Source organism: Actinomadura sp. ATCC 39365 (assembly GCF_054392275.1).
Genome location: NZ_CP184335.1, coordinates 2,590,408 through 2,645,225, shown reverse-complemented (window position 1 = coordinate 2,645,225; position 54,818 = coordinate 2,590,408). Strand labels below are relative to the sequence as shown.

The window sequence follows — 54,818 nt, the reverse complement described above, 5'->3', positions numbered from 1 at the left end:
CCGCGGCAGGGAGTCCTTGGGGACGTCGGCGGGAGCCACGGCGTCCACCCTGACCGTGTCCGAGGCGACCTTGATCACGCTGTCGACGATCCAGTCGTCCTTGACGTGCTCCGCGGCCACGTCGTAACCGCTGCCGCTGCCGTCGGGGTTCGACCACATCACCACGTACTCGATCTTCAGGCCGCGTCGCGACAGCTCGGCCCTGGCGTGCGAGACGGGCTTGCCCACGACCTTGACGCCGGCCACACCGTCGGCGGCCAGACCCACCGTGCTCGGCGCCATCGCGGCATACCGCTCGCCGGGCTCGGCAGGGCGGCCGATCCCGACGATGACCTTGCCTTTGTACCCGGTCGGCATGGAGATCGTGCCGCACCAGACCGACGCGCAATTCTCGACGCTGCGAACCGTCACGCCGGTCCCCGGCGGGAAGTTCCCGGGGGTGGCGGGGCCGAACAGCATGCCCGCGTACTCGGGCGCGACCGGGATCTTCTTGACCGTGGCGTCCAGGCCGACGGCCCTGAACGCCTCGGTGTAGGCCGCCGCCTCCGCCTCGGGGTCGGTGATGACGACGTCGATGAAGTCGTCGCCGGTCTTGACGGTGACGGCGGCGTTGGCGTACTCGGTGACCGGGCCGAAGATCGGCAGCGTGACGGCGAGCACGGCGGCCAGCCCGGCCGCCACCGCCCCCAGCAGGAACACCTTGCGCGGCGCCCTGCGGCGCGGGCGCGCGACAGGCCCGCGCTCCTCGGCGGTGATCGGCTCGGACGTGATCGACTCCATGAGCGCCCGCGCCCCCGCGCCGGACGCCTGCCCGGCGGGCACCCCCGCCAGTTCCTCGTCACGCACCCGGGCGAGATCGGCGATGTTCACAACGAGCTCCTTCCGGCGCCTGCGCGCGGGATCGGCGACGTTCACAACGGGCTCCTTGTCGCGCCCGCTCGCGGGATCGGCGGCGTTCACAACGGGCTCCCTTCGAGGGCGACGGCCTGTGTGTGCTCGACCCCGGCCTCAGCCAGGCGGCGGGCGAAGCGCCGGCGCGCCCGGTACAGGCGGACCCGTACGGCGTTGCGGGTGATGCCGAGGGTGGTGGCGATCTGGCCGGTGTCCAGCTTCTCCCAGGCGACCAGGGTGAGCAGCTCGCGGTCGTCGCCGGAGAGCGTCCCGAACGCCCGGGCCAGCGGCGACAGGTCCTCGACGGACGGCCCGGTGACCACGGGCGCGGCGGCCAGTTCCGCGCGTAACGCCTCGGTGCGCCGCTCGTGGCGGCGCTCACCGCGCCGGTGGTTGGCCAGCACCTTCCTGGCCACGCCGTACAGCCAGAGCCGGGCCTCCTCCCCGCTCGGCACCTCCTCGATGCGCCGCCACGCGATCATGAACGTCTCGGCCACGACGTCGGCCGCGTCGTCGGGGTCGGGGCAGCGGCGCAGCGCGTAGCCGAGCAGGGGTCTGTAGGAGAGTGCATAGATCTCCTCGAACCGGCTCTCGGGATCGGCTCCCATCCGGTCTCCTCACGTGAGCGTCAACAACACTCACCCCATGTCCGGATTTTTGGCAGCATTACAGCTCTTGGCGGGAGGAGTCGGTTTTGACGGTGAATCGCATCGTAGGCGTCGGTGTGCTGCTCACGGACCCGGACGGGCGCGTGCTGCTCGGCGAGCGGGTGAAGGCGGGCGAGCCCTTGTCGTGGTGCCTGCCCGGCGGGGCGGTGGAGCCCGGCGAGACCTTCGAGGCGGCGGCCGTCCGCGAGCTGGCCGAGGAGACCGGCATCCGCGACGCCGGGCCGCCGGTCGTCACCGGCGTGGCCCTGGACCACCCGGAGGGAGCGGTGCGGGTGACGGCGGCGGTCACCATGCTCCCGGGCGCCGACGCTCCGGCGGTGACCGAGCCGCACGTCTTCCGCTCATGGCGGTGGTTCCCGTACGACGGGCTGCCGTCCCCGCTGTTCCCGGCGACCGCCCTCGTCCTGGCTGCCCCAGCCTCCGGTTCCCGCAACGGGCTCTACAGGATCACGCCGCCGCCCGTCGCACAGCCGTGATCCCGGTCCGTCAGGACAAGACCTGCTGGAGAGATGGTCCGGCGTTCGCGCGGACGGTCCAGGCCACGAGGTGGTCGACCTCGGTGCAGACATCGATCCGCGCACGGACGTCCTCAGGCACCTCGATCCCACGCTCGGCCACCCGCTTCATGCCGGCCAGCAGTCAGAGACCTGCTGTTGAACCAGCAGATGCATCGATCAGAACCTGAGGCACCCGCCGCTAAGTCGTCCTAACAAAAGGATCTAGGAATAGGGGTGATCGCCTTCAGGTTGATCACCGCGTGAGGAAGGGCGAACATCCACCGTGGATCGTGGCCGACGAGTTGTGGGCCGCGATCATCTGCTGGCGACGCCTTGCCCGCTGACCTTCCTGTCAGGGAACTCTAGAGGCCGGACCTCACTGCCCGGCGCCGTGCTCGGTAGTTCGTCCAGGACAGGATCGCGCCTGCGGTGATGAGAAGCGCTGCAACGCTCCCTGATAGCAGCCGACGAGTGGGGCAATCGGGGTTACTCGGTTGATAGCCATCTCCGAGGAAGGCGCTTCCACACGTCAGCGAACTGTGACCGTCCCAGCCCCATGGGTTTGGGAAGAAGAAGCCGAGGGCGACGCCGCTCATCACCATGATGACGCCGAGTACCCACCAGGCCCTGACCACAGTCAGCCACGTTAGATCAGTGGACGGTGTGCCGCCACTCGGTGACCCTTCCCACGAGATGGTGCAGGAGCCGACAACAGACCAGATCATTTTGTTAGGACTTCTAAGAGCGCTGCCCGTCCGAGTCGTCGAACACGTCACGTGCGGACTGGACGCTGCTCGCGCGCAGAGCCCAGCGCTTGAGCAGGTCGATGTCGGTGCAGGTGTTGATGTGCGCGCGAACATCCTCGGGAACCTCGACCCCACGCGCTTCCAGCGCATACAGCACGAATTCCCGCCCGGTTTCGGCTGCGGCCTCCGCACGGCCCTCTTCGAGCCCTTCCGCACGGCCCTCTTCGAGCCCTTCCGCACGGCCCTCTTCGAGCCCTTGCGCACGGCCCTCTTCGATCCCTTCCGCACGACCTCGGCCGAAGTGCTGACGGGCGAAGGGGCTGTAGACCGGCCAATCGGTAGACATCATGATCTCTTCCGTGAACGCCCGAACCGCAAGAACCGCTGACCAGCAGCGTGGTCGCCGAATCCTCGACGACCACGCCCACCGGAGACCTCGCCGCCAACCGCGCTACCCGTCCGAGTCCTCGAACACGTCACGTGCGGACTGGACACAGCTCGCCCGCAGAGCCCAGCGCTTGAGCAGGTCGACGTCAGTACAGGTGTTGATCCGCGCGCGAACATCCTCGGGAACCTCGACCCCACGCGCGTTCAACGCGTACAGCACGAATTCCCGCCCGGTTTCGGGAGCGGCTTCCGCACGGCCCTCCCGGAGCCCTTCCGCGCGGCCCACCTGGATCCCTTCTGTACGGCCTCGGCCGAAGTGCTGGTGGGCGAAGGGGCTGTAGACCGGCCAGTCGTTGGACCTCATGATCTCCTCCAAGATGCGCCCGATCTCAGGCACGGACATACCGTGTGCGTATTCATAATACTTCGGAGCGTAATCAACGGCCGTCTCCGCCAGGGCGGCCGCGAACGCCTCCAGCACCTTGCGCTCGCGTCCGTGGATCATGACGGACATCACCGCGAGTTCCAGGTGGGCGGCGGCCTCCCGTGGGTCGGTGATGGCCGGCACGTCACCCGGGCCGAGCACGTGTGCCTGCAGGCGGTAGCCGGTCAGCCCGGAGTCGATCGGCTGGGAGTAGTAGGCGGCGGCGGCTCGATCGGGGCACACCACCAGGACCGTCACGTCGCAGCGGAGCATCAGCCATTGCGCGGCGGCGTACCGAGCCAGTTGCTGGGGATCTTTGGACTTGTCCTGTTGGATCTCCACGATGACGGCGTGTGCCGGGCTCTGTGGCGGACCGAGCACGATGCCGAGATCCGGTTCGATGTCGTCGGAGGGCCGGGTGTTGAACAACCGGTCCTCCTGCCGCACCAGCGGAGTAGAAGGCAGTTGTACGCCCATGAGGTCGCGAAGGATCTCCACCGCCAGTTGGGGGCGGTCGGCGAACATCTGCCTGAGGGCGTCATGTCGGGGGGACGGCATGACACTTATTGTCACACGGCGAGCGCGTAGCGTGACCATTGACTCTGGAGGGGATTGCGGCCTCGTTCGTCCAGGTCGGTCAGCGGACAAGCGAACGGGCCCGCTGGAGATGCGATGACGCCGTTCCGGGCCGGGGAGCAATGCACGCACCCGGCAACCGACCAACGGGCGGGCCAACCACACGCTCCAAGGAGCCGGCCGGGCGGGATCCCGCGGGCCCACCCGGTGGCCAGGGGAACGGGTGGGGCAACCGCAGGCGTCGGTCGGGTGAGGGGTCAGGCGAAGTGGGTGCGGGTTTCGGTGAAGGCCTGGTCGGTGGCCTCCAGGGCGCGGGCCACGTCCGCCTCCGTCAGTGCCGCCGACATGAACCAGTTGTGCCACGGGTGCAGGTACACCCCGTGCCGCAGGCAGGCGTCGCTCCAGTACAGCGCCGTGGACAGGTCGGCGTCGCCGTCGAAGCTGAGCCACGGGATGGTCACCGGGCCGGTCTGGTTCACGACGAAGCCGTGGGACTTGGCCTGGGCGTACAGGCCCTCCCTGAGCTGGGTGCCGGCGCGTTCCATGGCGCCGATGCCGTCCGTGTCGCGCAGGGTCTCGATGGTGGCCTTGGCGGCGGCCATCGCCACGGCCGAGAACCAGAAGGAGCCGGTCGTGTAGAGGGTCTGGGCGGCGCCGCGCAGGGCGTCGGTGCCGGTGACGGCGGCGATCGGGTAGCCGTTGGCCATGGCCTTGGACCAGGCGGTCAGGTCGGGACGCACCCCGTACGGCTCCCACGACCCCCGCAGGTCGATCCGGAACCCGGCCCGCACGTCGTCGATCACCAGGGCCGCCCCGAGGCGGTCGGCCAGGGCGCGGGCGCCGCGCGCGAAGGCGGGCTCGACCAGCTCCTGGTCCTCGAAGGAGTCGTGCTTGAAGGGGGTACAGATGATCGCCGCGACGTCGCCCTCGACGGTGGCGGCGGCGGCCTCCAGGGACTCCAGCGAGTTGTAGGTGAACTCGACCAGGTCGGCGCGCTCGTTCGGGGTGGTGCCGGCGGTGGAGGGCGTGCACCAGGGGTCGGCGCCGTGGTACGCGCCGTGCGCCATCAGCACCTTCGTGCGCCCGGTGGCGGCGCGGGCAACCATGAGCGCCTGGGTGGTGGCGTCGGTGCCGTTCTTGGAGAACATCGCCCAGTCGGCGCTCGGCACGGTGTCGACCAGCAACTCGGCCAGCTCCACCATGACCGGTCCCGGGCCGTTGAGGCAGTCACCGAGCGCGAGCTGCCGGGCGGCGGCCTCCTCCACGCGCGGGTGCCGGTGCCCGAGCACGACCGGTCCCCAGCTGCACATGAGGTCGATGTACTCGCGGCCGTCCACGTCCCATTGGCGGCAGCCCTCACCGCGCTGGAAGAACTGGGGGTAGCCGGGAGCGAAGATGGCCGCGTTGAGGTGCCCGTACATGCCGCCGGGGACGACCTTCAGCGCGCGCTCGCGGAGTTCGGCGTCAGTCATGCGAGAGTCCTTAGGGTGGATTCGAGGTCGGTGAGGCCGGCGTCGGAGCCGAGCCCGGTGGCCACGCGGGCCGCCGCGGCGGTGCCCCAGCGCGCGGCCTCGACGACGTCGCGGCCGTGCAGCAGGCCGGTCAGGAAACCGGCGCAGTACGCGTCGCCGCACCCGGTCGTGTCGGCGACGTCCGTCTCCAGCGCCGGCACCCGCTCGGGCCCGCCGCCGGAGGTCAGTACGAGGCTGCCGGCCGCGCCGAGGGTGACGAGCACGCCCTTGGGGCCGTCGGCGAGCAGGGTCGCGGCGGCGGTGGCCACGTCGGGGTCGCCGGTCATGAGCAGGGCCTGCGACTCGTTGGGCAGCACGTAGTCCACGTGGGGCAGGAACGCGCGGGCCATCGCCAGCAGGTCGGGCAGCTCCGACAGCAGGTCCATCGTGACGATCGTGCCGGCCGCGCGCACCTCGTCGAGGAGGGCGAAGAAGGCGGGGTCGCCCAGGCCGAAGGTGACGTCCATGCCGCCCAGGTGGATGGCCCGGGCGCGGCGCAGCACGTCGGGGTCCAGGTCGGCGAGGGTGACGCCGAGGTTGGCGCCGGGCACGTGGAAGCTGGGCCGGCCGCCGTCGGGGCGGATGGGCAGGATCGAGGCGGCGGTCTGCTCGCCGGCCCGGCGGACCAGGCGGGAGGCGTCCACGCCGCGCTTGGCGAGGACGGCCACCAGGAAGTCGCCGAGCTCGTCGTCCCCGATCGCGCCCATGGTGATCACGTCGTTGCCGAGTTTGACCAGGTCCACGGCCGTTCCGGCGGCGGCGCCGGCGGCGGTGAGGCGGATCTGCTCGACGAGTACGGTGTCCTGGCCCTCGGGGATGTGCTCGACGGGCCTGGCGAGGATGTCGACGATGTGCACGCCGACCGTGGCGACGGTCATGGACTAAATAGACAGACGTCCGAATAAAAAGTCAATATGGTGGGAGTCGCCGCGAGAAGAGGGGGATCCCGATGCCGAAGATCGTCGATCACGATGAGCGCAGGGCCGAGGTCCTGTCGGCGGCCCGCAGGGTGATCGTCAGGGACGGCATCGACGCCGCCACCACCAGGGCCATCGCCAAGGAGGCCGGCTACTCCAACGGCGTGCTCGCGCACTACTTCGCCGACAAGGACGAGATCCTGCTGTCGGCGCTGAGCCAGTCGCACCAGCGCATCAGGGAGCGGCTGACGCGCAAGGTCGAGGGCGTCACGGGCCTGGCCGCCCTGCGCGAGCTGCTGCTGGACAACCTGCCGCTGGACGCCGAGCGCACCCAGGAGAGCCGGCTGGAGGTCAGCTTCTGGAGCCGCAGCCTGGCCTCGGACCGGCTGGCGGAGGTCCAGCGCGCCGAGGCCGACGAGCTGCGCGCCGCCGTACGGGAGCTGCTGGGGCAGGCCCGCGCGGCCGGCGAGGTACGCGCGGACGGCAGCCTCGACGACCTCGCCGAACACCTGCTCGCCCTGGTCGACGGCCTCAGCCTGCACCTGCTCCTCTACCCGGGCCGGCTCACCCGCGTCGACCTCGAACGGCTCATGCTCCAGGCGCTCGACCGCCTGTGACCAAGGGAAGCGCTGGAAGTATTTCGGACGACCGACTACTGTGCCGACCCATGAGCCTCCGCGAGCAGTTGTGCGAGTACGGCAGGCGTGCCGCCGAGCTGGGCCTGGTCATCGGCACCTCGGGCAATCTGAGCGTGCGCCGGGGTGACCAGGTGGCGGTCACCCCGTCCGGCGTGGCGCTCGACCGGCTGACCCCGGAGGCGTGCCCGATCGTCGACCTGGCGGGCCACCTGGTCGAGGGCGAGCTGCAGCCGTCGTCGGAGACCCCCATGCACCTGGCCGTCTACCAGGCGACGGGCACTCAGGCGATCGTGCACACGCATTCGGTCTTCGGCACGGTCGTGGCCACGACGATGACCGAGCTGCCGCCGGTCCACTACAACGCGCTGCTGCTGGGCGGCGTGGTCAAGGTGGCCGAGTACGCCACCTACGGCACGCCGGAGCTGGCCGCCAACGTGCGGGCGGCGCTGGCGGGCAAGCAGGCCGCCCTGATGGCCAACCACGGCGGGGTGACCATCGGGACGACGCTGGAGCAGGCGTTCGAGGCCACCCGCCTGCTGGAGTGGCTGTGCGAGGTCTACGTGCGCGGGCTGGCCGTGGGCAGGCCGACGGTCCTGACCGACGAGCAGCTCGCCGCCGTCGTGGACCGCGCGGCCAACCCTCCGGCGTTCCCGCGCCGCCCGAGCTGACCCGGGGAGCGCGATCGGGCCGGTCAGGCCAGCGCGGCCTGTTCTGCCAGGCCCAGCGGCAGGCCGCCGGAGCCGGCGATCCGGTCGTGGAACTCACGCAGCGACCCGGTGAACGACTCCCGGATGCGGTCGATCTCGATGGCCCCCGTCAGGTACGACGGCGCCTGCGTCGGCCAGGCGCAGTAGCGGTTCACCTCGCCCCGGGCGGTGCCGGGCGACAGCGACGCCTTGGTGGCCATGAACGTCTCGGCCTCCTCGATCGACATGTCCTCGCAGTGCAACGCGGTGTCCACGATGATCCGGGCGGCGCGGAAGAGGCGGAAGTCCAGGTGGGCCAGCTCGGTGGCGGGGGTGTCGAAGTAGCCCTGCTCGTGCAGCACCTTCTCGACGTACAGGGCCCAGCCCTCGGTGAAGTACGGCGTCCTGAAGACCTTGCGGACCGTACGCGGGTTGTCCGCCATGTACGACAGGTGCCAGTGGTGCCCGGGATATGCCTCGTGCACGGCGATCGAGGGCATCTGGGCGCGCGCGTTGGTCCGCAGGCGCTGGCGTACCTGCTCCTCGGTGAAGTCGTCCGGGGTGTAGGGGACGAAGAAGATGCCCGTGCGCGAGCTGCTGAGCGGCGGCGGCGCCAGGTAGTGGGCGACGTACAGCACCGGGCGGGCGTACTCGGCCGACGGCAGGACCTCGCACTCCTCCCCCTCGGGGAAGGTGACCAGCCCGCGCTCGCGGACGAACTCGCGGGCCCGCCGGGTCTCGGCCTCATACTCGGCCCGCATGTCCGCCAGGGTCGGCGGGTGGTCGTCCATGAGGGACTCCATCGCGGTCCGCCAGTCCTCGGTGCCGTTCATGCCGAGGGCGACCCGGCGCATCCGCGCGTCCAGGTCGGCCCAGGCGGCCCTGCCCTTCTGGTGCAGCTCGGCGGCGCCGTACGTGAGCATCTCGCGCTCGCGCAGCAGGGTGGAGTAGAGCTTCTCCCCCATCCGCCAGGTGCCGCCGCACTGGAAGCCTTCGAGGAAGGACACCAGCGCGTCGAACGCGTCGGCGGCGGGTCCGGCGGCCTCGGCCAGCCGGGCGCGCAGCGCCTCGTCGCCGACCATCGCGGGGAGCGTGCGGGTGAGGAAGTTGCGGCCCGTACGGGCCTGGTTGAGCCCGCGCGTGACCAGCAGCGGCGCGGCGAGGTCGGGGTCCAGGTTGGCCTGGCAGGCGGCCAGCACGCCGGGCACCTCGGCCAGGCGGGAGACGGCGGCGGCGACCAGTTCGGCCTCCGGCTTGAGCCGCTGCTGGAAGGCGTTGAACAGCGACCCGAAGACGGCCGAGAGGTAGAGGCCGGGGTTGCGCCGCCACTCGGGCCAGGACTCGAGCGCGACCGAGCCCCTCAGCTGGGACAGGACCAGGTCTCTGTCGATGGCGTCGTCGAGCGAGTCGGCCGGGGCGTCGGAGAGGCGTTCGATCCAGCGGACCTCTTCCCGGGCTCTGTTCTCCCAGGCGGAGGCGGTGAAATCGCCGAGGGTGTGGTCGTAGCCGTCGGCTCCCAATTGGCTGGCGACGACGGGACGGTCGGAAAAGTACCAGTTGAGAAACTCGTCCACCTACGCACCATATCCTGACGTTCATGCCCCTGCAGATCACTGGCGCGCTAGGCGACCCCGACCTCATCCGGCTCCCCTGGGACGTCCCGCTGGCCGACTGGCCCAAGCATCATCTGGTCGATCTGCCGCGCGGCATCTCCCGCCACGTGGTGCGGTTCGCCCGGCTCTCCGGCAAGGTCTACGCGATCAAGGAGATCAGCGAGCGGTACGCCAGGCGCGAGTACCAGCTCCTGTGGGACCTGGCCAGGCTCGACGCCCCGGCCGTCGAGCCGGTGGCGTACGTGACCGGCCGCGACGAGGGCCTGGACGCCGCGCTGATCACCCGGCACCTGCAGTTCTCGCTCCCCTACCGCGCCGTGATGTCCGGCACCCTGCGCCCCGACACGCTCACCCGCCTGCTCGACGCGCTCGCCGTGCTGCTGGTGCGCCTGCACCTGAACGGCTTCTACTGGGGCGACTGCTCGTTGTCCAACACGCTCTTCCGCAGGGATGCCGGCGCCTTCGCGGCCTACCTGGTGGACGCCGAGACCGGCGAGATGCACCCGATGATCAGCGAGGGCCAGCGGCTGACCGACATCGACGTCGCCCACACCAACATCTTCGGCGAGATGCTCGACCTGGAGGCCGGCGGGCTGCTGCACCCGTCGATCGACCCCATGGAGACCGCCGAGGACATCGTCACCCGCTACCACCGCCTGTGGGCCGAGATCACCGACAGCGAGATCATCGACGAGGTCGACTGGCACCGCGTGGAGCAGCGCATCCGCCGCCTGAACCTGCTCGGCTTCGACGTCGCCGAGATGATGGTGCGGCGCAAGGTCGGCACCGGCCGCCTGATCGTCCGGCCGAAGGTGGTGGACGCCGGCCACCACCAGCGCCGGCTGATCAGGCTGACCGGGCTCGACGTGGAGGAGAACCAGGCGCGGCGGCTGCTCAACGACCTGGACGGCTACCGGGTCGCCAAGGGCCTGCGGCACGAGGACGAGGCCATCGTCGCCCACCGCTGGCTCGCCGAGGTGTTCCACCCGACGGTCGACGACATCCCCGCGGAGCTGCGCGGCAAGCTGGAGCCCGCGCAGCTCTTCCACGAGCTGCTCGACCACCGCTGGTACCTGTCGGAGGCGGCGGGCGGCGACGTCGGGCTGGCCACGGCGGTGAAGTCGTACGTGGACAACGTGCTGGTGCACAAGCCCGACGAGAAGGCGCTGCTGCCCGACGACCCGGACGAGGACGATCAGTAGGCGACCGTGATGCGGGTGCGCGGGTGGGCGTGCTCCTCCAGCTCGTCGACGATCGCCACCGCGTAGTCCTCGGCGGTGATGAAGCTGCGGCCGTCGGCGTCGCTGAGCAGGTCGTCGCGGCCGATCCGGTAGACGCCGGTACGCTCGCCGGGCGCGATCTCGGCGGCCGGCGAGACGTAGGTCCAGTCCAGGTCGGTCACCTCCCGGTAGAGGCCGAGCGCGGCCCGCGCGGCCTTGGCCTCCTTCTTGTAGATCTCCGGGAAGCCGGGCGTGTCGACCAGGTCGACGTCCGGGCCGGCCTTGAGGCTGCCCGCGCCGCCCACGACCAGCACCCGGCTCACTCCGGCGGTGCGCAGGCCGTCGATGAGGGCGCGGTTGGCGGCCAGGAACGGCGGCTCGGGCTCGGTGCCGTCACGCGGCGGGGCGATGGCGCAGACGACGGCGTCGTAGCCCTCGGCGAGCGTGGCGGCGTCGTGGACGTCGCCCTTGACGGGACCGCGGCGGCTGACACCGGTGACGTCGTGGCCGCGGCCGGTGAGTTCGGTGACGATGCGCTGACCGATCATTCCGGTCGCGCCGAACACGAGGATCTTCATGAGAAGCACAGTATCCAATGGATACTGGTTACTTCATCGTGCTATAAGTACCTTATGGATACCGGTGATGCCTTCGACCCGAACTGCCCGACCAGGCTGGTTCTCGACCGGATCGGCGACAAGTGGTCGGTGCTGGTGCTGCTCAGCCTCAGCGACGGGCCGATGCGCTTCACCGTGCTCCGGGGGCGGATCGGCGGGGTGACGCCGAAGGTGCTCACGCAGACGCTGCGGGCCATGGAGCTGGACGGGCTGATCACCCGCGAGGTCTTCGCCGAGGTGCCGCCGCGGGTGGAGTACGCGCTGACCGACCTCGGCCGCTCGCTGCACGCGCCGATCTCGGTGGTCGCCCGGTGGGCCGAGGAGAACGTGCACGAAATTCTCCGCCATCGTGAAAAAATCTCGTGAATTGATCATATTTCCGCACCAGGGATGCTTTTCTTCGTCCTGGCCGTATAAAAACGTATCCCTCGGTAAATCGCCTCCCTTCTGATCTCTTGTGGCCCCCTACGCTTTCCCCGTCCCACGACGGAGGGAGGCTCGCGGTGCTGGGAGTGGACACCTGCCTGGCGGAGGTCATGTCGATACCGGGCGCGCTCGACGCCATGCTGGTCGACGGCACGAGCGGCATGGCGGTCGCCTTCAGCAGCGCGTCCGGCGTGGACGCCGACAGGTCCGCCGCGGCGCTGACCGAGGCGTTGCGCGCCACCACCGACGGGCTGACCCGGACGTGTCCCGGCGAGATCGTGCGCATCGACGACATGCTCGTCACCACCGACCGGGGGCACCACCTGCTCCGGCTGCTGGAGACGGTCTTCGAGGGCCCGCTGGTCATCTACGTCCGCCTCGACCCGGAACGGTCGAACCTGGCCCTGGCCCGTTACCGCCTGCGGGCCATCTCCGACCTGCTGACCACCTGAGCCATGGCCGCGCTCGACTCACTCCTCGCCGGACTCGCCCGCGAACGCGCGACGGGGGCGCTCCGCCTGGGCAGGAACGGCACGATCTACCTGTCCGAAGGGCGCGTGACGTACATGGAGTGCGCCCAGACGCCGGGCGTCGAGCGGCTGTTCGCGGCCAGGGGGCGGGTGCCCGAGTCGGCCCTGCGCGCACTCCAGGCCGACGGCGGCCGCGCCCGGCTGCTCCAGGAGGGCCCGGTCACCCTGGCCGAGCTCCAGTACGCCGTGCTCGGCGTGGTCCAGGACGCCGCCTTCTTCCTGCTGCCGGTGACCGGCGTGCGGCCGAAGTTCCGGCCCGGGGAGGAGCACTGGCTGGGCGGGCAGTGGTTCTTCGACGTCCAAGAGCTGGTGCGCGAGTGCGCCCGCCGCCGGGAGCAGCTGGCCGGCATCTGGCCCTCGTCCGACGTGGACACCCAGCCCGTGCGGCCGGTCCCGCGCCTTCCCGGGCACGGGGTGGCGCTCAGCCAGGTGCAGTGGGAGGTCGTCGTACGGGCCGACCACAAGGCGACCCCGCTGGAGCTGGCCCGGCACCTGGGCCGGTCGGGCTACGCGGTGCTGCTGGCCGTCAGAAGGCTGGCCGCCGCCGGTCTCCTGGTCCCGCCGGACCCGGTACGGCCCGCGCAACGCCGTCCTGAGGACGGGGAGGCGCTGCCCAGGCGGGTGCCGGGATCGGTGGCCGTGCCCGCCGGCACCGGGCGGGCGGGGCCGGCCGCCGGGCCGGTGCCGACGGGGGACCCGACCGATCTGACGCTGCTGCTGCGGCTGAAGAAGGCCCTGGAGGAGATGCCGTGAGGTTCCCCTCACGACGCAGGAGGAGGCCACCCGTGGAGCTACGGCAAGAGGTCCTGGCGGAGATGGAGCTCCTGCGCGGCCGCACGCCGGACGTCACCGGCAGCGTCGCCTGCACCGTCGACGGCCTGCGGATCGCCTGCGACCTGCAAGGAGACACCGGCGAGCAGGTGGCGGCACTGTCGGCGGCGCTGCTCGCGATGAGCGGCCGGATGCTGACCATGGCGGGCCGCGGGACGTTCGAGGAGACCCTCGTGTCCGGCACCGCAGGGTTCGCGGCCTTCTACGCCGCGGGCCCCACGATCGTCCTCACGGTCCTGGCGGGACCCGGCGCCAACGTCGGGCTCCTCCGGCTGGAGGGCAGGAAGACGGCGGCCTCCGTGGCCGCCGTGGCACGCAAACACTGACCATCCCCACCGAAGCGGAGGAAAGCATGGCAGGCATGGACGTCTCCCTCAAGGAGATGATGAGCATCGACGGCACGATCGGGGCGGCGATCGTCGACCACGGCAGCGGCATGGCGCTCGGCACGCTCGGCGGCTCGAAGGAGCTGGACCTGCAGGTCGCGGCGGCGGGCAACACCGAGGTCATCAAGGCCAAGCTGCGCACGATGGACTCGCTGGGCCTCAAGGACGGCATCGAGGACATCCTGATCACGCTGACCGCCCAGTACCACATCATCCGCCCGCTGACCGGCCGCAGCGGCAAGGGCCTGTTCCTCTACCTCGCCCTCGACCGCAACCGGGCCAACCTGGCCCTGGCCCGGCACATGCTCAAGGTCATCGAGGAGAAGCTGGAGCTCTGACCGGCCACGGCTCCGCGGGGCTCCGCGGGCGGCTACGCGGCGGGCTCCGGCCGTGCGGGCGCCGCGGAGCCGGTGTGGGCGGCGATCTCGGCGACGATCGCGGGCCAGAGGGGGCGGGGCAGGTCGTGGCCCATGCCGGGGTAGGTGACCAGGCGGGCGTCCGGGATGGCGGCGGCCGTCGCCCGTCCGCCGGCGAGCGGCACGAGCTGGTCGTCCTCGCCGTGGATGACCAGCGCGGGCACCTTCAGCCCGCCCAGCGCGGACGTGCGGTCGCCGGAGGCCATGATGGCGGCGAGCTGGCGGGCCGTGCCGGCCGGGTCGTGGCAGCGGTCGAAGGCCAGCCCGGCCAGCCTGGTGACGCGTTCGCGGTCCAGCTCCCAGCCGGGGGACCCGAGCACGGCCCAGGTCGTCAGCGCGCCGGCGACGACCGTCTCGCGGTCGGTCGCGGGCTTGGCGAAGAGCACCGCGGCGGCCGCCTCGGTCGGCGGGGCCGCCTGCGGACCGGGCGTGGACATGATCGAGGTCAGGCTCAGCACGCGGGCGGGGTGCCGGATGGCCAGCGCCTGGGCGATCATCCCGCCCATCGAGGCGCCGACGACGTGCGCGGCGGGCAGGCCCAGGACGTCCATGAGCCCGGCGCTGTCGTCGGCCAGGTCGTCCAGCACGTACGGCGAGGGCGCACCCCATGCGGGGACGCCCTCGTCGTGGAGATGGGTGGACAGGCCCGCGTCGCGGTTGTCGAACCTGACGACGTGGTGGCCCTGCTCGGCCAGGAGTTCACAGAACTCGTCGTCCCAGTGGATGAGCTGGGCGCCGAGTCCCATGATGAGCAGCAGGGGCCGGCCCGCGGGTGAGCCGAAGCTCTCGTAGGCGATCTCGATGCCGTTGGCGGCTGCGCGCTGGATCACAGCGACCAGAATGTCATTCTGGTCGCGAGGCGTAAAGAGCGGTTTGTTCGGAGATCAGTCGTTGAGCAGCTTGCGCAGGCGCTCGCCGCCGAGCACCACGCCGCCGCCGGCCAGCACCAGCACGCCGGCCATGACGGTGCCGCCCATCGCGACGGTCTTCCCGACCTGGCCGCCGGCGGAACCGGCCGCGTCCTCGGCGGGCTTTTCGGCCAGCACCTTGGGGGGCTCGGCCGGGTTGGCGTCGTACCTGCCCCACGCGCCGCTGGAGAAGGCCACGGGGTAGTTCTTCTTGCCCTTGCCCTCGCCCCACTTGGTGATGACGTAGTCGATCTTGATGTGGCCGCGGCCGCCGTTGCCGTCCACGCCGAGCGTGTCGGGGTTGAACGTGCCGCCGGTCAGCTCGGCGAAGGTCTTGGCGTCGAGGTCGAGCATGACGCCACGGTTGGAGGGCTCGCCGGGGCCGCGGTCGCCCACGAAGAACGGCATCTTCTTGCCGTTGAAGGTCACGTAACCCTCGGTCATGAGGGGCCAGCTCGGGCTGGCGGCCAGGCCCTTCTGCATGGGCTTGCCGCTGGCCGGGAGACCGGTGTCGCCGGCGCGGCCGGAGGAGTCGTCCCAGAAGTAGGAGGCCTTGGTGGAACCCTTGAGCAGGATCTTCTGGTCGTCGCCGGTGTCGGCGTGGGCGCCGGTGGCGGAGATCGTCAGCGCGCCCAGGGCGGACACGGACAGCAGAGCGAGAGAGCGCAGGCCAAATCGAGACATGAAGCAGTGAAGTCCTTCGCGAGGGGACAGGGGGAACGCGCGTGACTACGGTGCGTAACCGGGCAGAGCGCCGAAAAGGTGGTTACGCGGCGCGTGGGGGAAGTCAGGGAAGAGACCGCTCAGCAGGCGGTCGTCACTACACTGTCCGGGGGTACGACGAGGTGGTACATGCGTGAAGTCCTCTCCATCTCGCCTACCGGGTTAGCTGACGGGTTCGGGCGTGGAGATGCCCTACCGGCACATGGCCGGATTCACCCCAATGAGATGGGTCCCCGGTTCCCGACATGTCGGGATTCGGCGCCAGCTGTCGTCCCTCTCCTGGTAGGGACTACGCCACCAGCTGGTAATTGGTTAAGACGGTACCCAGAGATTCGGACAAATACAAACGAATCGTCATGAACCGGGTAAAGATCTACCTATCGAGGTAAAGAGAAAGGGGGCACGGCATGCCGTACCCCCTGCGAAATCGGGCCTTTCAGCCGCCGCTCTTGCGCCTGAAGGATCTTTTACTCGCTGCCGGACCGTGCGCCCCGTGGATCTTCGACGGGTCCACGCCCCTGCCACCCGCGGCCGAGTCGGCCTGCTGCCCGCGCTTGCGTTCCAACGCCTCGCGGAACTTGCGCTTCATCTCGTCCTCGGGAGTCTCGCTGACTTCCGGCTCCGGTGTTTCCGCCATGAGGACCTCCTGGTTCTGGGGACATCCACAGCTTCGCACGACGTCGCTTACGACGCGAAACCGGCCTCCACTCTGCTTTCCGCGGCGGGCGTCCGCTCCAGCCGCCTGCCGGGCATCATCACCAGCGCGACCAGGGCGATTGTCGCGCCCGCCACGCCCAGCGACGGGATGACCACGGCCGCCGCCGAGGCGTGCGCGGCCGCGAGCCCGTGCACGGGCGCGTCCGTGGTGATGACCGACGTGTACGCGGTGCCGGCCAGCGCCAGCGCCACCGAGCCGCCGATCTGCCGGAAGAAGGTGAGGTTGGCCGAGGCCGTGCCGATGTACCGCGGCTCGACGGCCTGCTGCACGGCCACGGTCAGCCCCGACAACATCGGCCCCATGCCGAGCCCGAGCAGCGCCATCCATCCGGCCAGCAGCAGGCCGTCGGTGCGCACGGTGAGGTTCAGGCAGAGCAGGCTGCCGGCCACCAGCAGGAACGGCGCCCCGACCAGCCACGGCTTGTACGTGCGTGTCCTGGACATCAGCGTGCCCATGAGAGCGCTGCCCGCCACCATGGCCAGCGTCATCGGGTAGATCCTCAGCCCGGACTCGGTGGCGCTGACGCCCAGCGCCTGCTGGAAGTAGCGCGGCAGGAACACCACGCCGGCGTACATGCAGAAGGCGGTGAAGAACGAGCTCGCGTTGACCAGCGTGTACGTACGGTCCCGGAACAGGTGCATCGGCATGATCGGGTTCGCCGCCCGCAGCTCGACCAGCACGAACACGACCAGCAGGACCAGCGCCAGCAGGACCGGCCCGGCCACGGGCGGGGACGTCCAGGAGTTGCCGTCCAGGCCCTTCTCGGTCAGGCCGAGCAGCAGGGCGCTGATGGCCACGCCGAACACCGCGATGCCCGCGTAGTCCGGCCGGCCCCCGCCGCCGGTGCCCGGACGGAACGGCAGCCGCAGCACCACGATCGCGATCAGCACGATCCCGAGCGGCACGTTCACGTAGAAGGCCCACCGCCAGCTCGCGTGGTCGGTGAACAACCCGCCCAGGAAGGGCCCGGCCAGGTACGTCAACGCCATCACGCCGCCGAGTGCGCCCTGCACGCGGGCGCCGTTGCGCCCGGGCGGGAACATCTCCATCACCAGGGCCAGCGACAGCGGCAACAACGCGCCCGCGCCCAGCCCCTGCACGGCGCGGAAGGCGATGAGCTGGGTCATGTCCTGGGCGAGCCCGCACAACGCCGATCCGGCGACGAACACCGACATCCCGACGAGCAGCAGCGGCTTCCTGCCGTGCTGGTCGGAGAGCCGGCCGTACAGCGGCACGGTCACGGTGGAGGTGAGCAGGTATGCCGTGACCACCCAGGTGTAGAGCCGGGTGCCGCCCAGCTCGCCGGTGATGCGGGGCAACGCGGTGCCGACGATCGTCTGGTCGAGCATCGCCAGGAACATCCCGCCGAGCACCGCCAGCAACACCAGTCCGTTGCCCTTGGCCTTCATGTCATTAGTCACAGGTGAAGATTGATATGTAAGAGCTGACATGTCAAGTCTTCGCTATGCTGGCGGACATGTCCCTGCGGATCGCGCTCCTCGGCCTGCTCGCCACCAAAGGCCCGGCCAGCGGCTACGACCTGGCCAAGAAGTTCGAGCACTCGCTCAACCACGTCTGGCAGGCGGGGCACACGCAGATCTATCCGGAGCTGGTCAAGATGGCCGCCGACGGCCTGGTGACGGTCGAGCACGAGGGCGCCCGGGGCCGCAAGATCTACGCCGTCACCGCCGAGGGCCGCGCGCTGGTCACCGAGTGGCTGGTCGGCCACGACCCGTCGGCGACCGTGCGCAGCGAGACCGCCCTCCAGGCGTTCCTGCTGGCCCTGCTCGACACCGGGCAGGCCGTCGCCGTGGTCGAGCGCATCAAGGCCCACTTCCAGGCCCGGCTCGCGGTGCTCGACTGCCGGCCCGGGGGCCTGTTCGGCCAGTACGCGCTGTCCCTCGGCCTGCACCAGGCGCGCTCCGGCATCGAGTGGGCCGACGAGACCCTGGCCGCCCTGCGGCGCGAAGGGTAAAACGGAACTCTTCACTTCCTGGTGTTGCGTTGGAGAAGCGCCGGATATACACCCAGGCATGATGCTCAACCTCCCAGTACGGCGATGAGCCTCCTGGGTCGTGACCTGGCGATCGACCTCGGCGCGGCCGGCACGAGGATCTACGCCAAGGGCAGGGGCATCGTGCTGGACGAGCCGTCGGCCGTCCTGCGCGACAGGGAGACGGGCAAGGTCGTCGGCTACGGCACCGAGGCCGTGGACGATGTGGACGGCGCGGACGGCGAGACGTACTGGCCGATCAGCGACGGCCTGCCCCAGGACGGCGAGCTCGCCCGGCGCATGATCAGGCACTTCCTGCGCAAGGTGCACCGGCACCCCTTCCCTCGGCCGCGCCTGGTGATGGCCGTGCCCGACGAGTTCACGCCGATCGAGCGAGTGGCGCTGCGCGACGCCGGCTTCGAGGCGGAGGCCCGCGGGATCCTGCTGGTCAAGCACGCGATCGCCGCCGCGCTCGGCGCGGGCCTGCCGGTGCGCGACGGCGCCGGGCACATGGTCGTCGACATCGGCCGGGACGCCGCCAGGGTCGCCGTGCTCTCCTGCGGGTCCGTGGTCGCCGCCGCAACCGTGCGCGGCGGCGGGAACGCCGTTACCCGCGCCGTCGCCCGCCTGGCCGAGGACGAGCACGGCCTGCTGGCCGACGAGCGGGAGGCCGAGTCGGCCAAGCTGCGCGCGACGCGGGAGCCGACCGGGAACGTGCTGATCCGCGGCAGGGACGCCGGCACCGGCGAGCAGCGCGCGGTGGCGCTGCCCGCGGCGCGCGTCCGCGAGGCGGCCGTCCAGCCGGTCGAGCACATCGTGCGGGCGGCCGAGTACACCATGGAACGCTGCCCTCCCGAGCTGACCGCCGACCTGGGCGAGCGGGGAATGGTGCTGGTCGGGGGCGGCGCGCTGCTGCCCGGTCTGCGACGGCGGCTGCAGGAGGGGCTGTCCATGCCGGTGCGGCGCGCGGAGCGGCCCAGCGACTCGGTGGCCCTGGGTCTCGGACGCTGCGTGGAGGACCTCGGGCTGATCGCCAAGCTGAGGCGCCGGTGAGCGACCTGTTCGACCTGGGGGTCTCGGTCGCCGACAAGATCGTCAGGACGATCGCCGTCTACGTGACGATCGCCGTACTGCTCCGCATCGCCGGCAAACGCGGCATCGCGCAGCTCAACAACTTCGACTTCGTGGTCATGCTGCTGATGAGCAACGTCGTGCAGAACGCCATCATCGGCCCGGACAACTCGCTGGTCGGCGGCCTGGTGGGCGTGGTGATCCTGGTGGCGGTCAACTCGGTCGTGGTGCGGCTGGCGGCGACCGTGCCCTCGGTCGGCAGGGCGTTCGAGGGCACGCCGGTCGTCCTGGCCCGCGACGGGCACTTCATCCCCTCCGCGCTGCGCCGGATGGGCGTACGACAGGCCGACCTCAACGTGATGCTCCAGCTCCGGGGGCCGAGAGCGTCACCGACACCGACCTGGTACGCCTGGAGCCCGGCGGCTCGCTCCTGGTCCACCTGCGCCCCGAGGAGGAGGAAGCCGAACGCGGCGACCTGGAGGGCCTGTGCCGGCGCCTCGACCGCATCGAACGCAAACTGGACGAGCTGAAAACCGGCCCCTCCTGAGAATGCGCGGCGGGACGGCCTTTTGATATCGGCCATTAATCTTGCGTTAATCCCCCTGCGCCCGGAATTGATCTCCGATATCGTCCCAACGTGCGCCTGGCTGGTCGCTCGGTCGTGATGTCCGCGATGCTTGTATGCGTCGCGGTCGCGGCAGCCTGTACCTCCGGCCGCCAGTCCTCCTTCGAGGAGGCGGCCAGGCAGCTCGCCGCCGACACCGACACCCTGCTCACCAGCGCCGCGCTGCGCGTGTCGCCGGCCGACCGCTCCGACGAGACCGAAGACCGCTCGTGCGTGCCCGGCCAGGTGCGCCGGCTCGTCCGGGCCGAGGGCGAGTCGGCCGACGCCCCCGACGGCCTGCTGCACACCCTCCAGGACATGGGCTACGACCAGATCGTGGAGGACCTCGACCTGCGTGACGAGACCCCGGTCGTCTCCGTCGTGCGCAACCCCCGGACGAACCTGACGTTCGAGCTCACCGTGCTCGACGGGCCGAACGTCAGGATCGTCGGCAGGACGACCTGCTACTCCCCCGCCCCCGAGGCCACCCGGTACTGACTCGGGACGCCCGGTCCCGCCTCAGAGCACCTGCCTCAGGGCACCTGTCTCAGGGCGCCTGTCTCAGAGCGACTGCCTCCAGAGCGCCTGTCTCAGGGCGTCGACAGCGCCTCCGTCGGCGACAGCCGCGAGGCGCGCACGGCCGGATAGAGCCCCGCTACCGCGCCGATGAGCAGCGTGGCCGCCAGGCCCCCGACGGTAGCCCACGCGGGCACCACGGCCGGCCACCCGCGGGAGAAGGCGTAGGCGATGGTGACGCCGGCCCCCAGCAGGATCCCGCCCGCGCCGCCCAGCGCGGACAGCAGCAGCGACTCGGCGAGGAACTGGGTGCGGATCTGGCCGCGCGTCGCGCCTAGCGAACGGCGCAGGCCGATCTCCGCGCGGCGTTCCAGCACCGAGATGACCATCGTGTTGGCCACGCCGACGCCGCCCACGAGCAGCGCCACCGCCCCGACGCCGAGCAGCAGCCCGGCGAAGGCCTGGCCGGTCGCCTGCTTGGCGGCCAGCGCGTCGGACGGGCGGGAGATGTCCACCTCGTTGGACGCCTCGGGGTTGGCCGTGCCGGCCAGGACCGACCGTACGTCCTCCAGCCTCGCCTCCTGCGAGCGGGTGTAGAGCGTGGTCGGATGCCCGTCGAAGTCCAGCCTGGACTCCGCGACCGGCCAGCCGACCAGGGCCGCGCTGTTCAGCTCCTCGGCCAGGGGCACCGGGTCGAGCAGCCCGACCACCGTGAACCGGATGCCGCCGATCACCACCTGCGTGTCGGGGGTGACCGTGCCGATGCCGAGCCGCTGGGCGGCGGCCGAGCCGAGCACGACGGCCGGGTAGCGTTCGGTGGCCGCGTTGAGCCAGGTGCCGCGGCGGACCGTCGCGCCCACGGTCGGCAGCAGGTCGAGGCGGGCGGCGATCGTGACCAGGCCGTTGGTCTGGGGCGTCGGGATCTCCTCGCTCCGGTAGACCTTGGCCTCGGGCACCTTGCCCGTGGACGAGACCGACTCCACCGGGCCGATGCGCTCGATCATCGCCTCGGCGTCCATCGGCATCTGGGCCGCCTCGCCCAGGAGCGTGGTGCCGGAGGAGACGGTGAGCAGGTTCGTGCCCAGCGCGGACAGCGTACGGTCCAGCTCGGCGCTGGAGGAGGACGAGATGCCGACCACGCCGATCATCGCGGCGATGCCGATCGCGATGCCGAGCGCCGACAGGAACGCCCGCAGTGGGCGCGTACGGAGGCCGACCGCGCCCACGCGCATCACGTCGCGCGGGCGCATCCTGGCCGGGGAGAGCCTGGGGCGCTCCAGGGTCGCCATCACGCCACCTCGGATTCGACGGGCTCGCGCACGCACCGGCCGCCGCGCTCTTCGCCGCTCCCGGGCCGCTCCGCACCGCGTCCTGAGCTCTGGCCGGAATCGGCTCCGAGCCCGGAACCGGAGCCCGAGCCCGCGTTCGAGCCTGAGCCTGCGCCCGAGCCGGAGCCCGCGTTCGAGCCCGCCTTCGAGCCCGAGCCTGCCTTCGAGCCTGAGCTCGAGTCGGAGACGATCCGGCCGTCTCGCATGCTCACCTGGCGGGGGAGGCCGGCGGCGATCTCCCGGTCGTGGGTGATGATCACGATGGTGGTGCCGCTCCCGTTCAGCTCGTGCAGCAGGTCCATCACGCCGGCGCCCGAGACCGAGTCCAGCGCGCCGGTGGGCTCGTCGGCCAGCAGCAGCGGCGGGTCGCCGGCCACCGCCCTGGCGATGGCCACGCGCTGCCGCTCGCCGCCGGACAACTCGTGCGGCTCGTGGTGGACGCGGTGCCCGAGGCCGACGCGGCGCAGCGCCGTCCCGGCCCTGCGGCGGCGTTCGGCCTGCGGCAGGCCGGTGTAGATCAGGCCGTCGGCCACGTTGTCCAGGGCGGTGACCTTGGCGGCCAGGTGGAAGTGCTGGAAGACGAAGCCGATCGTGGTCGCGCGCAGGGCCGAGAGCTGGTTGTCCGACAGCTTGGAGACGTCGTAGCCGTCGATCTCGACGCGGCCCGCCGACGGGCGGTCGAGGGTGCCGACGATGTTGAGCATCGTGGACTTGCCCGAACCCGACGGGCCGACGATGGCGACCAGCTCGCCGTGCCGGACCTCCAGCGACACCGCGTCCAGCGCGGCCACCCCACCGGGATAGGTCCTGGACACGTCGGTGAGCAGGATCATGGCCCGCCCCACACCCGGATCCGCGACCCGGCCCGTAGCGGGGGTCGGCCCAGGGGCTGGGGTGGGGGTGGGGGGCGGCGCGGTGGCCGTGCCCGGCAACCCTGCAGCAGCCTGGGCGGGCGTGCCCGCGGGGCTCAAGGCCGGGGGCCGGCGGAGCTCGGGGCGGGGGTGCCCGCGGGGTTCGGGATCGGGGGTTCGGAGGGGAGCGGGGTGGGGGTCATTTCGGGATTCCCACTGTCATGCCGTCGGTGAGCCCGTCGCCGGAGATCTCGACGCGGCCACCGGCGAACAACCCAGTCTTCACAGCGACATATCGCGACCTGCCGCCTTCCACCACCTCCACACCGAACCCGCCCTCCCGCAACGCGACCAGCGCCGACACCGGCACGGTCAGGACGCCCTTCCGCCGGTCGGCGGTGAACGTCACCTTCACCGCCGCCCGGTCCAGCCCCTTGGCGGCCTTGGCGTTCCCCAGCGAGACCTGCACCTCCAGGCGGGTCTCCGGGTCGGCGTTCTGCCCGTCCCCGGGCTCGATGATCGTGGCCACCTCGGTGATCCGGCCGGTCACGTCCTTGCCGTCCGGCATCGTGACCGAGACCTTGGTGCCCTTCCTGGCCATCCGCTGGTCCTCGGCGGCCAGTTCCGCCGTGACGACCTTCTTCGTGCCCGTGTAGGTGAGGATCTTCTGGCCGGGGCCGGTGGGCTGGCCCTGCTCGGCCTCCAGGCTCTCCACCCGGACCTTGCCGGGGGCGAAGACGACCCGTCCCAGCTCCACCACGCCGGTCTCGTCGAGGCCGCGGTCCTCCTGCCACTCCCGCACCGCCTGGGCGGTGTCGTAGGTGTACTCGTCGTCCACGGTGAAGCCGTCGTAGCCGAGCTTGCGCAGGTTGCGCTCCAGGTTCTCGACGTCCTTGCCCTCGCTGCCGATCCGCAGGTCGCGGTAGGCGGGGGTGGTGCCGTACAGGAGCATGACCGGCTTGTTGTCCAGGCGGTACAGGGACCGGCCGCGGGTGATCTGGTCGCCGCTGTCCGGCAGCCAGGTGATGGTGCCGGACCTCCTGGCCATGGCCGTGGTGACCGGGCCGTAGCCGAGCTCGCCGTCGGCGTCCCTGGTGTCGTTCAGCGTCTGGCGGGCGACCGGGGTGGTGGCCGGGGGCAGCGCACCGGCCGACGTGGACGGGGCGGCGCCGCCGTCCAGCACCCCGCCGGGATTGACCGCCAGGACCACCGCCCCCGCGACGGCGACCGTCCCGACGAGGATGAGGGCCGTCCGCCCGCCGCCGCGGCGGCGGGCGCGCGGGGAAGGGGCGTCCGGCTCGGCCTTTCCGTCGATGGTGGCCGTGCCCATCAAGAGCCCTCCTGTCCCCCGCCGATGTTCATCCGGCACTTCTCCTGCGCGGCCTTGAAGTCGGGGTCCTCGCCGACCTCGGGCGTGATGCGCACCATGCCGCCCTCGGGGTCGGGGAACGCCTCCACACCGTTGTCGCGCATGCACTGCGCCTGCTTGCGCATGTTCTCGGCCTGCTTGGGGTCGCCGCCCTTGCCCAGGTTCATGCCCGCGGGCTGGAGCGCCTTGCAGGCGTCCATGGCCTTCTGGACCTTCTCCGGGCTGCCGGAGCTCTTGTCGAACTTCATCTGGATCCGGCCGTCCGGGCCGGGGTCGGCGATGTCCAGGCCCTGTTCGCGCAGGCAGGTGGTGTACTTCACGGCCTGCGCGTTGCGGTCGGCGGTGGCCGAGGCGCCAGCCGTCGGCTTGGCGCCGGTGCCGGTCACCGACGCCACGTCCGATCCGCCTTCCTGGGCGCCGCACGCCGTCAGGAACAACGCGGCCGCGGCCAGCGCCATGAGGGATCGTCCTCGCATGAATGTTCTCCTCCATCGAAAGCCGGTGGCCTTACGAGGGGAGATGCAATACGCGGACGTGTTTCTCCAGCGTTTCCGTTCCCGGCTTATCCGGATCAAATACCACCCGCGCAAGAATCGAGCCGGAGGTACGGAATGCGGGTGCTGGTGGTGGAGGACGAGCGCATGCTCGCCGGCGCGATCGCCGAATGGCTGCGCGACGAGACCCATGCGGTCGACCTCGCGCACGACGGCGCGGCGGCGCTGGAGCGGATCGCGGTCAACGACTACGACGTGGTCGTCCTGGACCGCGACCTGCCGCGCGTGCACGGCGACGACGTGTGCAGGGAGCTGGTCGCCTCCGAGTCCGACGCGCGGGTGCTGATGCTCACGGCCGCCGCCCAGCTCGACGACCGGGTGAGCGGGCTGTCCATCGGCGCCGACGACTACCTGTCCAAGCCGTTCGCCTTCCCCGAGCTGGCCGCGCGCGTCCTGGCGCTGGGACGGCGCTCGCGGCCGGCCACTCCCCCGGTGCTGCGCCGGGCCGGGATCACACTGGACCCGGCGCGCAGGGAGGTGTTCAGGAACGGGCGGTTCGTGCCGCTGTCGAAGAAGGAGTTCGCCGTCCTGACCGAGCTGATGCGGGCGCAGGGCACGGTCGTCTCGGCCGAGCACCTGCTGGAGAAGGCGTGGGACGAGCACGCCGACCCGTTCAGCGGCGTGGTGCGGCTGACGATACTCAAGCTGCGCCGCAAGCTGGCCGACCCGCCGGTGGTGGAGACGGTGCCGGGAGTGGGGTACCGCATCCCATGAGACCGCCGCACCCCACCCTCAGGCTGCGCCTCACCCTCGTGTACGGCGCCCTGTTCCTGGTGGCGGGGCTGGCCCTGCTGGGCGTCACGTACCTGCTGTTCAACCAGCAGCTCGCGCAGTCGTTCGAGAACCGGTTCATGACCAACGACGGCATTCGCAAGAACGTGATCTTCCTCAAGCAGGACGGCGTCGAGCTGATCGGCCCCGCCGCCGTCAAGTGGATGCGGCAGCAGGAGGAAGGGGTGCGGGAGGCCGCCGTGACCTCGCTGCTCACCCAGGGCGCGATCGCGCTCGTCGTCGTGTGCGGGACCGCCGTCGGGCTCGGCTGGGTGGTGGCCGGACGCGTGCTGGCCCCGCTGCACCTGGTGACCGAGACCGCGCGCAGGATCGCCGCCGCCCCGATGGCCGAGCGCGGCCTGCACGAGCGCATCGCGCTCGGCGGCCCGCCGGACGAGGTCAAGACGCTGGCCGACACGTTCGACACGATGGTGGAGCGGCTCGACCACTCCTTCGACGGCCAGCGCAGGTTCGTCGCGAACGCCTCCCACGAGCTGCGCACGCCCCTGACGCTCAACCGGGCGCTGGTGGAGCTGGCGATGCACCGGCGTACCGCCTCCGACGACGTCAAGGAGCTGGGCGAGAGCCTGTTGCAGATCAACGCCCGCCACGAGCGGCTCATCTCGGGGCTGCTGCTGCTGGCCCGCTCCGAGCAGGAGATCGCCGACCGTTCGCCGGTGGACCTCGCCGACGTCGTCACCCACGTGGTCGCCCAGACCGCGCGCGACGCGGAGGACGCGAAGGTCGTGGTGAAGGAGGACGCCGGGCCCGCGCCGACCGCGGGCGACGCGCTGCTGCTCGAACGATTGGTACACAACCTGGTCGAGAACGGCATCCGGCACAACCTCGGCGACGGCACCGGCTGGGTACGGGTGTCGAGCCGGACGGTCCCCGGCGGGCAGGTCGAGGTGGAGGTGGTCAACAGCGGGCCGAGCGTGCCCCCGTACGACGTGCCGCTGCTGTTCAAGCCGTTCCACCGGCACGGCGCCGAACGGGTGGTCACGGGGATGAGCGCCGGGCTCGGGCTGTCGATCGTGCGCTCGGTGGCCGTCGCGCACGGAGGCGACGTGACGGCCCGCCCGCGCGAGGGCGGCGGCCTGGTCGTCACCGCCACCCTCCCGGCCGGCTGACCCGGCTACTGGTGGGCGGCCGTGCGCAGTGAGCGGTAGAGCAGGCGGGGGTCGCCCAGGTGGTGGCGGAGCAGCTTCTCCAGGCCGCCGATCGGGACCAGGTTCTGGGGGGCGCGCGGGTCCTTGTAGTCGACGCCGGCCAGCGCCGGCAGGGCCAGCGTGACCGCGTCGGCCAGCTCGACGACCTGCGCGGGGTCGAGCTCGGCGCTGGCCTCGCAGCGGGCGATCCCCGCCCACGGCGCCGTCGACTGGACCGGCAGCCGCAGGTACCAGGCGTGCCGGCGCCAGCTCGTGCCCATGAGGAACACCGGCGTGCGCTGGCCCGGCGTGAGCGCGGCCCCCACGGCCGACTGCGGCTGCGGCAGGTACGCCGCGTGGTGCGTCTTGATGTAGCCGACCGTCCGCGGCAGGTGGGTGCGCCCCCGCAGTGGGCCGTCCACCAGCAGCAGGTCGTCGCCCAGCGCCCGGTGGCGGACGGCGAGGTCCACCTCCAGCTGGGTGACCTGGCGTTGCAGGGCGAGCGACAGCTCCTCGAAGCTGGAGTCGGCGGCCTTGTTCGGCAGGTAGGAGGCGTGCGCGGTCTTGACCTCCGGCGCGTACGGCGAGGCCGAGATCAGCGACCTGTTGACCTCGATCGCGGCCAGCTCGGCCCCCTCGCGCCCGCAGCGGACGATCCCGGCGGCGTAGGAGGCGGCGATCCCGGGGACGGGCATCGGCAGGTCGGGATCGTGCACCCAAACGCGGGCGTCGATCCGGCGCACCCCGTCGGCGACCAGCAGCGTCTCGGGGACGGCGGCGCCGGGGCCCGGCGTGACGGGCTTCCAGTCGGCGGCCGGCCGCTCGATGTCGAGGACCAGCTCGGCGCTGGTGGCGCCCAGCTCGGACAGGGCCTCGACGGCGATCGCGGCGGCGTAACCCGGGTCCCAGGGGTCGACGGTGAAGCCCGAGTTCCCCGGGTTCACGGCCCCACCTTGCGCACGTGCGAGCCCTTCGCGTCGCGCAGCACCTCGAAGCGCGCGGGCACCCGGTCGGCCAGCGCCGGGACGTGGGTGACGACGCCGATCATGCGTTCCTGACCGGCGGCCAGGCGTTCGAGGGTGGTGGCGACGGTGTCGAGGGTGGCCGGGTCGAGGGTGCCGAAGCCCTCGTCGAGGAAGATCGAGTCGAGCCCTCTGGCGACGGCCCCCGACAGCGCCAGGGCCAGGGACAGCGCGGCCTGGAAGGTCTCGCCGCCGGACAGCGTGCGGGCGCTGCGGCGCAGGCCGGCCTCCCCGTGGTCGATGACCTCGATGTCGCCGGTGCGCTCGCCCAACGCCAGCTCGTACTGGCCGTCGGACAGCTCCATCAGCGTCTCGGACGCCGCGGCGACCAGCACGGCCAGGGCCTCGGCGCACAACCACCGCTCGAAGGCGTTGGCCCGCAGGCGCAGCGCCAGCTCGTGGGCGACCTTGGCCTCGTGATCCTTCTCCGCGACGGCGGTCTCCAGCTCGGCGGCGCGCCTGCGTTCCTCGCGGACCCGTTCGAGGGCGCCGTCGGCCCGCGCGACCGCTCCGGCGACGGCCGCGCCGAGCTGGTCGGGGGTGGCGTTGCGCGGGACGGTGACGCCGTGCTCGGCCAGGCGTTCGGTCAGCCGGTGGCGTTCGGCGGCGAGCCGGGCGGTGGCCTGGGCGAGCTCCTGCTCGCGCTCGGTCAGGGCGGCGCGGGCGGCCTCGGCGGCCCGGTCGCGCCAAGCGAGCAGCTCGGTCCAGGCGCGGTGGAGGTCGTCGCGGGTGAGCGGCGGCGGCGCGTCGCCGGAGGACGCGAGCACGAGCAGCCGGTCGCGGGTGGCCGCGAGGGTCTGCCAGGCGCTCTCGGCCTGCCGTTCGACCTGTTCGGCGGCGGTACGGGCGCGTTCGAGCTTCTTGCGCGCGTTGCGCACGGCCGTACGGGCCTCGGTGGCCAGGGCCTCGGCCTTGGCGATGGCGGCCAGGCGGCCTTCGATCTCGTTGCGGTCGCCGGGAGCGGGCAGCCCGGCCAGCTCGGCGTCGAGCCTGCTCGCCTGCGTGGCCAGCATCGACGCCGACGTCTCGGCCTTGGCCAGGGCCGCCCGGCCACGGGCCGCGTGGTCGCGGGCGGCGGCCAGGGCGCGGTCGGCGGCGCCGAGATCGGCGGGCGCCTCGTGATGGGGCAGCTCGGTGAGCGGGCGCAGGCAGAGCGGGCACGGCTCGCCCACGGCCAGCCGGTGGCTCAGACCGGCCGCGGTGTGGGCGTCGCGCAGCCGTTCGCGCTCGTGCTCGGCGTCGGTCAGCGCGCGTTCGGCGTCGGCGACCGCGGGCGTGAGGCGCTCCAGCGCCGTGGCGGCCTCGGCCGCCGCCTTCCGGGCGTCGGCGGCCTGGGCGGTGAGGCGCTCGCGGGCGTCGAGCGCGGCCAGCGCGGCCACCGGCTCGGCGCGGTCGCCGAGCGCGGCCAGCGCCTCGAACGCCTCGTGCTCGTCGGCCTCCACGGACGCCGCCTCGGCCTCCAGCGCGGCGACCGCGTCGGCGGCCTCGCGGCGGGCCGAGGCCAGTGTCGGCACCGCGGGCGGCATGCGCAGCGCGGCCAGCGCCGACTGCCGCTCGGCCACCGACGCGCGTTCCTGCTCGGCCCGCCCGATGTCGGCCTCGCGGGAGCGCAGCAGGTCGAGGTCGGTGTCGATGGTGGCGGCCAGCCGCCGCAGCGCGGCCAGCCGGTCGGCCAGCTCCCGTTCGGCCTCGTCGGACGCGCCGGCCAGCTTGGCGAGCTGGTCGCGGGCGAAGGCTGCGGCGTTGCGCGCGGCCTCCTCGTCGCGGGCGGCCCGCTGCCTGATCAGCTCGTAGACGTCGGCGTCGAGGAGCTGCACCAGCAGGTCCTCGGCGCTCGCGCGGCGCGGCGTGCAGGAACTCGGCGAACCGCCCCTGCGGCAGCACCACGCACTGGGTGAAGAACTTGTACTCCAGGCCGGTCACCCGCTGCACCTCGGGCGTGACGTTCTCGCCCTCGGCGAGCGGCTTCAGCACCATCTCGTACGCCTCGTCGAGCGGCGCCGCCGGGTCGAGCTCATCGATCCTGGCCTCTTTGGTACGGACGGTCCCCTTGGCGTCGCGGACCAGCGAGCGCACCACGCCGTAGCGCCGCCGGTCGCTCTCGAACACCAGCGCCACCTTGCCCGAGCTCGCCGACGGCGCCAGGGCGTGGGCGATGACGTTCTCCTTGCCCCAGCGCGGGACGGTGCCGTACAGGGCGAAGCAGATGGCGTCGATGATCGTGCTCTTGCCGGCGCCGGTCGGGCCGACCAGGGCGAAGTACTCGGTGTCGGAGAAGTCGACGGTGGCGGGCTCGCGGAAACTGCCGAAGTGGTCGAGGTGCAGCAGCAGGGGACGCATCAGCTGGTCACCTCGTCGTAGAGCCGGTCGAACAGGGCGGCGACCTGGTCGTCGTGGCGGCCGGTCGCGGTCAGGTACTCGCGGAACAGCTCGCGCGGGCTGCGCGCGGCCGACCCCGCCCGGCGCACCGCGGGCACGGGGCGGAACCGCTCGTCGAGGACGACGTCGACCGAGCCGGGCAGCAGGTCGCGCACCTGGTCGGACAGGCCGACGCGGGGCTTCTCCTCCACGATCACCTTGAGCCAGTCGTCGCCCGCCTCCAGGCCCTCCAGCTGCTCCAGCGTGCCGCGCACCGTGCGCAGCCGGCGCGCCGAGGCGAACGTCAGCTCCCGCACCACCGCGGGCCGCCCCGGCGTGACCTCCACCAGCAGCGCGCCCGGCGTGTTGCCCTCCTCGCCGAAGTCGACGGCCAGCGGCGAGCCGCTGTACCAGATCGGGCACGGGCCGGGGATCTGCTGCCTGCGGTGCAGGTGGCCGAGCGCGGCGTACTGGGTGGAGACCGGGAAGGCGTTGGCCTCGAAGTAGTAGGAGAAGATCGACTGGGCCTCGCGCTCGCCGCCGCCGAACGCGCCGCCCGGCAGGGTGCCGTGCGTGGTGATCAGGTTGACGGTGTCGCTCTGGAAGCCCGCGGTCAGCGCGCCGACCAGCTCGGAGATGCGGGTGGCGTAGTCGCGGTTGTGGTCGGCGGTGGTGCCGGTGAGCACCTCCGCGGCGCGTACGACATAGCGGTGGGACAGGAACGGCAGCACGCCCAGCCGCACCGGCTCCCCCGAGCGCGCGGTGAAGGCCAGCGTGCCGCCCGCGTCGGGACGGCGGAAGACGCCCACCACGTGCATGCCGAGCTTGCCCAGCACCGGCCGGTAGACCTCGAAGAGCTGCGGGTTGTCGTGGTTGCCGGCCAGCACCACCACGTCACGGCCGTCGCCGCGCAGCGCCATGAGCGCGTTGAGCACCAGCGACTGCGCCTCGGGCGTCGGCGCGGAGGTGTCGAACAGGTCGCCGGCCACCACGACCGCGTCGACGTCGTGGGTGCGGGCCGCCGCGACCAGCTCGCGCAGCACGGCCCGGTGCTCGTCCATGCGGGAGCGGCCCTTGAGCACCTTGCCCACGTGCCAGTCCGCGGTGTGCAGGAATTTCACCGAGCTCCCTTCAGAACGGCGGAATGTCGTCTTCGACGCCCGGCAAGCCCTGGAACGGGTCGGCCGACGGGCTGACCCGCGAGGCCGCCTCGGCCGGCCGGGTCGCCCAGGCGGGGAACGGGAAGGCGACGGCCAGCGGCACCGGGATCTCCGGCTGGGCGACGAACATGGTGCCCGGTTTGGCGATCGTGGCGCGTTCCCTGACGGCCGGCGGCAGCCAGCCGTACTCGGAGCGGGCGGCCTCGGCCGGGTCGAGACGGCCGGCGACGCGTACGGCGCTGTTGGAGACGATGCGGCGCTCGACCTCGGAGGCGGTCTGCTGGGCGCCGATGAGGATCACGCCGAGCGACCGGCCGCGCTCGGCCACGTCGAGCAGGATCTCCTTGATCGGCGAGTCACCCTCGCGCGGCGCGTACTTGTTCAGCTCGTCGAGCACCACGAACAGCAGCGGCTTGGCCGTGCCCGAGGTCTCCTTGCGGTGGAACTCGCCGCGCAGCACGACGCCCACCACGAACCGCTGGGCGCGCTCGGGCAGGTTGTGCAGGTCGACGATGGTGACCTGGGCGTCGGACGTGCGCACCGAGTGGGCCCGGAAGAACGGCAGGTCGCCGCGGACGATCGGGGACAACGGTTTGACCGCGCTGCGCAGCCTGCGCAGGAAGGCGTTGACCGTGCCGAGCGGGGTCTGGGCGCCGGTCCACTCGATGCGGGTGGCCTCGTCCTGCAACTCGTCGGACAGCAGCTCGACCAGGTCGCCGAAGGTGCGGCAGGCGGTGCCCCTGATCATGACCGCGCCGCCGTCGCCGACCGGCTCGGCCCACGACTTCAGCCGGGCCGCCACCTGGCCCACCAGCAGGGAGTAGCCGGCGCGCTCGTCGTCGGCGTCGGCGAAGACGAACCGCAGCAGCTCCTCCTCGCACAGCTCGACCAGCGTCCAGTAGAACGAGCTGACGCCCTGGGTGCGCGCGGACACGTGCGGCACGCCGTTGGGGTCGCCGGGCCGCGGCGGCGCGAACACGTGCACGCTGCCGAACGGCTGGGCGGGCAGCCCGAGCCGGGCGTAGGCGGCCCGCGCCCCGTCGTCGAGGCGCACGTTGTCGTGGTCGAGGAAGAGCAGGTCCTCGCCCTTGACGGAGAAGATCAGGGCCTTGGTGTTGGCCGACTCGGCGTCGAGCACGCCCGAGTTGAAGATCGAGTAGAGCAGGAACGTGGCGAAGGACGTCTTGGTGGCCACGCCGGAGACGCCGGAGATCGACACGTGCGCGCCGCGGGTGCCGTCGAGGAAGTCGAAGTTGACGTAGAGCGGCAGGCCGTCGCGGCCCATGCCCATGGGCACCCGGCGGTCCATCACGTCGAAGTAGAGCGCCTGGTCGCGGTCGCCGGCCCCGGCCAGGAAGACCTTGGCGCCCGGCAGCGGCGGCACGAACACCTCGGGCTCGACCCTGGTCACCCGCACCTCGGCCACCTCGACCACGGCGGCGGGCAGCGCGCCCTCGGCGATGAGGAACACGTCGGAGTCGTAGGCGGCACCCTCGTGCCTGGCCTCGACCGTGGTCACCACGCCGGCGACCAGCACCGGGCCGTGGCCGGGCACGTCGCGCCTGGTGACCACGACGTCGTCGAGCTGGAGCACCTTGCCGGGCTCCAGGCCGACCCAGAACGACAGCGGCGAGGCGGCCTGGGTGCCCAGGACCCGGCCGACCACCTCACCGGTCGCCATCGCCGCAGGAGACGCCTCGCGGCTCGCAGCCCCGTTGACCGTCACGAATCCCTCCACCACCAGACATGCCCTTCCAAAGGAGAGTAGTCGGGGGCCGGGGATGCGTCCGGCTCATTGCCGCCTTCGCCGCGCCGCGTCAGAGCGCAAAGGCCGCCTTGGTCCAGGCGAACTGGGCGTCGAGAACCTCGCCCAGCAGGCCGGCCAGCGCGGTGTCGGGCCGCTCCGCCGACTGCCTCGGCCCGATGCGGCCGCCCTCGGCGCTCCGCCCGGCCACCAGCAGCACCCGCGCGCCCTCCCGGTCGACCGCCAGGGCCGCGGCCGGCTCCCACGCGCCGTCCCGGTGCGCTGTGCTGAGTCTGCGCGGGCCCTCCCGGTGGGCCGGAGGTCTCCACGCGACCTGGCCCTCCGTGGGCGCGAGGGCAGGCGCGGGGGCGACGACCACCATCGCGTCGACCCGCATCGCCGTCGCCACCCGCCGCCGGGACTCGTCGAAGGCCGTCTCGGGCGGCACGGGCTGGGCCCGCATCGAGTCGGCCATCGTGCGCAGCAACGCGGGCAGGTCGAGCTCGCCCGCCGGCGGAGCCAGCTCGTACTGCAGGTAGCCGACCAGCGGGAACGGCGGATCGGGGAGGGTGTTGTAGCCGAGGAACAGCCTCGGCCACCCGGCCGACTCCGAGGGGCCGGTCAGCGCGCCGTGGGCCACCCGCCCCAGCTCGCCGCACCCGTGGTGGGGCAGGCCATTGACTGACCGCAACATCGCCATGCACGAATTGTTGCAGACCGATTACCTTCAGTTGCGCGTTCTCCACGAGAGCCCGGGGCCTCCGCCGTCCAGCGTGATCATCTTGATGGGAGCCATGGATACCACCCGGGTCCGACAGAACCGGCTCCGCACAGCACGCGTTGTCCGGATGTGGACGGTCCGGTCAACCTGTCGCATCCGTCCGCCGTCCCTTCTGTGTCACATCCGTCACAAAGGGAAATCGTCGTGCGCCTGCCACTGATCCTGCCCTTGGCCGTCCTGCTGTTCGCCACGCCCGCGCCCGAGAGCGGCACGGTGGCGGCGTACACGTGCACGACCACCGGTACGAACGAGACGCAGATCGTCAAGATGGACATCACGCTCACCGTGCCCGCCACCGCCTCCGTGGACCGGCAGATGACCATCGGCTGGCGCGGCTCGTACGTCGAGGGCGCCGAGCTCCGCGCCCCCGCCACCGGCCTGGACGGCGAGGTCAACCTCTACGCCTACGCCGCCGTCAGCGGGATCGACCGGCTGACCTCGGCGACGGGCGTCGGCAGCCCCGGCCTGATCGTCCCGGGGGCGGTCATCCCCCTCCCCAGGGGCACGGTCGAGCTGCGGACCACGCCCCGGCATCCGGGAACGGGCACGGTCCGGCCCGCGTCGGTGAACTTCGGGCCGACCCCGCAGAAACGCCTGATCGAGTGCGAGCTCCAGGACAAGGACGCGCCGGCGTCCTACCCCCTGACCGTCACCGCCACCGACACCACCCCGAGCACTCCTGACACCTCGGACACCTCGGACGCGGAAGCCACGCCCCCGGCCGAGACCTCCGAGGACGCGCCCACCGCCACGCCGACGGGCGGCGCGAACACGGGGGGCGGGGGCGAGGCGGGCCCCGACGGGCGGGCGCTGGTGCTGGCCGGCTCGCTGGTCCTCGCCGCCGCCCTCACCGGCCTACGCCTCCGCCGCTCGTCCCGCCCGTAGAGGCCGTACGGGCCGGGCCACGTGTCATGCGTGGAGGTACGTGCTCCTATGATCCGATGCGTGGCCAAGTACTTCGACCTGCATCCGGACAATCCCCAGCCTCGCCTGATCGGCCAGGTGGTCGAGTCTCTGCATGCCGACGGTCTGATCGCGTACCCGACGGACTCGTGCTACGCGCTGGGGTGCCGGCTGGGCAACAAGGACGGCCTCGACCGGATCAGAGAGATCCGGCACCTCGGCAGCGATCATCACTTCACCCTGGTCTGCAAGGACTTCGCGCAGTTCGGTCAGTTCGTTCATGTGAGCAACGCGGTGTTCCGGCTGGTCAAGGCGGCGACTCCGGGCGGGTACACGTTCATCCTGCCCGCGACCAAGGAGGTGCCGCGGCGGTTGCTGCATCCCCGGAAGAAGACCGTCGGCGTCCGGATCCCCGATCATGTCGTCACCCAGGCGCTGCTCGCCGAGCTCGGCGAACCGCTGGTGTCGAGCACCCTGATCCTGCCCGGCGAGACCGAGCCCTCGACGCAGGGCTGGGAGATCAAGGAGAGCCTCGACCACGTGTTGGACGCCGTCATCGATTCGGGGGAATGCGGCGCCACGCCGACGACCGTCGTGGACCTGTCACAGGATGAGCCCGAGATCCTCCGTCGCGGCACCGGAGACCCGTCCCTCTTCGATTAGGCCCACCCGGCCGGCCACCCCTTCGGGAGGCCGGCCGAGCCCGCTCTCACCCTGGACGGCCGGGAGCGGTGACCAGGCTGCTCTGTCCCGGTGCGACCTGCCTGACCACGGCGGGGGCGCCCGGGAAGCGGGCCTCCCAGCGGTAGGCGGTGTCGCGGGAGGTGTTGGTGAGCGTGGTGGCGGTCCTGCCGTCGTGCCGGACGGTGATCGTGCCGTCGCCCAAGGGGATGCCCGAGACCTCGGCCCAGGCGATGTCGTCGGGCAGGTGGGACAGCGTGGTCACGGCGTTCACGTCGGGTGTGACGCCGAGCAGGCCCTCGACGACCTGGCTGACGAGAGTGAAGGACACCTCCGGATAGTCGCCGTTGAGGCCGCCCGCGACGTGCGGTTCCGCACGCCGGTCGAAGACGTGCCGCATCCACCGCCAGGCGGCCGCGTTCCTGTCGTGGCGGAAGAAGGTGTCGGGCAGGTACGTGTAGGCCTCGATGTTGCGGGGGCGCTCGGGGCCGGCGGCTTGGCCGTCGATGAAGTCGAGGTAGGCGTCGTTGCGCGGACCTGGCTCGATGAGGTCCTTGAGCGGCATGAACCAGCTGTTCTCACAGCCCCATCCGGTGACGGGGGCGCCGTCCACGGTGTAGCCGCGCACCAGGTCCGCGGGGTTCTCGCCGACGCTCCAGACCTCGTTGAAGTGCCGCCTCAGCTCAGCGGCCCGGCAGGCGAAGTCCTCGCCGTCCAGGCCGCGGGCCCGGCTCAGGGCGCTCATCGCCAGGTATGCCTGGTACCGGGAGCCGACGGAGTCTCCCGCCTCCGCCAGGTGCTCGCCGCCCAGCTCGTTGTAGCTGGCCACGCCCTCGAAGATGCCCCTTCCGGTGGCACGCGGCACGACCTCCGTCAACGCGTTGCGGTAGTAGGACCACAGCACGGGATCCTCGACGTAGGCACGGTCCCAGGTCCATCGGTAGGCGGTCCCGGCCTTCTCCACCAGCTCGTACACCGCGGGCAGCTCGCGGACGAAGGAGTCGGGGCCGCGGTAGTCGATGGACAGGTAGGAGCCGTCGAAGTTGAACGCCCACACCGGGTGGAAGCCGTGCTCGGGGGTGGCCGAGGCGGCGAAGCAGCGCAGCATGGTGAGGTTGGCCTCGGCCATGCCGAGCAGGTGGGCGCCGACGATCTGGTGCGCGTAGTCGCGGACGTAGAAGCCGCTGCGGTGTGCGTATCCCGCCCAGTAGGAGGGCAGGTAGCGGCCCTGTCCCGTCCCCGCGGGCCGGTGTTCGTCGACGTCGACGGGGCCCCACGAGCCGCCCTCGTGCCGCAGGCGCAGCGCCCTGTCTCGGGCCCACTCGAACATCGCGACCAGCTCGGAGCAGGCGGAGGCGATGCGCATCACGGGCCGATGCTGGGACGGACCACCAGCTCCCCGGGCAGCAGCAGCCCCGCCTGAGGGGTCGTGCCGTCCTCCACCGTCTGGATCAGGCGGCCGATCAGCGCCCGCGCGATGCGCTGGAGCGGCAGCCGTACCGTGGTCAGGGCGGGATAGAGGAACGCGGTGAGGGGAAGGTCGTCGAAGGCGGCCAGAGCGAGATCGGCACCGATCTCGATGCCCTCTTCCCTGGCCGCGGCGTAGACGCCGAGCGCGAGCCAGTCACCGGCGGCCACGATGGCCGTCGGGCGGTTGCGGCCGCGCAGCAGCTCACGGGTGACCGTGACGAGCTCCGCGGGGCCGTCGCCCGGCGCGGAGAACTCCTGCCCCACCAGGCCGTGCCTGCGGACGCCGGCGCGGAAGCCGTCTCTGCGGTCCTCCATCCACGGTTGCGCGCCGACGGAGGCCAGGAAGGCCACGCGCCGATGCCCCCTGGCGGCCAGCAGCCCGACCAGATCGATGACCGCCTGAACGCTGTCGACGTCCACCCACGACTGCGGCTGGTCCGGCATCGTCCTGCCGAACGCGGCGAACGGGAACCCCGCCGCGGTCAGGTGCGCGACTCTGGGGTCGTCACGCATCACGTCCGACAGCAGGAAGGCGTCCACGGTGCGTGCGGCGATCACCTCGTCCAGTGCCTGCTCCTGACTCTGACCCGGGGACGGCCGCAGCAGCAGGATCCGGTAGCCGACCTCACCGGCCGAGGCCACGATGGCCTCCAGGAACCCGCCCATCAGCGGGTTGGGGTTGGCGGGGTCGTCCACCGGCGTCGGGTAGGCGATGATGCGCCTGGTGCCCGACTTGAGGCTGCGCGCCGACTGGTCGGGCCGGTAGCCGAGCTCCTCGATCAGCCGGGTCACCCGTTCGAGCGTCTCCGGCTTGAGCCGCTGCGGGGCGTTGAGCGCGTTGGAGATCGTCTGGCGGGACACGCCTGCCGCCCGGGCGACGTCCTCGATGGTGATCCCACGGCGTGCCGCCACTCAGTCTCTCCTCACCGTCAGCAGGCCCCCCACGGGCACCTCGACCACGCTCGCGCCGGAGGTGAAGCGCAGCTCGCTCTCGCTCACGAGCCGCCCGCCGCAGTCGCGGACCTCGGCCGTCGCGACACCCCGCCCGTACAGGACGACGCGGGTGTCCGGGGCGGCGTTGGCCACGAGCAGCTCTGCGATCTCCGGCACGTCCACAGGCAGGGCAGCGTACCGGGCCACGACCTCGCTCTCTTCACTGTAGGCCCGCACCAGCGGGTATCCGTGCTCAACCCCCTGCGGTTCCAGCACGCCGAGCTGCAGCGTGGCGAGGTGGCGCCGGAAGACGCCCAGCCAGAACCGGACGGCGGCGAGCTGGTCGGGCCGCTGGGCCGCCAGGTCCACGGAGATCTGCGGCACCGAGAAGAGCACGTTGATCAGGTGCACCGCGACCTGCTCCGCGGACTCGTCCGGATGCCAGAGGATCATGTCCGAGTGCACGGCCTGAGGTCCGGCGGTCAGCCGCAGGTCGATCGTCCGCTGCCGGTTCTCCTGCGAGCTGAGCGGGCAGTCCACCGCCCTGACCATGTTCGCGTACGGCCACAGACCCGGGCTCGTGTACGGCTGGCGGTGCTCGATCAGCACGTCCGGCTTCGCCGCCCGGAGCCTGACGTCGAGCTCGTGCAGCAGCTCCGCCACCCCTTCGTCGGTACCGAAACGGTCGACGAAGTCGATCTTCAGGCCGTCCGCGCCCCATTCCTCCACCGCCCGCGCGAGCTTGTCGACGAGGAACTCGCGCACCTCGGGGTGACGCGGGTCGAGGACGGCCGCGTCCATGTGGGCGAGGTAGCGCAGGAACTTCCCCTCGAAACGCTCGAACGCGGCGTTGTGCTTGCCCACGAACGGCAGCGCGTACCACAGCAGGTAGGCCATGCCGTCGCTCTGGACCCGCTGGATGTGCTGCCGGATGTCCGGGATGTTGGGCTCCCAGTCGCCGCAGAAGGCATACCCCCGCGACCGGTCGGCCGTCTGCCATCCGTCGTCCACGATCATCGTGGCGCAGCCCAGCTCCTTCGCCAGACCGGCCTGGAGCTCCACCGACTCCCGTGAGACCTCCTGGTGCATGCTGTACCAGGTCGAGTACACGGGCAGCCTGGCCTGACGCGGCGTGGGCGGCAGGTCGCGGCCCTCCTGCCACCATCCGGCGACCTCGGCCAGCGCCGCGGAGAACTGCCGATCCGACAGGTCCAGGCGTATCCGCAGCCCCTCGCCCTGCACGGTGAAGACGAACTCGCCGGTCTCCTCGATCACGCCGCCGGTGAAGCTGCCGGTCACCGAGGCCAGGGCCACCGTGCACAGGTTGGCGCCCGCCGTGCCGACAAGGCTGACGACGGGCGCGCCGGAGACCAGCCCGGCCGCCGTCGGAGAGCTCCAGATCGGTGGGATCCAGCGGGTTCCCGAGCCCGGCGTCCAGAAGGCCGCGGCGTTGACGCAGGGCACTTTCCACTGCGCCGCGTTCCCTTCGGGGGCGTCGATCAGCCAGACGTCCGGCGCGACCGGGGTGACCGTGATCGCCTCCGTCCCGGCTATCGCCACCTCGACCTCGCCCGCGCGGACGACGGTCGTCTCCCCGAGGGCGTGCGGCTCCCAGATCTGCATGGTCAACCTTTCGTGGCCCCGGCCAGCAGGCCGGAGATGAACTGTTTCTGAAGGACAAGGAAGAGGATCATCATGGGCAGCGCGGAGATCGCGGTGCCCACCATGACCTGGCCGAAGTCGGTCCTGGCCAGCCCCTGGAGGGTGGCCAGCGCGACCGGCAGGGTGAACATCTCGGGCGTGCGCAGCGCGATCAGCGGCCACAGGAAGTCGTTCCACGCGCCGAGGAACAGGAAGACCGCCAACGCCGCGAGCGCGGGCCGCATGACCGGCACCACCACCCGCCACAGCACCCGTAGCTCCCCTGCGCCGTCCACGCGCGCCGCGTCGAGCAACTCGTCGGGTACGGCCTGGAGCGACTGCCGGATGAGGAAGATCCCGAACGGAACGGTCAGGTTCGGCAGGATGAGCGCCGGGAAGGTGTCGATCAGCCCGAGGTCGTTCATCATCTCGAAGATCGGGATGATGGTGACGCCGCCCGGGATCACCAGCGTCGACAGCAGCAGGACGAAGAAGGCGTTCCTGCCACGGAACTCGAACTTGGCGAACGCGTAGCCCGCCAGCAACGCCACGACCAGCGCGATCGACGTCTGGACGACCGCCACGAGCAGCGTGTTCCCCAGCACGTGGAGCAGGCCGATGGACTCCTCCAGCTTCGCGGTGTTCGCTCCGAGCTGGTCGCCCGGGGAGAACGTGGGCGTGGCGCCGAAGATGTCGGCGTTGGCGTGCGTGGCCGCCATGGTCAGCCAGTAGAACGGGCCGACGCACAGGGCGAAGCACGCGGCGAGCGCGAAGGTCAGCAGCCAGCCCTTCATTTCCTGCCTCCGGTGAGCTTGAGCTGCACCAGCCCGAAGCCGGCCACGATCAGCGTGAGCGCGTAGGCGATCGCCGAGGCGTAACCGAAGTCGAAGTAGCGGAAGCCGTTCTGGTACAGATAGAGGGAGATCGTCAGGGTGGAGTTGTCCGGGCCGCCGCCGGTGAGCACGAACGGCTCGTCGAACAGTTGCAGCGTGCCGATCGCCGACAGCACGATCGTCAGCAGCAGGATCGGCCGCAGTTGCGGGACGGTGATCGACCAGAAGCGGCGCACCGCTCCCGCGCCGTCGACCATCGCCGCCTCGTAGAGCTCCTTCGCGATGCTCTGCAGTCCGGCCAGGTAGATCACCGCGTTGTAGCCGCAGTAGTGCCAGGTCAGCGCGATGACGATGGCTATTCGCGCCCAGAAGGGGCTGCCCAGCCAGTCGATCGGGCTGACGCCGAAGAGGCCGAGCAGCCAATTGAGCAGGCCGGAGTCCTTGCTGAGGATCACCGAGAACATCACGCCGTAGGCGACCAGGCCGGTCAGCGAGGGCATGAAGACGCCCAACCGCCACAGGGCGCGCAGCCGTACGAGCTTGGAGTTGAGGCCCAGCGCCAGCAGCAGCGCGAGGATCAGCATGATCGGGACCTGGACGACGAGGATCAGCGCGGTGTTCCACAACGACGTCCAGAACAGCGGGTCGTTCACCAGCCTGACGTAGTTGTCCAGTCCGGCGAAGGAACGCGCCGCACCGGCGCCGGTCGTCAGGCTGATGTAGGCCGCCGCCAGGATCGGATAGGCCTTGAAGCAGACGAAGCCGAGCAGCGCGGGCAGCACCAGGAAGTACGGAACGTTTCTCCTGGTGAGCAGGCGGGCGGTCATCCCGCGAGCTTCCTGCCGGACTGCTGGGACAACTGCTGGGCCGCCTGGCTCAGCGCGGCGGCCGGGTCGGCGCCCTTCAGCAGGACCTGGGTCTGCGCGTCACTGGCGATCTTCAGGGCGCGGGCGTAGTCGCCGGAGTAGTAGGTGGCGTCCGCGCCCTCGCCCAGCGCGTCCACGAAGGGCTTGAGCGCGGGCTGCCCGCCGTAGTAGTCCGTTTTGGCGGTGAACCGCGGGTCGGCGTAGGCGGCGTTCAGAGCGGGGAAGACCCCGCCGTCCTTGAACACCTTGTTGATGACCTCGGGCCTGGTCAGCGCGTACTCGAGGAACTTGAACGCCTCCGCCTTGTGCGGGCTGGTTCCGGAGACCGACAGGTACGTGGAGTTGACGATCGCGGTGCGCTTGCCGCCCGGCACGACGGCCGGCGGCTGCATGACGCGCCAGAGCCCCTTCTGCTCCGGCCACATCTCGGGGATGTAGCCGACCGCCCAGGCCGCCCACGGCAGCACCGCCACCTTGTTCTCGCTGATCAGCTTCTTCCGCGTCCCCTCGCCGGAGGTGTCGGCGACGATCCCGGCGTCGTTCATCTTCTTGATCAGGGTCATCGCCTGCACGGCGGGCGCCGAGGAGAGCGTGACCGCTCCCTGACGGTCGAAGTAGAAGGCGCCCTGCTGCTGCAGCAGCGACTGGAAGAGGTCCATGTCCACGCTGCCGGCCGCCGGCTTGTTCAGGCCGATCAGATAGGCGCCCGTCTTCTCCTTGAGCTTCTTGCCCGCCTCGATCGCGTCGTCCCAGGTCCTGATCGCCGCGGAGTCGATGCCCGCCTTGTCGAACAGGTCCGAACGGTAGAAGAACCCGACCGGGTTGACCTCCCATGGCATCGCGTACGCCTTGCCGTCCTTGCCGGTGACCGTCGGCCACAGCCCCTTGGCGAAGGCGTCCTTGTACTTGTCGGCGCCCAGCTCGCTCAGGTCCGCCAGCCCGCCGGGGAACTTCTCCATGTATCCGGGCAGGTAGTCGATGCCGATGTGCAGGACGTCCCCCAGGCCCTTGCCTCCCGCGGCCATCCCCACCGTGATCTTCTCCCAGATCGCGGGGTTCCCGACCACCTGGACGTCGACCTTGATGCCGGGGTTCGCCTGCTCGAAGTCCTTGGCCACCGAGGCCAGTCCGTCGGAGGCGGGCTTCCAGCTCCAGACCGTGATCTTCACGGGACCGGTGGACTTCTGGTCGCTCCCGCCCCCGCTGCCGCAGGCCGTGACGGCCAGAGCGAGAGTCGCGGAGACGACCATGACGAGAGGTCGGTTCATGACGATTCCTTTCTCGGGGGGTGCAGGGCGGCGGCCAGACGCTGTACGGCCTCGCCCGAGGTGGTGGCGTGTGGCGAGAGACGGATCCACTCGCCCCGCAGAGTCGTGGTGAGCCCGGCGGCGGCCAGCGCGGCGTGGACGGCCGCCGGATCCCGGCCGGGCATCGTGAAGGACCCGATGCCGCTCCACTCCGCGGCGCCACGGCCGGCGCCGGGTGGCACTGGTCCGCCGGCGCCGGCGGGCGCGTCCAGCAGCACCCGTGCCCCGGCGGCGCGGGCCGTGTCGAGCAGCTCACCCAGCCGATCGGCCGTCCTGCGGCCGATCTCCGCGACGCCGACCTCCAGGACCAGCTCGATCGCGACGCCCAGGGCGGCGACGCCGGGATAGTCGGGATTGGTCATCGTGTGCGCGGCCGCTCCCGCGAGCGGCGGCCGGGGCGCGGGCCCCGCCAGCGGGCCCTCGACCCCCGACCACCCGCCGAGCCCTGGCGCCAGCAGCCCGGCGACGCGGTCGCGGGCCAGGAAGAGAGCCGCCCCCCATCCGGCGCGCAGCCACTTCTGCCCGCCGCAGACCAGCACGTCGGCGGCCTCCACCTCCAGCGGCACGACGCCCAGCCCCTGGATCGCGTCCACGACCAGCACGCGTCCCGGCCCGAGCACCTCCTTCAGCGCTCCCAGCGGCGCCGGGTAGCCGGTGAGCGCGTCGACCGCGCTGACCGCGAGTGCCCGCACCGACCCGTCCAGGTGCTCGGCCAGCACCTGCGGGGTGAGACGCACTTCGTCGATCCACCGCACCCGGAGCCCGCCGCGCCCCTCGAACCGCAGCCAGGGGTAGACGTTCGCGGGGAACTCACCCCGGGGCAGCAGCACCACGCCCTCTCCCGGCAGCGCGGCGGCGGCGGCGAACAGCCCGTGGCTGGTGGAGGAGACGAACGCCACTTCGTGCTCGGCCGCCCGCAGCAGCCGCGCCGCCGCCGAGCGCGTCCGCGCCGCCTGCTCCTCGAACCAGGCCAGCGGCATGTCGCCGATGCGGCGCCAGGCCGACTCGGCCAGGACCGCCGCGGCCGCGCGGGAGAGCGGCCCCAGCCGGGCGAAGTCGAGATAGCCGGATGGCTCGGCGAAAATTTGAACGTTCATATCCTCTGGAGGCTCATCTAGGCATGAAGAGGTGGGGAGTGTCCTGCTGACCGGGGATAACGGGGCACATCGATATGAACGTTCATATTACGCAGCTTCCTCGTGGCCGCAAGCAAAGATTGCATAACGGGCCGGAAGCGGGCGGCTCACACCTTCGGCCCGTGCCGCTGCCGTGGCGTGGGCCGGCGCTCCGCGCGACAGCATGTGCGCGCCCCGACCCCGAAGGCCCGTCCGCGTCCGGCCTGGCGTTCCCCTGAACGCCTCAAGGTCCGACCCGGCGAACGGTGGGAGCCGACCAGAGCCTCGTGAAAACGAGAAACCCCAGCTCGACACGCCGAGCTGGGGTTTTCGTGCGGTGCGCCGCCAGGGACTCGAACCCCGGACCCGCTGATTAAGAGTCAGCTGCTCTAACCAACTGAGCTAGCGGCGCTTGCAGAGAGGAATATACCGGTGATCCGCATGTTGGTCGAATCGACCTGGGTCGAGCTCCTACCGCTAGAATAAAGTTCGGCCTGCAGACAGGGAGCATCGATGTTCGACTCGCCCGCCGACGTGACGGCGCGGCTCGCCGCCGTGGACTACCTCTCCGACGACGCCATCTCCACCTCGGTGTTCCTCGCCGCCGCGCTGGGCAAGCCGCTGCTGGTCGAAGGGCCCGCCGGCGTGGGCAAGACGCAGCTCGCCAAGGCCGTGGCCCAGGCGACGGGCTCGGAGCTGGTCCGCCTCCAGTGTTACGAGGGGCTCGACGAGGCCCGCGCGCTGTACGAGTGGAACTACAAGAAGCAGCTGCTGCGCATCCAGGCCACCAGCGCCGACGACGACATCTTCACCGAGGAGTTCCTGCTCGAACGCCCGCTGCTGAAGGCGATCAGGTCAGCCGCCCCCACCGTGCTGCTCATCGACGAGACCGACAAGGCCGACGTCGAGGTCGAGGGGCTGCTGCTGGAGCTGCTGTCGGACTTCCAGGTCACCATCCCCGAGCTGGGCACGATCGCCGCCACCCGCAGGCCGTTCGTCCTGCTGACCTCCAACGCCACCCGCGAGCTGTCCGAGGCGCTCAAGCGGCGCTGCCTCTACCTGCACATCGAGTACCCGACGCCGGAGCGGGAGCGCGACATCGTGCTCGCGCAGGTGCCGACCATCCGCGCCGACCTGGCCGAGCAGCTGGCCAGGACGGTCGCCACCATGCGGGCGCTGGAGCTGAAGAAGGCGCCCTCGGTCGCCGAGACCGTCGACTGGGCCAACACGCTGCTGGCCCTCGGCCGCGAGGAGCTGGACGAGGCGACAGTGGCCGGGACGCTGGGCGTGGTGCTCAAGCACGCCTCCGACCAGACGCGGGCGATCAAGGAGCTGGGGCTGCCGGATGCCTGAGCGCGGATCGCTGGTGGACCGGCATGTCGGTTTCGTGCACGCGTTGCGCGAGGCGGGCCTGCCGGTGTCGCTCGCCGAGGGGCTCGACGCGGCCCGCGCGCTGCGGGTGATCGACCTGAGCGAGCGCGAGTCGCTGCGCGCCGCCTACGCGGCCACGCTGGTCAAGAAGCCCGCCTACCGCCCCGGCTTCGACGTGCTGTTCGACCTGTGGTTCCCGTCGTCCACGACCGGCATGTACGCCCCCGCCCCGCCGAGGCCCGGCTCGATCCGCGCACGGCCCCGGTGGACGAGCTGCGCGAGCGCCTGGCGGAGCTGCTCACCGGCAGCACGGACGCCGAGCTGCGGGAGTTCGCCCAGGCCATGGTCGAGCGGTTCGGCCGCCAGCAGACCACCGGGCCGGGCCGCCAGAACTGGTTCTCCTACAGCGTCCTGCGCGCCCTGTCCCCCGAGACGCTGATGGCCCGCATCCTGCGAAACGTGCTGGCCGGGCAGGAACGCGGCGGGCTGGCCGAGAAGACCGTGCGGCAGCGCGTCAACGACAACGTCCGGCGGTTCGAGGAGGCCGTGGCCATCGACGTGCGCCGGCGCATCGCCGAGGACTCGGGGATCGAGCGCATCGCCCGCTCGGCCGTGCGCCCGCCGCTCGACCAGATCGACTTCCTGCGCGTCACCAGGGCCGACCTGGCCAGGCTGCGCAAGGAGGTCCATCCGCTGGCCAGGCGGCTGGCCGCGCGGCTGACGATCAAGCACAGGAAGGGGCGCAGGGGGCGGCTGGACTTCCGGCGCACCGTACGGGCCTCGCTGCAGAGCGGCGGCGTGCCGCTGACCACGCACTTCAAACCGCCCCGGCCGCACAAGCCCGAGCTGGTCATCCTCTGCGACACCAGCGACTCGGTCTCGTCGTTCGCCCACTTCACGCTGCTGCTGACGTACGCGCTGCGGGAGCAGTTCACGAAGGTGCGGGCGTTCGGGTTCGTGGACAGGGTGGACGAGATCACCCGCTTCTTCGTGCCCGGCGCGGACGTCGTGGAGGCCATGACGCGGCTCGCGGACGAGGCCGACATGTCGCGCTTCGGACGGACGAACTACGGCCACGCCCTGGAGGGCTTCGCCGAGCGCCACTCCGACGCCATCGGCCCCAGGACCTCCCTGCTGATCCTCGGCGACGCCCGCTCCAACTACCAGCCGCCGGCCCTCGACGTGCTCAGGCGCCTGACGTCGGGGGCCCGCCACGCCTACTGGCTCAACCCCGAGCCCAGGCAGCAGTGGGACACCGGCGACTCGGTCGCGAGCGAGTACGGCACCGTGGTCGAGATGCACGAGTGCCGCAACGTCGCCCAGCTCACCGCGTTCATCGAGACGCTGGCCTGACGGCGGTCAGACCTTCTGCAGCTCCCTGGCCGCGGTGCGGGCCAGCAGCTCGACCTGCTCGTCGGTGAACACCACGCCGTCGACCGCCTTGATGCGCCTGGCCACCAGGCGTGGCTTGAGCAGCGCGAGCCCCTCGCCGACCACGACGCCACCGCGCGGCAGCAACCCGCAGTGGACGGCCAGCATGGGCGAGATCGTGACCTCGATCCCGGTCTCGCGGGTCAGCAGCTCGGCGAAGGCCTCGGCGGTGTCCACCAGCGGTTTGGCCCACTTGGTGCCGTACTTCTCGCTGAAGAACAGCCTGCCGTTGTAGCAGCCGATCTCGGTGTCGGGGCTCCAGGACTCGTTGTCGATGACCCAGATGCCGGTCGGGCCGATCACGAGGTGGTCGATGGAGGCCTGGTCGCGGATCGCGCGGCCGTCGAGCACCTGGTAGCCGCGCCTGGCGAGCTGCCTGCGCAGCAGCCGGCCGGTGATCAGCTCACCGCGCCGGGCGCCGCGCCAGACGGCCGTCGCGCGGAAGGAGCGCCAGTCGATGTACCAGTCGACGGCGGCCACGAGACCGGCGGTGACGGCCCCCCAGAACAGCATGAACTCCGAGCCGAACCGCAACGCGAGCAGGATGCCGCCCACCGCGCCCACGCCGGCCTTGACGTACCGGGAGCGGCGGCGGTTGGGCGCGTCCTCGCGCCAGAACTTCTCGTACCACCACTGCGGGGATGAGCCTGTGTACTTCTCGTCCTGCTGCACATAGATAGAGCCACCGGGCACGGCAAACTCCCCGAATGAGTAGAAACCCTCAGGATCTGCCACTCCGAAGATCCCTCGCCGGTCTAAGGCATACCCAAGCACGAACCAAGGTGAGCCTAAGGTGACGCAAATAAAACCTGCAAGACCGTCAACCGACCAGTCGGTATGCTATGGCGGGTGACAAGGGGGACGATGTGAAGGAAGAACCCGTTCGGCAGCGGTTGCTCGCCGAGGCGACCAGGCTGTTCGCGGCCCGTGGATTCGAGGGGACCTCGGTCCAGGAGATCGTCCAGGCGGCCGGCGTCACCAAGGGCGCCATGTACCACTATTTTGACTCAAAAGACGATCTGCTGCACGAGATCTACGCCCGCCTGCTCCGCATGCAGATGGACCGGCTGACCCGCATCGCCGACGGCCCCGGCACGGTCCGCGAGCGGCTGCACCGGGCCGCGGCCGACGTCGTGGAGACGACGACCGCCAACCTCGACGACTCCAAGATCTTCTTCAGGTCGATGCACCTGCTCGCCACCGAGAAGCAGAAGACCGTGCGCGCCGAGCGCCGCCGCTACCACGAACGTTTCCGCGACCTGGTGGCCGAGGGGCAGCGCACGGGCGTCCTCAGCGACCGGGTGCCCGCCGAGCTGGTCGTCGACTACTTCTTCGGCTCGGTGCACCACCTGGGCACCTGGTTCCACGCGGACGGGCCGCTGACCGGCGCCCAGGTGGGCAAGCACTTCGCCGACCTACTGCTGAACTCCCTCGGGGCCGGGGACACCGGCGAGTGAGGCCAGCGCCTCCCGATGGTCGCCGGGCGTACCGAGCGCGATCTCGGTGGCCTTGGCGCGCTTGAGATACAGATGAACGGGATGCTCCCAGGTCATCCCGATCCCACCGTGGAGCTGCACCGCCTCCTCGGCGGCGTGCACCGCCACCCCCGCGTTCCACGACTGCGCCACCGCGACCGGGATGTCCCCGGGATCGGCGGCCGCGCCGCGGGCGGCGGCCCTGGCCCTGACCACGTCGAGCCAGAGGTCGGCCAGCCGGTGCTTGATCGCCTGGAACGAGCCGACCGGCCGGGCGAACTGGTGGCGCTCCTTGACGTAGGCGAGCGTCGTGTCGAGGCACCACTCGGCCACGCCGAACTGCTCGGAGGCCAGCAGCCCGGCCCCGAACCTCAGCACGCCGGCCAGGTCGCACTCCCCCACGTCGCGGGCCTGCGCCCCGGACAGGGTGACGGTGGCGACCGGCCTGGTCAGGTCGAGCGAGGGCACGACCTGCACGGTGGCGCCCTCGACCTCGTACAGCCTGCCCTCGAAGGGGACGAGGAGCACATCGGCCACGTCCGCGCCGGCCACCCCGGTGACGGTGCCGGACAGCCGCCCGCCCTCCAGCCGCAGCGACGACCCGCGCCCCGGCCGGTACGGCGAGGCCGCGAACGACACGACCAGCGCCGCCGTCCTGCGCCCTTCGGCCAGCTCGCCGAGCAGGGCGTCAGCGGTGGGCAGCAGCGCCTTCGTGGCCAGCACCGCGCTGGTCAGGAACGGCACCGGCGCCACGGCCCGGCCCAGCTCCTCCAGCACGACGGCCACCTCGCTGGCCGACGCGCCCGCGCCGCCCAGCTCCTCGGGCACGAGGAGCCCGGCGACCCCGATCTCGCCCGCCAGCGTCTTCCACAGGTCCAGGTCGTAGGGCTGCGACTCGACGCGCCCGAGCACCGCGGCCGGCGGGCAGCGGTCGGCGAGCAGGCCGCGCACGGCCGCCCGCAGCTCCTCCTCGACCTCGGAGTAGAGCAGAGTCATCGCGGCAGGTCCTTCCAGGGCACGTCCTTGTCGACGCGGGGCTCGGAGGGCAGGCCGAGCACCCGTTCGGAGATGATGTTGCGCAGGATCTCGGACGTGCCGCCCTCGATCGAGTTGCCCTTGGCCCGCAGGTAGCGGTAGCCGGGGCCGCGGCCGTAGAAGTCGACGTCCTCCGAGCGGCGGAACGTCCAGTCGTCGTAGCCCAGGTCGCGGCGGAGCTCGACGTCGAAGCCGGACAGCGCCTGGTTGAGCTTGGCGAACGACAACTTCATGCCCGACCCCTCGGGGCCGGGCTGGCCGACGGCGAGCTGCTCGCGCAGCCGGGCCCCGGACAGGCGGGTGACCTCGGCCTCCACCCACAGCGCCAGCAGCCGCTGGTGCAGGTCGTGGGTGCGCAGCTCGGGGTGCTCGCGCCAGGCTTCCAGCACCGCGCCGACCATGCCGCCGCCGCGCCGCACGGGCGCGCCGCCGATCGCGACGCGCTCGTTCATCAGCGTGGTCTGCGCGACCCGCCAGCCGTCGCCGACCTCGCCCAGCCGCAGGTCGTCGGAGAGCCGCACGCCGGTCAGGAACACCTCGTTGAACTCGGCCTCGCCGGTGATCTGCCGCAGCGGCCGCACCTCGACGCCGGGGGCGTGCATGTCGCAGATGAAGTACGTCATGCCGCGGTGCTTGGGCACGTCCGGATCGGTGCGGGTGACCAGGATGGCCCAGCGGGAGTGGTGGGCGCCCGACGTCCAGACCTTCTGGCCGTCGACCACCCACTCGTCGCCGTCCCGGACCGCGCGGGTGGCGAGCGTGGCCAGGTCGGAGCCGGCGCCGGGCTCGCTGAAGAGCTGGCACCAGATCTCCTCGCCGGTCCACAGCGGGCGCAGGAAGCGCCGTTTCTGCTCCGGCGTGCCGAACGCCAGGATCGTCGGCGCGGCCATGCCGAGGCCGATGCCCTGGACACCGCTGTTGATCTGCGGCGTGCCGGCCAGCTCGTGCTCGACCACCTGCTGCAGCTCCCTGGCCGCGCCGAGGCCGCCGAGCCCTTCGGGGAACCAGACCCAGGCCAGCCCGGCGTCGAACCTGGCCCGCAGGAACGCCGTCCGGTCCCCCTCGGGGTCGTGCTCGCCCAGGAACGCGCGTACGCGCTCCTTGATCTGCGCTTCGTTCACATGAACCTCTTCAGCTCGCGATAGGCCAGGGACCGCTTGTGCACCTCGTCGGGGCCGTCGGCCAGGCGCAGGGAGCGGGCGCCCGCCCAGAGCGCGGCCAGCGGGAAGTCCTGGGAGACGCCGCCCGCGCCGTGCACCTGGATGGCCTTGTCCAGGATCCATTCGACGGTGATCGGGGTGGAGATCTTGATGGCCTGGATCTCGGTGTGGGCGCCCTGGTTGCCCACGGTGTCCATGAGCCAGGCGGTCTTGAGCACGAGCAGGCGCAGCTGCTCGATCCTGATGCGGGACTCGGCGATCCAGTCCTGGACCACGCCCTGCTGGGCGACCGGCTTGCCGAACGCCGTCCTGGCCAGGGCCCGCTCGCACATCAGCTCGACCGCGCGCTCGGCCATGCCGATCAGGCGCATGCAGTGGTGGATGCGGCCGGGGCCGAGCCTGGCCTGCGCGATGGCGAAGCCGCCGCCCTCCTCGCCGATCAGGTTCTCGGCCGGGACGCGCACGTCCTCGAAGACCACCTCGGCGTGGCCGCCGTGGTCGGCGTCGGTGTAGCCGAAGACGTGCATGCCGCGCCTGACGTGCAGCCCCGGGGTGTCGCGCGGCACCAGGACCATGCTCTGCTGCCGGTGCTTGGGCGCGTCGGGGTTCGTCTTGCCCATGACGACGAAGATCTTGCAGTTGGGGTTCATCGCGCCGGAGATGAACCATTTGCGGCCGTTGATGACGTACTCGCCGCCGTCGCGGACGATCGAGGTGGCGATGTTGGTGGCGTCGGAGGAGGCGACGTCGGGCTCGGTCATCGCGAAGGCCGACCGGATCTCGCCGTCGAGCAGCGGGCGCAGCCACTCCTCGCGCTGCCACTGGCTGCCGAACATCGACAACACTTCCATGTTGCCGGTGTCGGGGGCGGCGCAGTTGGTGGCGGTGGGGGCGATGCTGGGGCTGCGGCCCATGATCTCGGCCAGCGGGGCGTACTGGAGGTTCGTCAGACCGGCGCCGTGCGCGCCGGGCAGGAACAGGTTCCACAGGCCGCGCTTCCTCGCCTCGTCCTTGAGGTCGTCGAGCAGCGGTGGCGGGCTCCAGCCGGCGGCCGCGGCCTGCTCCTCGAAGGCGGGCTCGGCCGGATAGACGCATTCGTCCATGAAGCGGAGCAGGCGCTCGCGCAGGTCCTCGGTGACGGTGTCGAAGGCGAAGTCCATGCCGCTGAGCCTACCGACCGGCCGGTATGGATGTCGACAGGTGGTTCCCCGCAAAAAGGGCCAGGTGGCCGTCAACCTGCGACGGGACCGGCGCCTATCGTGGCGGCATGACCGCCAAGCTGCCCGCGCCCGTGGTGCTGGAGAACGACGTCGTGCGCCTCGAACCGCTCACCCTGGAACACGTCCCGGACCTGTTCGCCGCCGGAGGCGGGGACGACGAGCTCTGGCGCTGGCTGCCGATCGTCACCCCGCGCACCGAGGAGGACCTGGCCAGGGCGGCCCGCGCGCTCATCGGCGACGACAAGCACGTGCCGTTCGCGGTGATCCCCAAGGAGACCGGACGGCCCGGCGGCTGGACGACCTACATCGACGTGCCCGGCTTCGACGACAGCGTCGAGATCGGCTGGACCTGGTACGGCCGCGCCCACTGGCGCACCGCGGTGAACACCAACTGCAAGCTGCTGCTGCTCGACCACGCCTTCGGCCTCGGCCACAACCGGGTCCTGCTCAAGACCGACGTGCTGAACCTGCGCTCCCAGGCCGCCATCCGGCGCATCGGCGGCGTGCACGAGGGAACTCTGCGCCGCCACCGCAGAAGGCCCGACGGCACCTGGCGCGACACGGTCTATTTCGGCATCCTCGAAGAGGAATGGCCGGAGCACCGGGCTCGACTGAACCGCTGAACGGAAGGCGGCATCTAATCCCGCATGACTGATCGGCTGGGAGGCTACTGGCTCGGCGCCCGGCTCGACGGCGGCGGGCGGACCACCGTCCGCGAGGCCTACGACGAGTCGGGCGGTCGCCATGCCCTCCACCTGCCCGGACCGGGCGCGTACGCGACGGTCCCGGAGGTGCGCTCGGTGCACGCGGCGCGACTGGTCGAGGCGTGCCCGCAGGGCGATCCGCCCTATCTGGTCAGCGAGTACATCGAGGGGCCGACGCTGCGCCAGGTCGTCGAGCGGCACGGCCCCTTCGCCGGTGACGACCTCTACCGCCTGGCCGCCGCAACGGCCACCGCACTGGCCGCGGTGCACGAGGCGGGGGCGGTGCACGGGTCGCTCACGCCCGACAAGATCATCTTAGGCGTCGACGGGCCGCGCCTGGTGGGGCTGGGGCTGGCCGACGCCGAGGCCGACCCGGCGGGCGACGTCCAGGCGTGGGGGCGCGTCCTGCTGTTCGCCGCGTACGGGCTCACCGAGCGATTAGGCAACGGGGAGCGCCTCGACCGGCTGTTACGCGGCCTGGTCGCCGCCGCGCTCCACGACGACCCCGAGCGGCGCCCCGACGCCCGCCACCTGCTCATGTCCCTGCTCGACGCCCCGCAGTCCCAGCTCGGCCGCCTCCTGCCACCCGAGCCGGTCGACGACCCGCCGCTCGGCGTCCGCGCCGAGGCCCTCTACCTCCAGCTCTGCCGGGCGGACCAGGATCTGGTGCCCGAGGTCTTCCTGCGCCTGGTCGGGCTCGACGAGTCCGGCGGCGACACCGTGGCCCCCGCCCTCCGCGACGACCTGGTCGCCGGACGCGCCCCCGACGAGGTGGCCGCGATCGACCGGGTGCTGGAGGCGTACGGGAAGGCCGGGATCCTGACGATCAGCGACCGGGGATCCCTCACGATCACGTACACCGCGCTGCTGCGGGCCTGGCCGCGCCTGCACGAGTGGCTGGACGGCGAGCGGGACGGCCTGGCCGTGCACCGGGAGCTGGCCAGGGCGGCGCGGGCCTGGGAGGCGGGCGGGCGCCGCGAGTCCGACCTCTACCAGGGCGAACCCCTCGACCGGGCGATGGCGTGGGCGGCCGGCGGGCGGCGGCGGGTCACCCTGAGCCCCGGCGAGCAGACCTTCCTGGACGAGGGCCGCGCGCGGGCCCGCGGCGGCGCGCGCAGACGCCGGAGGCTCATGGCGGGGCTGCTGTCCGGCCTGTTGTCGGTCGCGCTGCTGGCGGCGCTGCTCGCGGTGTGGCAGCGCGGGGCCGCCGACGGGCGGCTGGAGCAGGCGATGGCCAAGGTCGCCGCGTCGCGGGCCGAGGCGCTGCGGGTGGCCGACCCGGTGACCGCGCGCCGGCTGAGCCTGGCGGCCTGGCGGCTGGCCCAGGTGCCGCAGGCGCGGCGGGCGCTGAAGGCGGCGGCCGCCGACCCGGCCGTGGACGTCTTCACCGACCCGCACGCCGGGCCGCGCTCGCTGTACGCGATCAGCGACGACGGCTCCCGGCTGGCCGCGCTGAGCGACGACACGGTACGCGTCTACGACGTCCCAGGGCACCGGCGGCTCGCCGAGACGGCCGGCCCCGAGCAGAGCGTGCGGGCGATGGCCTGGTCCCCCGACGGGCGCACGCTGGCCTTCGTGGGCGTGGACCGGTCGTACCTGTGGGACACCGCGTCGGGGCAGGGCGTCGGGCCGCCGTTCGGGAGGGGGCTGGGGGCGCCGGGCGAGCAGTCGGCGTGGTTCAGCCCAGGGGGCGGGCTGCTGTTCGCGGCGGCCCGGCAGTCGGGCGAACGGTGGGCCTGGGACCTGCGGGCCCGCCGGGCGGCCTTCGTCGGCGAGTACGCGGTGGCCGGTCCCGGTGACCGGGTGGCGCTGACGTTCGAGGGCCGGCGTTCGGCGATCAGGCGCGGCGACCACGTCACGCCCGCGCCGTGGCTGGACCGGATGCCGTGGGAGTACACGACGTTCGCGCCGGACGGCGAGCGGGTGGCCATCGCCGAGGAGACCGGCATCCAGATCTACGACCTGGACGGCGTGCCCGTGCTCGGCACCCGGCTGCGGCCCTCCCCCGGCCACCTGCGCTTCAGCCCGGACGGGCGGCTGCTGGCCGGGACGGACAACGACCGGGTGCGGGTGTGGCGCGTCCCCGACCGCGCGTTGCTGGCCGAACGCCAGGTGCCGGTGGGCGGCGCGGACCGGCCGGCGCGCGCGGTGCTGGCGGGCGACGGGCGCACGGCCCGCGTGCTGGCCGCCGGCGGGACGGTGCTCACGCTGGACCTGGCCCGGTCGCCGGCGGCCGGTGATCCGGCGTCGGCGGTGTGCGCCCGCTACGGGGGCCTGTCGGCGGCGGACTGGGCCCGGCACCTGCCCGAGGTGCCCTACCGAGCAACCTGTACCGGCTGATCCCGGCCGACCACGGCTGATCACGTGCGACCCCGGCCGATCCCGGCCGACCACGGCGTTACGCGAATTTTTCTCGAATTCGTGGCGTGGATCTTGAACCAACCCCCTTGCCGGGCACGTAACCGTAGTCGTACGGTCACCGTGAGCTGTTGGTCGAAGAGAAGGAGAGTTCCCCCCGTATGGGCAGGCATGCGGCACCCCCAAGGACGAGTCGCCGGAGGCCGAATCCGGCGCGGCCGACGGCCACCGGGAGCCTCGCGGCAAGCACGCGAGGGACGGCGCGGACGCGGGCGGAGAGGAGTAGGCCGCCGAGGGCCACGCATGGCCGACACGGGCGCCGGCGGTCCTATCCGCCGGCGCCCTCGTCACGCAGCATGCCGGCCAGCAGGTCGCGCAGCGCGAGGGTGAGCTCCGCCACGGTGGGCACGGAGCCCGCGCCCGCGATCGCGTCGAACATCAGCCCCTCCCCGAAGGCCACGAGCTGGCGGGCGTGGCGCACCGGATCCTTCGACCCCAGGGCGGCCAGCATGGCGGGCGCCGGGTCGCGGAAGTGGCGGCCCGCCCGGTTGTAGATCTCGCGCAGCTCGGGGCGCCTGGTGGCCTCCAAGGCCAGCTCGTAGCGGGCCAGGGTGCGCCTGCGGTCGTCGAGCTGCACGCGCACCGCCTCGGCCAGCCGGGCGGGCAGGTCGTCGAGGGTGAGCGGCACCGGCTCGTAGGCGATCGCCATGGCCTTC

General features: G+C 71.7%; 56 protein-coding genes, 1 tRNA gene, 1 pseudogene and 1 riboswitch (2 of these 59 only partly in view). Of the genes and pseudogenes, 23 read left to right on the top strand and 35 right to left on the bottom strand.

Going from position 1 to position 54,818, the window contains the following annotated elements; translation table 11 throughout:
* Together ACNF49_RS13305 and ACNF49_RS13300 are read right to left on the bottom strand one after the other, a co-directional pair.
* Window positions 1-870, bottom strand: partial view of a hypothetical protein gene (locus ACNF49_RS13305; protein ID WP_482943822.1) — the 5' portion only. It extends 36 nt beyond the left edge of the window; only the first 870 of its 906 coding nucleotides appear in the window; the start codon lies at window positions 868-870; the stop codon falls past the left edge of the window.
* An 86-nt stretch (window positions 871-956) separates the two neighbouring features.
* A complete protein-coding gene (locus tag ACNF49_RS13300; protein ID WP_482943821.1) occupies window positions 957-1,499 on the bottom strand; it encodes an RNA polymerase sigma factor in 543 nt (180 codons plus the stop codon).
* Between the two features lie 92 nt (window positions 1,500-1,591).
* Between ACNF49_RS13300 and ACNF49_RS13295 the strand changes: the two genes are divergently transcribed.
* Window positions 1,592-2,035 (top strand): nucleotide triphosphate diphosphatase NUDT15, encoded by a 444-nt coding sequence (locus ACNF49_RS13295; RefSeq protein ID WP_482943820.1) that lies wholly within the window; start codon window positions 1,592-1,594, stop codon window positions 2,033-2,035.
* A 759-nt stretch (window positions 2,036-2,794) separates the two neighbouring features.
* Here the strand turns inward: ACNF49_RS13295 and ACNF49_RS13290 are convergent.
* From ACNF49_RS13290 to ACNF49_RS13275, 4 genes are all read right to left on the bottom strand, one after another.
* Complete coding sequence (locus ACNF49_RS13290; protein WP_482943819.1) at window positions 2,795-3,151, bottom strand: hypothetical protein; 357 nt, start codon at window positions 3,149-3,151, stop codon at window positions 2,795-2,797.
* 102 nt (window positions 3,152-3,253) lie between these two features.
* Window positions 3,254-4,138 carry a hypothetical protein gene (locus ACNF49_RS13285; protein ID WP_482943818.1) on the bottom strand — a complete coding sequence of 295 codons (885 nt, stop codon included), beginning with the start codon at window positions 4,136-4,138 and terminating at the stop codon, window positions 3,254-3,256.
* A gap of 308 nt (window positions 4,139-4,446) precedes the next feature.
* The gene (locus ACNF49_RS13280; protein WP_357978519.1) at window positions 4,447-5,661 is read right to left on the bottom strand and encodes an aminotransferase class III-fold pyridoxal phosphate-dependent enzyme; all 1,215 of its coding nucleotides are present in this window, start codon (window positions 5,659-5,661) and stop codon (window positions 4,447-4,449) included.
* A complete protein-coding gene (locus ACNF49_RS13275) occupies window positions 5,658-6,578 on the bottom strand; it encodes a carbohydrate kinase family protein (RefSeq protein ID WP_482943817.1) in 921 nt (306 codons plus the stop codon). Before ACNF49_RS13275 ends, ACNF49_RS13280 begins: the two co-directional genes overlap by 4 nt.
* A 71-nt stretch (window positions 6,579-6,649) precedes the next feature.
* Here ACNF49_RS13275 and ACNF49_RS13270 point away from each other — a divergent pair, with 71 nt between their 5' ends.
* Complete coding sequence (locus ACNF49_RS13270) at window positions 6,650-7,234, top strand: TetR/AcrR family transcriptional regulator (RefSeq protein WP_357998699.1); 585 nt, start codon at window positions 6,650-6,652, stop codon at window positions 7,232-7,234.
* A 50-nt stretch (window positions 7,235-7,284) separates the two neighbouring features.
* Entirely contained in the window at window positions 7,285-7,923 is a 639-nt protein-coding gene (locus tag ACNF49_RS13265) for a class II aldolase/adducin family protein (RefSeq protein WP_482943816.1), read from the top strand.
* Window positions 7,924-7,946: 23 nt separating this feature from the next.
* Here ACNF49_RS13265 and ACNF49_RS13260 read toward each other — a convergent pair whose 3' ends face one another.
* Window positions 7,947-9,515 carry a DUF885 domain-containing protein gene (locus ACNF49_RS13260; RefSeq protein ID WP_482943815.1) on the bottom strand — a complete coding sequence of 523 codons (1,569 nt, stop codon included), beginning with the start codon at window positions 9,513-9,515 and terminating at the stop codon, window positions 7,947-7,949.
* A 23-nt stretch (window positions 9,516-9,538) separates the two neighbouring features.
* Between ACNF49_RS13260 and ACNF49_RS13255 the strand changes: the two genes are divergently transcribed.
* A complete protein-coding gene (locus ACNF49_RS13255) occupies window positions 9,539-10,756 on the top strand; it encodes a DUF4032 domain-containing protein (RefSeq protein WP_357978534.1) in 1,218 nt (405 codons plus the stop codon).
* Here the strand turns inward: ACNF49_RS13255 and ACNF49_RS13250 are convergent.
* Window positions 10,750-11,352, bottom strand: a complete 603-nt coding sequence (locus ACNF49_RS13250) for an NAD(P)-dependent oxidoreductase (protein ID WP_357978537.1) — start codon at window positions 11,350-11,352, stop codon at window positions 10,750-10,752. The genes ACNF49_RS13255 and ACNF49_RS13250 overlap by 7 nt on opposite strands.
* Before the next feature lie 54 nt (window positions 11,353-11,406).
* Between ACNF49_RS13250 and ACNF49_RS13245 the strand changes: the two genes are divergently transcribed.
* From ACNF49_RS13245 to ACNF49_RS13225, 5 genes are all read left to right on the top strand, one after another.
* Entirely contained in the window at window positions 11,407-11,757 is a 351-nt protein-coding gene (locus ACNF49_RS13245) for a winged helix-turn-helix transcriptional regulator (RefSeq protein ID WP_357978540.1), read from the top strand.
* Window positions 11,758-11,894: 137 nt separating this feature from the next.
* Window positions 11,895-12,269 (top strand): roadblock/LC7 domain-containing protein, encoded by a 375-nt coding sequence (locus ACNF49_RS13240; protein ID WP_352352017.1) that lies wholly within the window; start codon window positions 11,895-11,897, stop codon window positions 12,267-12,269.
* A gap of 3 nt (window positions 12,270-12,272) precedes the next feature.
* Window positions 12,273-13,100 carry a DUF4388 domain-containing protein gene (locus ACNF49_RS13235; RefSeq protein ID WP_482943814.1) on the top strand — a complete coding sequence of 276 codons (828 nt, stop codon included), beginning with the start codon at window positions 12,273-12,275 and terminating at the stop codon, window positions 13,098-13,100.
* A 32-nt stretch (window positions 13,101-13,132) separates the two neighbouring features.
* Window positions 13,133-13,504 carry a roadblock/LC7 domain-containing protein gene (locus ACNF49_RS13230; RefSeq protein WP_482943813.1) on the top strand — a complete coding sequence of 124 codons (372 nt, stop codon included), beginning with the start codon at window positions 13,133-13,135 and terminating at the stop codon, window positions 13,502-13,504.
* A gap of 26 nt (window positions 13,505-13,530) precedes the next feature.
* Window positions 13,531-13,902, top strand: a complete 372-nt coding sequence (locus ACNF49_RS13225) for a hypothetical protein (RefSeq protein ID WP_352352019.1) — start codon at window positions 13,531-13,533, stop codon at window positions 13,900-13,902.
* Between the two features lie 32 nt (window positions 13,903-13,934).
* Here the strand turns inward: ACNF49_RS13225 and ACNF49_RS13220 are convergent, their stop codons facing one another.
* From ACNF49_RS13220 to ACNF49_RS13205, 4 genes are all read right to left on the bottom strand, one after another.
* Entirely contained in the window at window positions 13,935-14,810 is an 876-nt protein-coding gene (locus ACNF49_RS13220) for an alpha/beta fold hydrolase (RefSeq protein ID WP_357978547.1), read from the bottom strand.
* A 54-nt stretch (window positions 14,811-14,864) separates the two neighbouring features.
* Window positions 14,865-15,572: a hypothetical protein gene (locus ACNF49_RS13215; RefSeq protein ID WP_482943812.1), complete on the bottom strand. Its 708-nt coding sequence runs from the start codon at window positions 15,570-15,572 to the stop codon at window positions 14,865-14,867.
* 175 nt (window positions 15,573-15,747) lie between these two features.
* Window positions 15,748-15,882: riboswitch (cyclic di-AMP (ydaO/yuaA leader) on the bottom strand.
* Window positions 15,883-16,047: 165 nt separating this feature from the next.
* Window positions 16,048-16,248, bottom strand: a complete 201-nt coding sequence (locus ACNF49_RS13210) for a DUF5302 domain-containing protein (protein ID WP_352323331.1) — start codon at window positions 16,246-16,248, stop codon at window positions 16,048-16,050.
* Between the two features lie 47 nt (window positions 16,249-16,295).
* Window positions 16,296-17,750, bottom strand: a complete 1,455-nt coding sequence (locus ACNF49_RS13205) for an MDR family MFS transporter (protein WP_482943811.1) — start codon at window positions 17,748-17,750, stop codon at window positions 16,296-16,298.
* Between the two features lie 56 nt (window positions 17,751-17,806).
* On the opposite strand from ACNF49_RS13205, the gene ACNF49_RS13200 reads away from it, so the two are divergent.
* The 4 genes from ACNF49_RS13200 (at window position 17,807) to ACNF49_RS13185 (ending at window position 20,495) form a co-directional block, all read left to right on the top strand.
* A complete protein-coding gene (locus ACNF49_RS13200) occupies window positions 17,807-18,304 on the top strand; it encodes a PadR family transcriptional regulator (protein ID WP_357978553.1) in 498 nt (165 codons plus the stop codon).
* 84 nt (window positions 18,305-18,388) lie between these two features.
* On the top strand, window positions 18,389-19,375 hold the full coding sequence (locus ACNF49_RS13195; protein ID WP_482943810.1) for a rod shape-determining protein: 987 nt from the start codon (window positions 18,389-18,391) through the stop codon (window positions 19,373-19,375).
* Window positions 19,372-19,923 (top strand): DUF421 domain-containing protein, encoded by a 552-nt coding sequence (locus ACNF49_RS13190; RefSeq protein ID WP_482943809.1) that lies wholly within the window; start codon window positions 19,372-19,374, stop codon window positions 19,921-19,923. Before ACNF49_RS13195 ends, ACNF49_RS13190 begins: the two co-directional genes overlap by 4 nt.
* Window positions 19,924-20,030: 107 nt before the next feature.
* Window positions 20,031-20,495 carry a hypothetical protein gene (locus ACNF49_RS13185; RefSeq protein WP_482943808.1) on the top strand — a complete coding sequence of 155 codons (465 nt, stop codon included), beginning with the start codon at window positions 20,031-20,033 and terminating at the stop codon, window positions 20,493-20,495.
* A gap of 92 nt (window positions 20,496-20,587) precedes the next feature.
* Here the strand turns inward: ACNF49_RS13185 and ACNF49_RS13180 are convergent, their stop codons facing one another.
* The 4 genes from ACNF49_RS13180 to ACNF49_RS13165 all read right to left on the bottom strand — a co-directional run bounded on the left by ACNF49_RS13180 (window position 20,588) and on the right by ACNF49_RS13165 (window position 24,537).
* A complete protein-coding gene (locus ACNF49_RS13180; RefSeq protein WP_482943807.1) occupies window positions 20,588-21,802 on the bottom strand; it encodes an ABC transporter permease in 1,215 nt (404 codons plus the stop codon).
* Window positions 21,802-22,674 carry an ABC transporter ATP-binding protein gene (locus ACNF49_RS13175; RefSeq protein ID WP_482943806.1) on the bottom strand — a complete coding sequence of 291 codons (873 nt, stop codon included), beginning with the start codon at window positions 22,672-22,674 and terminating at the stop codon, window positions 21,802-21,804. Before ACNF49_RS13175 ends, ACNF49_RS13180 begins: the two co-directional genes overlap by 1 nt.
* 217 nt (window positions 22,675-22,891) lie before the next feature.
* Window positions 22,892-24,022 carry an efflux RND transporter periplasmic adaptor subunit gene (locus ACNF49_RS13170; protein ID WP_482943805.1) on the bottom strand — a complete coding sequence of 377 codons (1,131 nt, stop codon included), beginning with the start codon at window positions 24,020-24,022 and terminating at the stop codon, window positions 22,892-22,894.
* A complete protein-coding gene (locus ACNF49_RS13165) occupies window positions 24,022-24,537 on the bottom strand; it encodes a hypothetical protein (protein WP_482943804.1) in 516 nt (171 codons plus the stop codon). The genes ACNF49_RS13170 and ACNF49_RS13165 overlap by 1 nt, the downstream gene beginning before the upstream one ends.
* 135 nt (window positions 24,538-24,672) lie before the next feature.
* On the opposite strand from ACNF49_RS13165, the gene ACNF49_RS13160 reads away from it, so the two are divergent.
* Both ACNF49_RS13160 and ACNF49_RS13155 read left to right on the top strand, forming a co-directional pair.
* The gene (locus ACNF49_RS13160; protein WP_357978575.1) at window positions 24,673-25,329 is read left to right on the top strand and encodes a response regulator transcription factor; all 657 of its coding nucleotides are present in this window, start codon (window positions 24,673-24,675) and stop codon (window positions 25,327-25,329) included.
* Complete coding sequence (locus ACNF49_RS13155; protein WP_482943803.1) at window positions 25,326-26,516, top strand: sensor histidine kinase; 1,191 nt, start codon at window positions 25,326-25,328, stop codon at window positions 26,514-26,516. The genes ACNF49_RS13160 and ACNF49_RS13155 overlap by 4 nt, the downstream gene beginning before the upstream one ends.
* 5 nt (window positions 26,517-26,521) lie before the next feature.
* On the opposite strand, the gene ACNF49_RS13150 is transcribed toward ACNF49_RS13155, so the two are convergent.
* From ACNF49_RS13150 to ACNF49_RS13125, 6 genes and pseudogenes are all read right to left on the bottom strand, one after another.
* Window positions 26,522-27,478 (bottom strand): hypothetical protein, encoded by a 957-nt coding sequence (locus tag ACNF49_RS13150; protein WP_482945527.1) that lies wholly within the window; start codon window positions 27,476-27,478, stop codon window positions 26,522-26,524.
* Complete coding sequence (locus ACNF49_RS13145; RefSeq protein WP_482943802.1) at window positions 27,475-29,373, bottom strand: SbcC/MukB-like Walker B domain-containing protein; 1,899 nt, start codon at window positions 29,371-29,373, stop codon at window positions 27,475-27,477. The genes ACNF49_RS13150 and ACNF49_RS13145 overlap by 4 nt, the downstream gene beginning before the upstream one ends.
* A 76-nt stretch (window positions 29,374-29,449) precedes the next feature.
* A pseudogene (locus tag ACNF49_RS13140) lies at window positions 29,450-29,896 on the bottom strand (AAA family ATPase); the annotation flags it as partial.
* Complete coding sequence (locus tag ACNF49_RS13135; protein WP_357978587.1) at window positions 29,896-31,035, bottom strand: exonuclease SbcCD subunit D; 1,140 nt, start codon at window positions 31,033-31,035, stop codon at window positions 29,896-29,898. The pseudogene ACNF49_RS13140 and the gene ACNF49_RS13135, both read right to left, overlap by 1 nt.
* A gap of 10 nt (window positions 31,036-31,045) precedes the next feature.
* Window positions 31,046-32,755 (bottom strand): ATP-binding protein, encoded by a 1,710-nt coding sequence (locus ACNF49_RS13130; protein ID WP_482943801.1) that lies wholly within the window; start codon window positions 32,753-32,755, stop codon window positions 31,046-31,048.
* A gap of 136 nt (window positions 32,756-32,891) precedes the next feature.
* Window positions 32,892-33,518, bottom strand: a complete 627-nt coding sequence (locus ACNF49_RS13125) for a hypothetical protein (RefSeq protein ID WP_482943800.1) — start codon at window positions 33,516-33,518, stop codon at window positions 32,892-32,894.
* A 225-nt stretch (window positions 33,519-33,743) separates the two neighbouring features.
* Between ACNF49_RS13125 and ACNF49_RS13120 the strand changes: the two genes are divergently transcribed.
* Both ACNF49_RS13120 and ACNF49_RS13115 read left to right on the top strand, forming a co-directional pair.
* Complete coding sequence (locus tag ACNF49_RS13120) at window positions 33,744-34,484, top strand: hypothetical protein (protein ID WP_482943799.1); 741 nt, start codon at window positions 33,744-33,746, stop codon at window positions 34,482-34,484.
* 60 nt (window positions 34,485-34,544) lie between these two features.
* Complete coding sequence (locus tag ACNF49_RS13115) at window positions 34,545-35,165, top strand: L-threonylcarbamoyladenylate synthase (RefSeq protein ID WP_482943798.1); 621 nt, start codon at window positions 34,545-34,547, stop codon at window positions 35,163-35,165.
* A 46-nt stretch (window positions 35,166-35,211) separates the two neighbouring features.
* Here the strand turns inward: ACNF49_RS13115 and ACNF49_RS13110 are convergent, their stop codons facing one another.
* The 8 genes from ACNF49_RS13110 to ACNF49_RS13075 all read right to left on the bottom strand — a co-directional run bounded on the left by ACNF49_RS13110 (window position 35,212) and on the right by ACNF49_RS13075 (window position 43,760).
* Window positions 35,212-36,552, bottom strand: coding sequence for a hypothetical protein (locus ACNF49_RS13110; protein WP_482943797.1), 1,341 nt, complete (start codon window positions 36,550-36,552; stop codon window positions 35,212-35,214).
* Window positions 36,549-37,565, bottom strand: coding sequence for a LacI family DNA-binding transcriptional regulator (locus ACNF49_RS13105; protein WP_357978605.1), 1,017 nt, complete (start codon window positions 37,563-37,565; stop codon window positions 36,549-36,551). Before ACNF49_RS13105 ends, ACNF49_RS13110 begins: the two co-directional genes overlap by 4 nt.
* A complete protein-coding gene (locus ACNF49_RS13100; RefSeq protein WP_482943796.1) occupies window positions 37,566-39,209 on the bottom strand; it encodes a glycoside hydrolase family 36 protein in 1,644 nt (547 codons plus the stop codon).
* Between the two features lie 2 nt (window positions 39,210-39,211).
* Entirely contained in the window at window positions 39,212-40,021 is an 810-nt protein-coding gene (locus tag ACNF49_RS13095) for a carbohydrate ABC transporter permease (RefSeq protein WP_357978611.1), read from the bottom strand.
* Window positions 40,018-40,887 carry a carbohydrate ABC transporter permease gene (locus ACNF49_RS13090; RefSeq protein WP_352352043.1) on the bottom strand — a complete coding sequence of 290 codons (870 nt, stop codon included), beginning with the start codon at window positions 40,885-40,887 and terminating at the stop codon, window positions 40,018-40,020. Before ACNF49_RS13090 ends, ACNF49_RS13095 begins: the two co-directional genes overlap by 4 nt.
* Complete coding sequence (locus ACNF49_RS13085) at window positions 40,884-42,194, bottom strand: ABC transporter substrate-binding protein (RefSeq protein ID WP_357978614.1); 1,311 nt, start codon at window positions 42,192-42,194, stop codon at window positions 40,884-40,886. Before ACNF49_RS13085 ends, ACNF49_RS13090 begins: the two co-directional genes overlap by 4 nt.
* Window positions 42,191-43,330 (bottom strand): aminotransferase class V-fold PLP-dependent enzyme, encoded by a 1,140-nt coding sequence (locus ACNF49_RS13080; protein WP_482943795.1) that lies wholly within the window; start codon window positions 43,328-43,330, stop codon window positions 42,191-42,193. Before ACNF49_RS13080 ends, ACNF49_RS13085 begins: the two co-directional genes overlap by 4 nt.
* A gap of 356 nt (window positions 43,331-43,686) precedes the next feature.
* A tRNA-Lys gene (locus tag ACNF49_RS13075) sits at window positions 43,687-43,760 on the bottom strand.
* Window positions 43,761-43,861: 101 nt separating this feature from the next.
* Here ACNF49_RS13075 and ACNF49_RS13070 point away from each other — a divergent pair.
* From ACNF49_RS13070 to ACNF49_RS13060, 3 genes are read left to right on the top strand one after another with little or no spacing between them, the layout of a single operon-like run.
* Entirely contained in the window at window positions 43,862-44,701 is an 840-nt protein-coding gene (locus ACNF49_RS13070) for an AAA family ATPase (protein WP_357978620.1), read from the top strand.
* Entirely contained in the window at window positions 44,694-45,158 is a 465-nt protein-coding gene (locus tag ACNF49_RS13065) for a hypothetical protein (RefSeq protein ID WP_482943794.1), read from the top strand. The genes ACNF49_RS13070 and ACNF49_RS13065 overlap by 8 nt, the downstream gene beginning before the upstream one ends.
* Window positions 45,062-46,072: a vWA domain-containing protein gene (locus tag ACNF49_RS13060; RefSeq protein WP_482945526.1), complete on the top strand. Its 1,011-nt coding sequence runs from the start codon at window positions 45,062-45,064 to the stop codon at window positions 46,070-46,072. The genes ACNF49_RS13065 and ACNF49_RS13060 overlap by 97 nt, the downstream gene beginning before the upstream one ends.
* 6 nt (window positions 46,073-46,078) lie before the next feature.
* Here the strand turns inward: ACNF49_RS13060 and ACNF49_RS13055 are convergent, their stop codons facing one another.
* Complete coding sequence (locus ACNF49_RS13055) at window positions 46,079-46,843, bottom strand: nuclease-related domain-containing protein (RefSeq protein ID WP_357978626.1); 765 nt, start codon at window positions 46,841-46,843, stop codon at window positions 46,079-46,081.
* A 149-nt stretch (window positions 46,844-46,992) separates the two neighbouring features.
* Here ACNF49_RS13055 and ACNF49_RS13050 point away from each other — a divergent pair, with 149 nt between their 5' ends.
* Window positions 46,993-47,607, top strand: coding sequence for a TetR/AcrR family transcriptional regulator (locus ACNF49_RS13050; RefSeq protein WP_482943793.1), 615 nt, complete (start codon window positions 46,993-46,995; stop codon window positions 47,605-47,607).
* On the opposite strand, the gene ACNF49_RS13045 is transcribed toward ACNF49_RS13050, so the two are convergent.
* From ACNF49_RS13045 to ACNF49_RS13035, 3 genes are read right to left on the bottom strand one after another with little or no spacing between them, the layout of a single operon-like run.
* Complete coding sequence (locus ACNF49_RS13045; RefSeq protein ID WP_357978632.1) at window positions 47,566-48,621, bottom strand: acyl-CoA dehydrogenase family protein; 1,056 nt, start codon at window positions 48,619-48,621, stop codon at window positions 47,566-47,568. The genes ACNF49_RS13050 and ACNF49_RS13045 overlap by 42 nt on opposite strands.
* On the bottom strand, window positions 48,618-49,781 hold the full coding sequence (locus ACNF49_RS13040) for an acyl-CoA dehydrogenase family protein (protein WP_357978635.1): 1,164 nt from the start codon (window positions 49,779-49,781) through the stop codon (window positions 48,618-48,620). The genes ACNF49_RS13045 and ACNF49_RS13040 overlap by 4 nt, the downstream gene beginning before the upstream one ends.
* Window positions 49,778-50,980, bottom strand: a complete 1,203-nt coding sequence (locus tag ACNF49_RS13035; protein WP_357978638.1) for an acyl-CoA dehydrogenase family protein — start codon at window positions 50,978-50,980, stop codon at window positions 49,778-49,780. Before ACNF49_RS13035 ends, ACNF49_RS13040 begins: the two co-directional genes overlap by 4 nt.
* A gap of 107 nt (window positions 50,981-51,087) precedes the next feature.
* On the opposite strand from ACNF49_RS13035, the gene ACNF49_RS13030 reads away from it, so the two are divergent.
* A complete protein-coding gene (locus ACNF49_RS13030) occupies window positions 51,088-51,663 on the top strand; it encodes a GNAT family N-acetyltransferase (RefSeq protein ID WP_357978641.1) in 576 nt (191 codons plus the stop codon).
* A 24-nt stretch (window positions 51,664-51,687) separates the two neighbouring features.
* Window positions 51,688-54,084, top strand: coding sequence for an nSTAND1 domain-containing NTPase (locus ACNF49_RS13025; protein WP_482943792.1), 2,397 nt, complete (start codon window positions 51,688-51,690; stop codon window positions 54,082-54,084).
* A gap of 346 nt (window positions 54,085-54,430) precedes the next feature.
* Here the strand turns inward: ACNF49_RS13025 and ACNF49_RS13020 are convergent, their stop codons facing one another.
* Window positions 54,431-54,818 carry the 3' portion of a TetR/AcrR family transcriptional regulator gene (locus ACNF49_RS13020; protein ID WP_482943791.1) on the bottom strand. Its footprint extends 185 nt past the window's final position, so the window shows 388 of its 573 coding nt (coding positions 186-573); its start codon lies beyond the right edge, outside the window; its stop codon occupies window positions 54,431-54,433.

Coding starts and splice junctions, on each gene's coding strand:
- ACNF49_RS13300 (WP_482943821.1), bottom strand. CDS start 1,499: ATGGGAGCCGATCCCGAGAGCCGGTTCGAGGAGATCTATGCACTCTCC.
- ACNF49_RS13290 (WP_482943819.1), bottom strand. CDS start 3,151: ATGATGTCTACCGATTGGCCGGTCTACAGCCCCTTCGCCCGTCAGCAC.
- ACNF49_RS13285 (WP_482943818.1), bottom strand. CDS start 4,138: ATGTTCGCCGACCGCCCCCAACTGGCGGTGGAGATCCTTCGCGACCTC.
- ACNF49_RS13280 (WP_357978519.1), bottom strand. CDS start 5,661: ATGACTGACGCCGAACTCCGCGAGCGCGCGCTGAAGGTCGTCCCCGGC.
- ACNF49_RS13275 (WP_482943817.1), bottom strand. CDS start 6,578: ATGACCGTCGCCACGGTCGGCGTGCACATCGTCGACATCCTCGCCAGG.
- ACNF49_RS13270 (WP_357998699.1), top strand. CDS start 6,650: ATGCCGAAGATCGTCGATCACGATGAGCGCAGGGCCGAGGTCCTGTCG.
- ACNF49_RS13265 (WP_482943816.1), top strand. CDS start 7,285: ATGAGCCTCCGCGAGCAGTTGTGCGAGTACGGCAGGCGTGCCGCCGAG.
- ACNF49_RS13255 (WP_357978534.1), top strand. CDS start 9,539: ATGCCCCTGCAGATCACTGGCGCGCTAGGCGACCCCGACCTCATCCGG.
- ACNF49_RS13250 (WP_357978537.1), bottom strand. CDS start 11,352: ATGAAGATCCTCGTGTTCGGCGCGACCGGAATGATCGGTCAGCGCATC.
- ACNF49_RS13245 (WP_357978540.1), top strand. CDS start 11,407: ATGGATACCGGTGATGCCTTCGACCCGAACTGCCCGACCAGGCTGGTT.
- ACNF49_RS13235 (WP_482943814.1), top strand. CDS start 12,273: ATGGCCGCGCTCGACTCACTCCTCGCCGGACTCGCCCGCGAACGCGCG.
- ACNF49_RS13225 (WP_352352019.1), top strand. CDS start 13,531: ATGGCAGGCATGGACGTCTCCCTCAAGGAGATGATGAGCATCGACGGC.
- ACNF49_RS13215 (WP_482943812.1), bottom strand. CDS start 15,572: ATGTCTCGATTTGGCCTGCGCTCTCTCGCTCTGCTGTCCGTGTCCGCC.
- ACNF49_RS13210 (WP_352323331.1), bottom strand. CDS start 16,248: ATGGCGGAAACACCGGAGCCGGAAGTCAGCGAGACTCCCGAGGACGAG.
- ACNF49_RS13200 (WP_357978553.1), top strand. CDS start 17,807: ATGTCCCTGCGGATCGCGCTCCTCGGCCTGCTCGCCACCAAAGGCCCG.
- ACNF49_RS13195 (WP_482943810.1), top strand. CDS start 18,389: ATGAGCCTCCTGGGTCGTGACCTGGCGATCGACCTCGGCGCGGCCGGC.
- ACNF49_RS13180 (WP_482943807.1), bottom strand. CDS start 21,802: ATGGCGACCCTGGAGCGCCCCAGGCTCTCCCCGGCCAGGATGCGCCCG.
- ACNF49_RS13175 (WP_482943806.1), bottom strand. CDS start 22,674: ATGATCCTGCTCACCGACGTGTCCAGGACCTATCCCGGTGGGGTGGCC.
- ACNF49_RS13170 (WP_482943805.1), bottom strand. CDS start 24,022: ATGGGCACGGCCACCATCGACGGAAAGGCCGAGCCGGACGCCCCTTCC.
- ACNF49_RS13165 (WP_482943804.1), bottom strand. CDS start 24,537: ATGCGAGGACGATCCCTCATGGCGCTGGCCGCGGCCGCGTTGTTCCTG.
- ACNF49_RS13160 (WP_357978575.1), top strand. CDS start 24,673: ATGCGGGTGCTGGTGGTGGAGGACGAGCGCATGCTCGCCGGCGCGATC.
- ACNF49_RS13155 (WP_482943803.1), top strand. CDS start 25,326: ATGAGACCGCCGCACCCCACCCTCAGGCTGCGCCTCACCCTCGTGTAC.
- ACNF49_RS13130 (WP_482943801.1), bottom strand. CDS start 32,755: ATGGCGACCGGTGAGGTGGTCGGCCGGGTCCTGGGCACCCAGGCCGCC.
- ACNF49_RS13125 (WP_482943800.1), bottom strand. CDS start 33,518: ATGGCGATGTTGCGGTCAGTCAATGGCCTGCCCCACCACGGGTGCGGC.
- ACNF49_RS13100 (WP_482943796.1), bottom strand. CDS start 39,209: ATGCAGATCTGGGAGCCGCACGCCCTCGGGGAGACGACCGTCGTCCGC.
- ACNF49_RS13095 (WP_357978611.1), bottom strand. CDS start 40,021: ATGAAGGGCTGGCTGCTGACCTTCGCGCTCGCCGCGTGCTTCGCCCTG.
- ACNF49_RS13090 (WP_352352043.1), bottom strand. CDS start 40,887: ATGACCGCCCGCCTGCTCACCAGGAGAAACGTTCCGTACTTCCTGGTG.
- ACNF49_RS13085 (WP_357978614.1), bottom strand. CDS start 42,194: ATGAACCGACCTCTCGTCATGGTCGTCTCCGCGACTCTCGCTCTGGCC.
- ACNF49_RS13080 (WP_482943795.1), bottom strand. CDS start 43,330: ATGAACGTTCAAATTTTCGCCGAGCCATCCGGCTATCTCGACTTCGCC.
- ACNF49_RS13070 (WP_357978620.1), top strand. CDS start 43,862: ATGTTCGACTCGCCCGCCGACGTGACGGCGCGGCTCGCCGCCGTGGAC.
- ACNF49_RS13065 (WP_482943794.1), top strand. CDS start 44,694: ATGCCTGAGCGCGGATCGCTGGTGGACCGGCATGTCGGTTTCGTGCAC.
- ACNF49_RS13060 (WP_482945526.1), top strand. CDS start 45,062: ATGGTCGAGCGGTTCGGCCGCCAGCAGACCACCGGGCCGGGCCGCCAG.
- ACNF49_RS13050 (WP_482943793.1), top strand. CDS start 46,993: ATGGCGGGTGACAAGGGGGACGATGTGAAGGAAGAACCCGTTCGGCAG.
- ACNF49_RS13045 (WP_357978632.1), bottom strand. CDS start 48,621: ATGACTCTGCTCTACTCCGAGGTCGAGGAGGAGCTGCGGGCGGCCGTG.
- ACNF49_RS13035 (WP_357978638.1), bottom strand. CDS start 50,980: ATGGACTTCGCCTTCGACACCGTCACCGAGGACCTGCGCGAGCGCCTG.
- ACNF49_RS13030 (WP_357978641.1), top strand. CDS start 51,088: ATGACCGCCAAGCTGCCCGCGCCCGTGGTGCTGGAGAACGACGTCGTG.
- ACNF49_RS13025 (WP_482943792.1), top strand. CDS start 51,688: ATGACTGATCGGCTGGGAGGCTACTGGCTCGGCGCCCGGCTCGACGGC.